Raw genomic sequence first — 57277 nt, 5'->3', positions numbered from 1 at the left:
CCCCCTTCGTCGCCGACGGCGGTGTTGTATCCCTTGGCCTTGAGGACCGCCTTCAGGGCGTGGAAGATCTCGGCTCCCATCCGGAGCGCCTCGGAGAAGCTGCGGGCGCCGGCCGGCATGATCATGAACTCCTGGATGTCGACGTTGTTGTCGGCGTGGGCGCCGCCGTTCAGGATGTTCATCATCGGCAGCGGCAGTTCCTTGGCGTTGGAGCCGCCGATGTACTGGTAGAGGGGGAGTCCCACTTCTTCGGCAGCGGCCTTGGCCACGGCCAGCGAGACGCCGAGGATGGCGTTGGCCCCCAGGGTGCTCTTGTATTCGGTGCCGTCCAGCTCCAGCATCTTCTGGTCGATGCCGACCTGGTCGGTGGCTTCCATACCGATGATCTGCTCGGCGATGATATTGTTCACGTTGTCGACCGCCTTGAGAACCCCTTTGCCGAGGTAGCGGCCCTTGTCGCCGTCGCGGAGCTCCAGGGCCTCGCGCTCGCCGGTGGATGCCCCGGACGGAACCGCGGCCCGTCCCATCACGCCGGACTCCAGGAAGACCTCCACCTCCAGGGTCGGGTTGCCGCGGGAGTCGAGAATCTCACGTGCGTAAACATCGGTAATTTCACTCATTTATTGCCCCCTTGCATAAAATGTGGACAGGTTGTGCTACCCTGCGCAAAACAGATGAATGTATATCAAAGGGCGCAGAAAATGGAAACAGATTTAATCAACATTCACGGGAGTTGACAGGCTCACGGGGACAACGCTATAGTTCTTTTTTGGGCCGGTTTTCCGGCGCGAATCCACGCACATTTCATCGACCGAGCAACACCAGACCATACCATGCCCCCACAAAGCGGCACCACCGAGCAGGATATACAGGGTTCGCTGACGCGTCCCCTGGCGCGCATCCTGGACAACCTCCTCGAACGGTTCTCCTCGTCACGCCATCAGCAGAGGAACCGGCGCATCCTTCTCCTTCTCACCGCCCTCGTCCTCACGTTCCTCATCATACCCCGCCAGGAGTTCATGTCCGCGCGGTACCAGGCGGGCGACATCGCCACGGCCGACATCCGTGCCACCCGCGACTATCTCCTCGAAGACCGGGAGTTGACCGAGAAAAAACGGAAGGAGGCCGAGGCGGCGATTCCGTACGTCTACGGCTTCAATCAGTCGGGCGATGCCGAGATGATCGGCCGCTTCGAGCAGGCGCTGCAGCTGCTGCGCGACGCCGCCGGCGGGGCGGGGGCCCCGTCCCTGGGGGAGGGGCTCCGGGGGATATTCGGCAGCGATGTCTCGCCGCCGGAGATGGCGGCGCTCATGCGTCTCGGCTCCGATCCCGCCGTTTTTGACCAGGTCCGGCAGATCGCGGCGAGAATCCATGCGCGCAAGATCGTGGCGGACCGGCGGACGTTCTCGGCCGACAATGCCCATGGGGTCGTCCTGGTGGATCAGGCGAGTGGCGAGCCGCTCGGCAAGATGGATTACACCGTCGTCCCCCTCAGTACGGGCGATGCGGTAAAGCTGCTGGAAGGGACGAAGCTCTCCGCGGAGGGGCTGTCCCCCCGTGAAGGTGCGGTCGTCATGGGGCTCGTCGCCAAGGCGCTTCGCCCCAATCTCGTCTACAATCGGGAGCTCACCGAAACCGCCCGGAAGAGGGCGCGGGAGGCGGTGAGCCCCGCCCTGATCCAGGTCAAGCGCGGCGAGATGATCGTCCGCGTGGGGGAGCGGATCACGCCGGAACAGGCCCAGAAGCTCGAGATGCTCTCGTCAGCCCGACAGGACATCAACCGCTTCTTCGTCGGGTTCGGCCTCTTTGGGCTCGTGCTGGTGGTCTTCTACTTTCCGTACCGGTTCGCCCGCAAAAACATCCGCAAGTTCAATCCGACCACCAAGGATCTCACCCTCATCGCCCTGATCACCGTCGGCATCTTCTTTGTCCACAAGATCGCCTTCACCATTTCGGCAGCCATGGGGACGCCGTTTCCCGCCATCGATACCGCCGATTACTTCTATCTCTTCCCCTTCGCCGTGGGGCCGATGCTGATCCGGATTCTCCTGAACTCGGAAGTGGCGATGGTCTTTGCGGCCATCACGGCTCCGCTCCTCGGCGTGATGTTCAACAACAGCCTCTTCGTCGTGCTGTACGCCCTCCTGGGGGGGATCGTCGGCGCCCACGGCGTTCGTCACTGCAAGGACCGGACACGCATCTACACGGCGGGGTTGAAGGTGAGCGTGGTGAACTTCGCCATGGCGCTCGCCTTCCAGACGATGAACGACAATTTCCTCTCGATCCAGACCCTCTGGAGCGCCGGCTTCGCCCTGGCCGGCGGCCTCGTCTGCTCGGCCATCGTGACCGGGACGATCCCGCTCATCGAGACGCTCTTCCACTACACCACCGACATCAAGCTCCTGGAACTTTCGAACCTCAATTCGCCGATCCTGCGGGAACTCATGGTCCGGGCTCCCGGCACCTATCACCACAGCGTCCTGGTGGGGAACCTCGTGGAGGCGGCGGCCGAGGCGATCAACGCCAACCCGCTCCTGGCGCGGGTGTCGGCGTACTACCACGACATCGGCAAGGTGAGCAAGCCACAGTACTTCATCGAGAATACGGGGGGAGGGGAGAACCGGCACGACCGCCTCGCCGCAAGCATGAGCGCCCTCATCCTCATATCCCACGTCAAGGAAGGGGTCGAGCTGGCCAAGGAGCACCGGCTGGGGCGTCCAATCATCGACATTATCCGCCAGTCCCACGGCACGGCCCTCATGAGCTTTTTTCACCAGAAGGCGAAGGCCCAGGCAGGCGATGGGCAGACGGTGGACGAGCGCGACTTCCGCTATCCCGGCCCCAAGCCCCAGTCGCGGGAGGCCGGCCTCGTGATGCTGGCCGACTGCGTGGAGGCCGCGTCCCGCACCCTCACGAACCCGACTCCGGACCGGATCCAGGGGCTGGTGCAGAAGATCATCAACAACATCTTCATCGACGGTCAGCTTGACGAGTGTGAACTGACCCTCAAGAACCTCCATGAAATCGCCAAGAGCTTCAACCGGATCCTGGCCGGCATCTATCACCACCGCATCGATTACCCGGAGCCGGCCTACAAGGAGAAGGACAAAACCACCGGAGGAAAGAAACCGAGTGAAGGTAGCGATAACGAACCGCCAAAGACGCCATCGGATCGAGACGAAACGCCTAAGAAAGGTGGCGGAGAAGATATTAGACGCCTTGGGATATCCCGATAGCGAGCTGTCGGTGGTCATCACCGGCGACCTCGGCATCAGGCGCGTGAACCGCGAGTATCTCGGCAAGGACCGTCCGACCAACGTCATCTCGTTCGCCATGGGCGAGGGGGAGTTCGGCGGCATCAATCCCGACGTCCTCGGCGATGTGATCATCTCTGCCGACACGACGGCCCGGGAGGCGGAGGAGGGGGGGGGCGCCTTCTGGTCCCGGCTCTCATTCCTGCTGCTCCACGGCATCCTCCACATCACCGGCTACGACCACGAGCGGAGCGGCGAGGCGGAAGCCCGGCGGATGGAGGCGAAGGAGCGGGAGATCTTCGTGCTCCTCGAGAGGGAAGGGCTTGTCTAGCGCGGAGCCTCCGAGACGCGGCGTTGCGGTGCTCCCCCCGGAACCGCTGGATCCGAACGGCGACCCGGTGAAGCCGACCCGCTTCATCGACTCCGTCAACTGCGCCATCGAGGGGATCTTCTGGGCCACCCGCACCCAGAAGCATATGCGCCGGCATTTCATTGCAGCGCTCGTGCTCCTCTTCGCGGTCCTCTTCCTTCGGGTCTCACCCCTCGAGTTCACGCTGCTGGCGGTTTCGGTTTCGTTCGTCCTCTTTGCCGAGCTTCTGAACACGGCGGTGGAGGCGGTGGTCGATCTGGTCTCGCCCGACTATCATCCCGTCGCCAAGACCGCCAAGGATGTGGCCGCCGGCGGAGTCCTCGTGGCAGCCATCGGCGCCGCGGTCATGGGGTACCTGATCCTCTCGAAGTACATTTTTCCCATTTACAAGGAGATGCTCGGCATGATAGGTACCCCGACGGAGATGGGGACGGTGGTCGCCCTCCTTTCGGTCATCATCGTGGTGGTGATTCTCAAATCGGTCTCCGGCCGGGGGACACCGCTGGAGGGGGGGCTGCCGAGCGGCCATGCCGCCCTCGCCTTTTCCATTGCCACGGTGGTTTCGCTAACGACCCAGGATCCCATCGCCTCGATCCTGACCATCTGTCTGGCGGTCATGGTGAGCCACTCGCGACTGCTGCTCCGCATCCACTCCCTGCGCGAAGTGATCCTCGGCGCCGTCACCGGCACGGCGATTACCGCGGCAGTGGTTATGCTGTTCCGTTTCCTGAAGTAAACACGTCAATTCGAGAAGGGGGAGACAAGGCCTTGGATGAAGGCTCTGGCAGGAAAAGTTCCGGACTGATCGACATGCTCGGCAGATTCCTCACGGGGAAGAAGCGGATCACCGAAGAGGAGATCCAGGAGCTGATGGATGCCAGCGAGGAAGAGGGGATCATCAACCAGGAAGAAAACGAGATGATCCGTTCCATCTTCGAGCTGCGCGACACGGTGGTCCGCGAGATCATGGTGCCGCGCACCGACATGGCCAGCGTCCCGGTTGACGCTTCGGTGGGGGAGGTGCTGAACACCATCATCAGCTGCGGTCACTCCCGCATCCCGGTCTATGACGGCACCGTCGACAACATCACCGGCCTGATCTACGCGAAGGATCTGCTGAAATACTGGGGGACGGGGGACGCCGCCATCAGCATGAAGCGGATCATGCGCACCCCGTACTTCATCCCCGAGACCAAGAACCTGGAAGAGCTCCTTCAGGAGTTCAAGCGCAAGCGGGTCCACATCGCCATCGTCATCGACGAATACGGCGGCACCTCGGGGCTCGTCACCATCGAGGACCTTCTGGAGCAGATCGTGGGCGACATCCAGGACGAGTATGACCTGGAGGAGGAGTGGCTTGTGGAGGAGCCCGGCGGATCGGTCCTCGTCGACGCACGGCTCCCGATCGAAGAGCTGGAGGAGCATTTCGGGGTCGAGATCGCCCGCGACAAGTTCGACACCGTGGCGGGGCTCATTTTTCACCTCACGGGCCGCATCCCCATGGTCGGGGAGGAGATCGAGAGCGACCATCTGCGGATGACCGTTCTCGAAGCGGGAGAGCGGAACATTAAGAAGGTACGGATCGCCCGCCGGGGCGCCGAGGCCGGGGAGGCCGACGCGTAGTGGATTACCGCCGGTTCCGCATGCCCGCGTTCAACGCCGTTCCGCGGCGCGATTACCTGATGGCGCTCCTGTCGGGAATATTGCTCGCCCTCTCGTTCCCGAGCCCCGGGTTCTCGGCCCTTGCCTGGATCGCCTTCGTGCCGCTGCTCCTCGCCTGCGGCCGGAAAGACCCCCGCAAGGCATTCCGTCTCGGCCTCGTCACCGGCCTCTCCGCCTACGCCGGAATCCTCTACTGGATCAACATCGTCGTCACCACCTACGGCAAGCTGCCGTGGTCGGTGAGCATCTGCCTCTTCTCGCTGCTGGTGGCCTATCTTGCACTCTATCCCGCCATCGTCACCCTCCTGGTGCGGCGTGGCGAAGAGCGGGGGATCTCGCTCCTCATCTCCTTCCCGGTTCTCTGGGTAGGCCTTGAGTACGTCCGCGCCTTCATCCTTACCGGCTTCCCCTGGGCGAGCCTCGGCTACTCCCAGTACAAGATCCTTCCCCTCATTCAGGTGGCGGACGTGACCGGGGTCTACGGGCTGAGTTTCCTCATTGCCTTTGCCAACGCGGTATTCTATCGGCTCATCCGCGGCTTTGTCGGGAAGGAGCGCGCCCCCTATCCGCTGAAGAGCGTGGCGCTGCTCTTCGGGCTGATGGCCGCCACCGTCGGATACGGCTTCAACCGCCTCCACCTCCCCGAAACCGGCACCCCCTTTACGGTTGCCCTGATCCAGGGGAACATCGATCAGAACATCAAGTGGGATCCCGCCTTCCAGGAGGCGACGGTCTCCATTTACGAACGGCTCTCCCGCAAGGCGTGCGCCACCGGCCCGGTGGATCTCGTCGTCTGGCCGGAGAGTGCCGCTCCGTTCTATTTCCAGGACGAAGAGAGATACGCCGCGCGGATCAAAACCCTGGCGAAGGAGCTGAGCAGCTGCGCCGTGGTCGGCAGTCCCGCCTACGTGAAGGACGGCGGGGAGGTCAAGTACCTGAACAGCGCGTTCCTGCTCTCCCCGTGGGGGGAGGTGGTGGGACGCAGCGACAAGATCCACCTGGTCCCCTTCGGCGAATACGTGCCGATGGCGAAGCTCCTCCCCTTCGTGAACAAGCTGGTGGCCGGCATCGGCGATTTTTCGCCGGGAGCGCGGATCGCATCGCTCAAGACCGGCAAAGGGGAGATCGGCATCCTTGTCTGTTTCGAGGGGATCTTTCCCGAGCTGTCCCGGGCCTATGTCAGGGCCGGGAGCCGTCTCCTCGTGAACATCACCAACGATGCCTGGTTCGGCCGTTCGTCCGCTCCCTACCAGCACCTCTCCATGACCGTTTTCCGCGCGGTGGAGAACCGGGTGCCGCTGGTACGGGCCGCCAACACCGGCATTACCTCCATCATCGACGGCAAGGGGCATGTCCGGGGGATGACGCCGCTCTTCACCGAGGCGGTCCTCAACGGCGAGGTGAGACTCGGCGGAGAGGAAAGCGTCTACACTCGCTATGGCGACATCTTCGCTTGGGGATGCCTGGTGGCCGGAGCCGTTCTCATGGTCCTGTCGTTCAGGAGAAAGAAGGCGTAGGGGCGAATCTTGTATTCGCCCTGAAGGAATGGGCGATCACGAGGATCGCTCCTACTTGCGAATTAACCATTATAAAGGAGCAGCTCCATGTTCAGAGAAGAAGTTGCACGGGTCGAAAACCTCGCTGAGAGGATTGCCAAGCTCCGGGGGTCTCTTTGACATAGATGCCAAGCGTGAGGATATCCAGGAGATGGAGGCCGAGATTGCGGCCCCCGGCTTCTGGGACGACAACGACAAGGCACAGCAGGTGCTGAAGGAGCGGACCCGCCTGGAGAAGGCCATTGACCTCTGGGACCGGGTCCACCGCCAGGCCGAGGATATCCGGGTTCTGATCGAACTGGGAGAGGAGGCGGGGGACGAGGCGACCCTCGACGAAGTGCGCGTCCTCAACGAGCAACTGGAGAGAGAGGTGGAGGGGGCCGAGTTCCAGCGGATGCTCTCCGGACCCCACGACAAGAACGCCTGCTTCTTTTCCATCAATGCCGGCGCCGGTGGCACCGAGGCCCAGGACTGGGTCGAGATGCTGCTCCGGATGTATCTCCGCTACTGCGAGCGCAAGGGGTGGAAGACCGAGATCACCGACTACCAGCCGGGGGATGAGGCGGGGGTCAAATCGGCCACCTTTACGGTTGACGGTGAGTACGCATACGGCTATCTTAAGGCCGAAGCCGGCATCCACCGCCTCGTGCGGATATCCCCCTTCGATTCCAACGCCCGTCGGCACACCTCGTTCGCCTCGGTCTTCGTCTTTCCCGAGATCGAGGACGACATCGACATCAAGATCGTCGAATCGGATCTGCGGATCGATACCTATCGCTCCAGCGGCGCCGGCGGCCAGCACGTGAACACCACCGATTCGGCCGTCCGGATCACCCACCTTCCCACCGGCCTCGTGGCGGCCAGCCAGTGCGAGCGCAGCCAGCACATGAACAAGGCGACCGCCATGCGGATGCTCCGCGCCAAGCTCTACGAGAAGGAGCTCCAGGAGCGGGAGGCCCAGGCCGCCGAGCTGGGGGGAGAGAAGAAGGAAATCGGCTGGGGGAGCCAGATCCGCTCCTATGTCCTCCACCCGTACAAGATGGTGAAGGATCTGCGTACCGGCGTGGAGACCGGCAACCCCGACGCGGTCCTCGACGGGGACCTGGAGGAATTCATCGTCGCCTTCCTGATGGGAGTGCGGCGCGATGTGAAGGATACCGTCGACTGATGTCACGCACGCTGCTCAATTTCATCATTGCCGCCCTCATCTGCTTCTCGGCCGCCACCGGCTGCGCCACCCCCCATGCCGGCATCTCCCGGCTCGGGTACGCCATCCAGGTCGGCGCCTTCTCCGACGTAAAGAACGCCGAGCGCCTCACGGCCCGGCTCCAGGTCCGGGGGATCGAGGCGTTCTACTTCAAGCGCGAGAACGGTTTCTACGCCGTCCGGTTCGGTGACTTCCCGACAAAGGAGGCGGCCCGCACCAATGCCCGGAAGCTCGTTTCGGACGGGATGATCGGCGCCTATTTCATCGCCCCTCCCCAGGCATTCCCCTCGGAGAGGCACGAAACTGTCATCTCTAAGAAGGCGCCCGAGCCGTCACTCTCCCCCCTCCCCGACGAAACCCGCAAGAAGCGTGAACCGGCGAGAGGGGACCGCGATATGGGGGCCATTGCCGCCCGCACCGCCGAGCGGTTCGTCGGTATCCCCTACCGCTGGGGGGGAGATACGGTGGTGGACGGGATGGACTGCAGCGGCTTCGCCCGCGCGGTCTACAACCTGTGCGGCGTCAGTATTCCCCGCACCTCCCGCGAGCAGTTCCGGGTGGGGGATGTCGTCGGCCGCGACGACCTGAAGGACGGCGATCTCGTCTTTTTCGGCTCCTCCGAGCAGAGCATCAATCACGTCGGGATCTACATCGGCGACGGCAAGTTCGTCCATGCACCCCGCCGCGGTGACGACATCAAGATTTCATCCCTTGAAGAGAGCTACTTCACCAAGAAGTTCATGGGGGGTCGGCGGTATTTCTGAGCTTCCCCTACGGCCGGAGCACCGCCCGCCGCCACGCAACCAAAGATGTGGCGACAGGGTGGTTTCGGCACCGGAGGGGGCAACAATCCGTTTCGTTCGAGGTATTGCATGGCACTGATAAAACCATTCCGGGCGGTCCGCCCGCCGAAGCATCTTGCCGAGAAGGTGGCGGCTCTCCCCTATGACGTCATGAACGTCACGGAGGCACAGCGGATGGCCGCGGGGAATCCCTGCAGCTTTCTCCACATATCCCGGCCGGAGATCGATCTTCCGGCGGAGACCGATCCCTATGCCGATGCGGTCTACACGGCGGGACGGGAGAACCTGCAGCGCTTCATGGCGGAGGGTACCCTTGCCCAGGACCCGGAGGCATACTACTACGTCTATCGTCAACGGATGGGGGGGATCGCCCAGACGGGGCTCGTGGTCTGCGCCGGCGTGGACGACTACGAGAGCGGCGTCATCAAGAAGCATGAGCTGACCCGGGCCGACAAAGAGGAAGACCGGGTGAAGCACATCGATTATCTGGATGCCAACGACGAACCGGTCTTCTATACCTACCGCAACGAGCCGGCCATCACCGCGCTTGTCGCGCGGGTCGCCGAAGGTGAGCCCGAGTACGACTTCACCACTGACGACGGTGTGGGGCACACCCTCTGGGTGGTCCGCGAGCGTGCCGTTATCGATGAACTGACTGACCGCTTTGCCGCCATCCCCACGCTCTACGTGGCCGACGGCCACCATCGGAGCGCTGCGGCGGGGAGGGTGCGGGGGCTCCGCCGCGCCGCGAATCCGCACCATGGCGGTGCCGAGGAGTACAACTGGTTCCTCACCGTCATCTTCCCCGACAGCGAGATGAACATCATGCCGTACAACCGGGTCGTGAAGGACCTGAACGGCCTTTCCGCGGCCGAGTTCATGACGCGAGTCGGCGACCGTTTCGATGTCACGCCGGTGGAGACGCCGTTTTCCCCCGCCGACCGTCACGAGTTCGGCATGTACCTGGAGGGGCGCTGGTACCGGCTCACGGCGAAACCGGGAAGCTATGACGAGGCAGAGACGGTTTCCCATCTCGACGTTTCCATCCTCCAGAACAACCTCTTAAGCCCCGTGCTGGCGATCCGCGATCCCCGCACCGACCAGCGGATCGCCTTTGTCGGCGGCATTCGCGGCATCAACGAACTTGAGCGCCTCGTGGCCGAAGGGAGTTTCCGGGTGGCGTTTGCACTCCACCCCACCTCCATGGAGGAGTTGATGCAACTGGCCGATGCCGGGGAGATCATGCCTCCGAAATCGACCTGGTTCGAGCCGAAGCTCCGAAGCGGGCTCTTCGTTCATCTTCTCTCGTAGGGAATAGTGGGAGGTAATCGTGAGATCAGTCGAAAAACTGCTTGTCCTGTTGCTTCTGGTGGCGGCCATTGCCATTGCGGCCTGTTCGGACAGGGAGGCGAAGCCCACGGGGAGCGCCAAACCGGGAATTTCCACCGCCGCCATGACCAAGACACCGTCGGGGCTCGCCTATCAGGATCTGGTGGTGGGGACGGGACCGGAGCCGACCCGGGGTAAGCCGGTGAAGGTCCACTACACCGGATGGCTTGAAAACGGCACCAAGTTCGACAGTTCCGTGGACCGGGGTGAGCCGTTCATTTTTACCATCGGCGCCGGCGAGGTCATCCCGGGGTGGGACGAAGGGGTCATGTCAATGAAGGTCGGCGGCAAGCGGAAGCTCGTCGTTCCGCCCCAGCTCGGCTACGGCGCCGCCGGGGCCGGCGGGGTGATCCCCCCCAACGCCACCCTCATTTTCGAGGTGGAGCTCATCGACGTCGTAAAGTGATCTGCCAGGCACCGTGCCGAAATGGTGCCGTATTGCCTGAGATGCCAATCTGTTGGGCCAGGGAGGGCCTATGAAGTTTCTGCTCGCGTTGTTGATCGTGCTGTCGGCGGCCCCGGCTCATGCCGCCGGCAGGAGTATCACCTATTACCTTGACGGTGCCCGGTTTGAAGAGGAATCTGCCGCCACCAGGGGGTATCTGGAGATCGCCCTGCCCGCCGCCGTGGTGCCGGATTCCTTGAGAATCAGACCCCTTGCCGGCAGCTCCATCGCCCGGGTCGAGATCCAGAAGGCCCGGCCGACTCCGAAGCGCGAGAAAGAGCTCGACGCCCTTCTGGAGCGGAAACGGCGGCTGGAAGACCGGCTTCGGGCGCTGGAGGTGCGCGAGGATATCTTCAAGGCAGCGGCCAAGTCCCAGAGCAGCAAGGCGCCCCGCAAGACGAAGACGAACCCGGAACCGATGGAGACCATCCGGAAGGGGACCGAGTTCGCCGTGGCGCAGCTCGAGGTGGTCTATCGGGCGCGGCGCAGCGCCGAAGACGGCATCAAGGCGGTGGAGGCACGGCTGTCGGCCCTGAGGAAGGAGGGGGGAGTCGGCGGGAGTGTCGCCCGGGTCTGGGTGGGCGGCAAGGGGCGCATCACCGCCAGCTACCTGGTGGCCGGGAGCGGCTGGACACCTGTCTATGATTTTCGGCTTGATGGCTCCGGGGCGATGGACGTCACCCTCCATGCGCTCTTCCCCCGGCCGGACAAGGGGACGACGGCGGCGGTCGTGGCCGCCCCCCTTGCGGCGACGGACAAGGAGGCTTCCCGCCGGGCCATCGCCGCTCCCTTCGGAGAAGTGCTGAAGTTTCACGTGCCGGCCGTACGAGAGATCGGCGGGCAATCGGGGCCGGAGGGGATGGCGGTTTCCTTCGTGAACGGCGCCGGCGCCCCCCTTCCGCCGGGAGAGGCCACCATCTTCCGCTCCGGAGAGTACCTCGGTAAGGCTGCCTTCAAAGGTGTTCAGCCGGGAGCCACGGGAGAGGTTGTCCTCTGCAAGGGGTTCACGGCTGCTCTGGATTGAAAAAGACCCCGGTCAATCGGTATCTGAATTCACTGTGACGGAGAGAGATATGCACAAAACGTTCGGTCGTACCATGTTCATCATTGCCGGCTTCGGCTTCGGCCTCCTCCAGGGGTGCGGCGGCGGTGGCGGCTCATCGACGACGACCTTCCCTGCCACCACCTCCACCTATTACACCCATAGCGTGGCGTTCAAGGGGTATTCGGCCGCCTTTGGCCGCTATAGCAGTTCCAACCTCTTTTCGTGGGGAAACAACGCCTTCGGTCAGTTGGGGATCGGTTCGACCACGAACACCTCGACCCCTGCGGCAGTTGCTGCTCCGTCCCGCTTCGCCGGGTTCTCGGTCGGCTCCAACCATACCCTTGCGTTCATTCCGTTCCGGAACACGAGCTCCGTCTGGGCCTGGGGGCACAACGGCTCCGGACAGCTGGGCAACGGCTCCTCGGGTAACGCAAACAGTTCCACCGTTCCCCGCGGGATCTCCGGTCTCCCCAACGTCGCGGCGGTTGCCGCCGGTGGCTTCCACAGCATGGCCCTTGCCAACTATAGCAGCCTCTATGCCTGGGGAAGCAACAGCAACGGGCAGCTCGGTCGAAATGCGGGGGGTGATAGTGCGCTGCCGGTTTTTGCCTACGATCCTCTTGCTGGCGCCCCATTCCGCCATGTGAAGCGCATCGCCGCCGGAGGTCTCCACAGTGTCGCTTTGAGGACGGATGGTTCCGTCTGGACGTGGGGAAGCAACAACTATGGGCAGCTCGGACTCGGTGATACCGTTGACCGGTATGCGCCGGTCCAGGTTTCTCTGCCGGGTCCGGTGAAGCTGATCGCCGCCGGCGGGGCCTTCAGCGTGGTGGTGACCACCGACGACAGGATCTATGTCTGGGGATACAACGGGTTCGGCCAACTGGGCCAGAATCCGGCGTCCCTTCCTTCCAGCAGCACTCCCCAGCAGGTACCGATTACCGGTATCGGCACGATCAAGGCCGTCGCCGCGGGGCTCGACCATATCCTCGTCATGAACAATCAGGGGACGATCTGGGCCTGGGGGTACAACGGCTACGGCCAGCTCGGCAACGGGACGACGGCCGACATCAATTCTACCCCGGTGTCGATCGGGACCTTCGACAGCACCCTTCAGATCGACGGCGTGAGCCCCATTCTCGCCATCGGGCACCACTCTCTCGCCTTCCAGCAAAGGCATCTGACGGGATGGGGGTATAACGTGTCGGGACAGCTCGGCAACGGGACGACCGGCAACAGCAGTTCGCCCGTTCGGGTATCCGGTTTCTAGCGGATCAGGAGCCGCACCCGCTGTGGCCGGAAGGGATGCAAGCCCGCGTCAGTCGTGGTCTTGCGGCTGCCGAACGGCGCGCGCCGGACCCCCTTTTTGCTTGACGGGGGCGAAGCTGTTCGGCTATACAGGCAAGTTGTGATTACGGCCATTCCGGCCCTGAAAGGAACGAAGCAGGCGATGGAAGAACTGAGTGAATTGTTGCTCCAGAGAAGACGCAAGGTCGATGCCCTCTGGGAAGCGGGGATTAATCCCTATCCGAACGATTACAAGCCCGAGCATACCTCTGCCGATGTGGTGGCTGCCTACGGAGATGTGGAAACCATCGAGGAGGAGCCCCGGACTTTCTCCGTTGCCGGCCGGATCATTGCCCGCCGTTCCTTCGGCAAGGCCGCCTTCATCCAGCTCCAGGACCGCAAGGGGCGGATGCAGCTTTACGTCCGCAAGGACACCGTCGGTGACGAGGCCTTCGAGAACTTCGAGTCGTTCGATATCGGCGACATCGTCGGTGCATGCGGCACGCCGTTTCGTACCAAGACGGGTGAGCTGACCCTCAATGCCACTTCCATCCGGCTTCTCACCAAGTCGCTGCTGCCGCTCCCCGAGAAGTTCCATGGCCTCACCGACGTGGAGACCCGCTATCGCCAGCGGTACGTTGATCTCATCGTCAACCCCGAGGCGCGTGACGTCTTCTTCAAGCGTTCCCGGATCGTCAATCTGATCCGCGAGTTCATGGTGAAACATGACTTCCTCGAAGTCGAAACGCCGATGATGCAGCCGATCCCCGGGGGGGCCACGGCGAAACCGTTCGTGACCCACCACAATGCGCTCGATATGGAGCTCTACCTTCGGATTGCGCCGGAACTCTACCTGAAGCGCCTTGTGGTGGGCGGGTTCGAGCGGGTTTTCGAGATCAACCGCAACTTCCGCAACGAGGGGATCTCGGTCCGTCACAACCCCGAGTTCACCATGATGGAGTTCTACCAGGCCTATGCCACCTTCGAGGACCTGATGGACTTCACCGAAGAGCTCCTCTGCCATGTGGCCCAGGAGGTCCTCGGTACCCTCGACTTCACCTACCAGGGGGTGGAGATCAGCTTCCAGCGTCCGTGGAAGCGGCTCACCGTCAAGGAGGCGATCCTCGAGTACGGCGCCATCGACGCCAAGTCGCTGGAAGACCGCGATCTCGCCTTCGCCTATGCCCAGCGGATCGGCCTCGATCTCCCGGCGGACACCGGATATGGGAAGCTCATCACCGAGATTTTCGAAGAGGTGGCCGAGCCGAAGCTGATCCAGCCTACCTTCATCACCGCCTACCCGACGGAGGTGTCGCCGCTTTCCCGCAAGAATGACCACGATCCCGAGATCGTCGACCGCTTCGAGTTCTTCTGTGCCGGCCGGGAGATGGCCAACGCCTTCTCCGAGCTCAACGATCCGGTGGACCAGAAGGAGCGGTTCCTCGCCCAGGTGGCCCAGAAGGCCAAAGGGGACGAGGAGGCCCACTACATGGATGAGGATTACATCCGTGCCCTGGAGATCGGCCTGCCGCCCACGGCGGGGGAGGGGATCGGCATCGATCGCCTGGTAATGCTCCTGACCGATTCTCCATCCATTCGCGACGTCATCCTCTTCCCCCAGCTGCGGAAGGAAAAATAGCGGACTGGGGCTGGCAAATCCTCCGATTCAGCGTGCCAGCCCCCAGTTTTGAGTATCCAGGCCCACCCATGCCCTACGAACTGTTCATCGGCCTCCGTTATCTGAAGGCAAAACGGAAGTCGACCTTCATTTCCATCATAACCTTCATCTCCACTGCCGGCGTGACCCTCGGCGTGATGGCCCTCATCATCGTTCTGGCGGTCATGACCGGCTTCGAGGAGAGTCTCAAAGAGAAAATTCTCGGGACCAATGCCCACATCGTGGTGCTGAAGAGCGGCGGCGTGATGGAGCAGTACGACCGGGTGCTGGCGCAACTCGGCAAGGTCAAGGGGGTTGTGGCCGAGACGCCGTTCATCTACAGCCAGGTGATGCTCTCGTCGGGCAACAACGTTTCCGGGGTGGTGCTCCGCGGCATCGACACCAAGACCGACCCCCTCGTCACCAATCTCCACCGCTCCCTTGTGGACGGGAAGCTCTCCGATCTCGACCTTGCCCCGCCGCCGCTGGCCGGCCAGGCTTCCGAGAAGCCCGGCATCATCATCGGCAAGGAGCTTGCGCGCAACCTCAACCTCTACACCGGCGACACCATCAACGTCATCTCCCCCATGGGGAACATCACGCCGCTGGGGATGGTGCCGAAGATGCGCCAGTTCAGGGTGGTCGGCATCTTCAATACCGGCATGTTCGAGTATGACTCGACCCTTGCGTACGTAAGTCTTGGCGAGGCTCAGGATTTTCTCTCCCTGGGGAATGCGGCGACCGGCGTTCAGCTCAGGGTTGCCGATGTCTACCACACCGGATCGCTGGTCCGCGAGATCAACCGCCAGCTCGGCTTTCCCTACTACGCCCGGGACTGGATGCAGATGAACAAGAACATTCTTTTTGCGTTGAAGACCGAAAAGATGGTAATGTTCATCATTCTGACCCTGATCGTGCTGGTGGCGGCCTTTGGCATCGCCTCAACGCTCTTCATGGTGGTCCTCGAGAAGACCAAGGATATTGCCATCCTCAAGTCGATGGGGGCAACGGGGCGAAGCATCATGAAGATATTTGTCCTCGAAGGGCTCATCATCGGCATCTCCGGGACAGGTCTCGGGGTGATCGGCGGGTTGGGGGTGGCGTGCAATCTGGAGCCGATCGTCGACTTCATCCAGCGGATGACGGGGTTCGAGCTCTTCAGCAAGGACGTTTACTACCTCGACCATTTTCCCTCCCAGGTGGTGCCGTCGGATGTGCTGCTCGTCTCCGTGACGGCAATCCTCATTTCCCTGGTGGCGACTCTCTATCCATCGTGGCAGGCGTCGCGGCTTCCCCCGGCGGAGGCGCTCCGGTATGAGTAAGCTGCTGGAAGTTGTCGGCCTCCACAAGAGCTACGGAACCGGCGATGCCCGCGTCGAAGTGCTCAAGGGGGTGGATCTGTCGGTGGAGGAGGGGGAGACCATCGCCCTGATCGGGGCGTCGGGGGCGGGGAAGAGTACACTCCTCCACATCATGGGAACTCTCGATCGGCCCACCTCGGGAACGGTCCTGTTCGGGGGCGAGGAGATATTCCGCAAAGGGGATGCGCCCCTGGCGGAGTTTCGCAACCGCTCCATCGGCTTCGTCTTTCAGTTTCACCATCTCCTTCCGGAGTTCACCGCTCTCGAGAATGTGATGATGCCGGCGCTGATCGGCGGGGCCCGTCGTAGCGATGCGGCGGAACCGGCCCGGGAGCTCCTGGCCGAGGTGGGGCTTGCCCACCGCCTGACCCACAAGCCGGGGGAACTTTCGGGAGGAGAGCAGCAGCGGGTGGCCATTGCCCGCGCCCTTCTCCTTTCACCGCGTTTGCTCCTTGCCGATGAACCGACCGGCAATCTTGACATAAAGACGAGTGACGAGGTCCACGAGACCCTGTCCCGGATTCACCGCAAGCGGGGAATCACCCTGGTCATCGTTACCCATAACGAGATTCTGGCCTCCCGCATGGGGAGGACGGTCCGCCTTGTTGACGGCCGGATCGAGGCCGACGAGCCGCGGATCTCTCCGACGCATCCCACATCAAACGTTCTCCCGGGGGAGAAGTGAGACGGTTACACGCGATAACTTACGGAATCATGGCGGCATTGGTCGTCACTGCGCCGAGTGCTTTTGCCGAGGGTGAGAAGATCGTCGACCTCAAGGTCAAGGGGAACCGGCGGGTCGAATCGGCCGCCATCCTGAACGCGGTCAAGCTCAAGACAGGCGACGTCCTGTACGACGAGAAGGTCGATGCCGATCTGCGCGCCATCTACAAGCTTGGTCAGTTTCAGGATGTCAAGGCCGAGACCGAGAAGTCGGACGGTGGAGTGACACTGGTCTACGCGGTGGTCGAGAAGCCGATCATCCGCGAGATCAAGATCGAGGGGAACAAGGAACTTTCCGTCGACAAGGTTCGCGATGCCCTGGGACTCAAGGCCAACTCGATCTTCTCCCAGAAGGAGCTTTCCCAGGCTGCGAAGAAGGCGAAGAAGCTGTACAACGACGAGGGATACTACCTTGCGGAGGTGAATGCCCGCAGCGAGGCCCGCGGCAACGACATCCGGGTTGTCGTTTCGATTACCGAGGGGGAAAAGGTCCTCATCAAGGCCATCCGGTTCGAGGGGAACAGGGTGTTCACTCCCCGCAAGCTGCGCGGCGTCATGGAGACCCAGGAGAAGTGGTTCCTCTCCTGGCTGACCGGCGCCGGGACCTACAAGGACGAGGTTCTCAAGAACGATGCGGCGCTGATCGCCGACCTCTATTTCAACAACGGCTACATCAACGTCAAGGTGGGGGAGCCCGAGGTCAAGCTCCTCCCCGATAAGAGCGGCCTGGAGGTAACCATCGGGATCACCGAGGGGGAGCAGTTCCGTACCGGCTCCATCTCGTTCAAGGGGGATCTGCTGGAAAAGGAGAACGTCCTTGCCGCGGCCCTCAAGCTGAAGTCCGGCGAGGTATTCAGCAGGGGGAGCCTGCGTGCCGACGTCCAGACGCTGACCGATCTTTACGCTGACAAGGGGTTCGCCTTCACGAACGTCAATCCGCTTTCCAAGGTGAATCCCGACCAGAAGACGATCGATATTACCTTCGACTTCGAGAAGGGGGAGAAGGTCTATATCGACCACATCAACATCACCGGCAATGCCAAGACGCGCGACAAGGTTCTGCGCCGCGAGATAAAGGTGGCCGAAGGGGAGACCTACAGCAGCACCGGCCTCAAGAAGAGCAAGCAGAATCTCATGAACCTCGGTTTCTTCGAGGAGGCGAACATTGCCACCACCAAGGGGAGCGCCGACAATAAGCTCGACGTGAATGTGGAGGTGAAGGAGAAGCCGACCGGCACGTTCAGCATCGGCGCCGGCTACAGCTCCCTTGACGGCATTATCGGGCAGGGATCCGTGTCCCAGGGGAACTTCCTCGGCCTCGGCCTCAAGGGGAACCTCTCCGCATCTCTTGGCGGAAAGTCATCCACCTACAATGCGGGCCTTACGGACCCCTATTTCCTGGATTCCCGCTGGACTCTCGGCGCCGACGTGTACCGGACCGAGCGTGATTACCTCGATTACACGCGGCGCGCCACCGGTGGCGATATCAAGGCGGGCTATCCCCTCACGGAGAACCTCAGCACCCTCTGGGTCTACAAGTACGAAGACAAGAAGATCTTCAACATTTCCCAGGCCTTGAAGGTGGTACCCGAGACCACCTCGACCATCAGCTCCATAACGGGGGGGCTGACGCGCAATACTACCGATTACCGCTTTGATCCGACCACCGGCATGGTGAACAATCTGTCGGTGGAGTTCGCCGGTCTCGGCGGTTCGAACCGGTTTGTCCGGTACATCGGCGACACGGCGGTGTTTTTCCCGCTGAAGTGGAGCACGGTTTTTTCGCTCCGGGGGATGCTCGGGTACATTCAGGGGATCGGCAGGGATATCCCGATCGACGAAAAATTCTATGCCGGCGGCATCAATACGCTCCGCGGCTATCAGGGGCGCAGCGTGAGCCCTGTTCTCAATACCACGACGGCGACCGACAATGTCCAGGGGACCGGCACCACGACCCGGGCATACGTCGGCGGCGACAAGGAAGCGATCTTCAACGCCGAGTACACCCTGCCACTCATCAAGGATGCGGGGCTCAAAGGGGTTCTCTTCTTCGATGCCGGCAACGTCTACGGCGACAACCAGAGCATGCTCTCCAGCTTCCGGATGAGCTACGGTGCCGGCATCAGGTGGACCTCCCCCCTGGGGCCGCTCCGCCTTGAGTACGGCATTCCGCTCAATCCCCGGGAGGGGATCGACAAGAAGAGCGGGCGGTTTGAGTTCTCCATCGGGAGCTTCTTTTAGCCGGCTTGTTAATCAATCCAATTGATTGATTCATCTATCGGATCACCAGAACGCATCACGCAAAAGGAGAAACAATGAAAAGGATCGTTGCAGCAGCTGTTGTCTCGTTGTCACTCATGGCCGCCCCCGTTGCCTTCGGCGCCGACGGCGTCAAGCTCGGCTATATCGACATGCAGAAGGCTCTCAACCTTTCCGAGGCGGGGAAGGAAGCCAAGGAGCAGCTCGCCGCCAAGGTGAAGAAGTACCAGGACGAGATCAACGGCAAGCAGGAGGAGCTCAAGAAGCTCAAGGATGATCTTGAGAAACAGAGCGTTCTCCTCTCCGAGGCGGCCCGCAGCGCCAAGGAGAAAGATTACCAGCAGAAGCTCAAGGAGTTCCAGCGCTTCACCAAGGATGCCCAGGACGAGCTCCAGGCCCGGGACGAGGAGTTCACCAAGAAGATCATCGAGGAGCTGGAGCGGCTGGTCCAGGAGTTTGGCCGCAAGAATGGCTATACCTTCATTTTCGTTCGCAATGAGGGGATGATCTTCGTGGACGACAAGGCCGACGTGACCGACGAAGTCCTCAAGAGTTTCAACTCCACCCGGAAGAAGTAGCGATGGCCGCGGGGAGAACGCTCAAGGAGCTGGCGGACTACCTGGGGGGAACCGTGGCCGGTGACGAGGGAAAGACCGTCATCGGCGTGGCGAGTCTCGACGACGCCACCGTCGACCAGGTTACCTTTCTGGCCAACCCCAAGTATGCTTCCAAGGTCGCGACCACAGGGGCAGGGGCCGTTGTCCTCCCCCCGGGGGCCGATCGCCATGGCCGCAATGCCATCGTCGTGGCGAATCCCTATCTCGCCTTCGCCAAGATGCTGACCCTCTTTCACGTGGCTCCCCGTCCGTCCCGGGGGATTATGGAGGGAGCGCGGATCGGTGACGGGGTGACGGTCGGAGCGGATGCGACGATCTATCCGGGAGCCACCATCGGGGCCGGCGTGACGCTGGGCGACCGGGTGACCATTCATCCGGGTGCGGTCGTGTACGAGGAGGTCTCCGTCGGCGACGATGTGACGATCCATGCCAATGTCGTCGTGTACCAGGGGTGCCGGATCGGCAACCGGGTGACGATTCACGCCGGGACAGTCATCGGGTCCGACGGATTCGGCTATGCCCCCGATGGCGAGGGGTACTACAAGATTCCGCAACTGGGAATCGTCTCCATTGAGGACGATGTGGAGATCGGCGCCAACACCACCATCGACCGTGCCGCACTCACCGCCACGGTCATCGGCCGGGGGACGAAAATCGACAACCTGGTCCAGATCGCCCACAACTGCGTCATCGGCCAGAACTGCACCATCGTCTCGCAGGTTGGCATTTCCGGCAGCACCAGGCTCGGCAACCGCGTCACACTCGCCGGACAGGTGGGGGTGGCGGGCCATCTCTCCATCGGCGACAATGTGATGGTGGGGGCCAAGTCCGGTATCCCGGGGAACATCCCTTCCGGTTCCCTCGTGAGCGGCATCCCGGCCTTCAGCCACCGCGAATGGCTCCGTTCCATGGCGGTGGTCCCCAAACTCCCCGATCTGAAGAAAACGGTTGCCGCCCTGGAGAAAAAGGTCGCGGAGCTGGAAGCGCGTCTCGCCTCTGAATAACGTCATCCCCCCCGAAGGAGCATCAGATGCTTGATATCAATGAAATCATGAAAATTCTCCCCCACCGTTATCCGTTCCTGCTTGTCGACCGGATCGTGGAGATCGAGGAAGGGAAACGGTGCGTCGGGATCAAGAACGTCACGATCAACGAGCCGTTCTTCCAGGGGCATTTCCCCGGCCATCCGGTCATGCCGGGGGTTCTGATCATCGAGGCGATGGCCCAGGTGGCCGGGATCATGGCCTATCTCGCCTCCGATGACGAGACCCGCAATAAGGTGAGCTATTTCATGGCGATCGACAGCGCGAAGTTCCGTCGGCCGGTGTTCCCGGGGGACCAGCTCCGGATCGAGGTGGAGACGACCCTCAACCGGCGCGGGATCTGGGGGGTGAGCGCCAAGGCCTACGTAGACGGCAAGCTGGTCACCGAGGCAGAGCTCAAGGCGACCTTTGCGGACAAGGAGAAGTAGCGCACCGGCGCTCGGCACCATGATTCATCCGACAGCACTCATTCATCCAAAGGCCGAACTGGCCGAAGGGGTCGAGATCGGCCCCTATGCGATCATCGGCGAACACGTCAGGATCGGGAGGGGGACGAAGGTCGGGCCCCACTCCGTCATTGACGGCTGGACCGAAATCGGCGAGGAGAACCAGATCTTCTCCATGGCTTCCGTGGGGGGGATTCCCCAGGACCTGAAATACCAGGGTGAAGAAACCTGGCTCCGGATCGGCAACCATAACATCATCCGCGAGTTCACGACGCTCCAGCCCGGAACGGTGACCGGCATCGGTGAAACGGTCATCGGCGACCAGAACATGTTCATGGCATACTGCCACGTGGCCCACGACTGTATCGTCGGCAACCGCGTCATCATGGCCAACGGCTCCACTCTGGCAGGGCATGTGGAGGTGGAGGATTCCGCCATTCTTGGCGGCCTGTCGGCGGTTCACCAGTTTACCCGCATCGGCGAAAGCGCCATGCTCTCGGGGGGGGCCATGGTGGGGCAGGATGTGCTCCCCTTCACGTTGGCAAGCGGCAACCGGGCCACCTCCCTGGGCCTCAATACCGTCGGCCTCAAGCGTCGCGGGTTTTCAGAGGAAGTCATTGCCAGTATCAAGAAAGCGTACCGGCTCGTCATCCGTTCCGGCCTCCGGCTGGAAGAGGCGCTGCGTCGGGTGCGGGCCGAGGTGCCCGATTCACCGCAGATCGCCCATTTCGTGGCGTTTGCCGAGAAATCCGAGAGAGGGCTCTGTCGATGAGTGGCACGATCAGGACCGCGGTTATCGGTGTCGGGTATCTGGGGCAGTTCCATGCCGAGAAGTATGCGTCGTTGCCGGAGTCGGAACTGGTGGGGGTGGTTGATTCTGATCGCGCCCGCGCCGACGAGGTGGCCGCCAAGGTAGGTACGGTCAGCTATACCGACTATCGGGAACTGCTCGACAAGGTCGATGCGGTCAGCATCGTCGTGCCGACCCAGTATCACCATGAGGTGGCCAAGGCGTTTCTGGCACGCGGCGTTCACGTCCTGCTGGAAAAACCGATCACCACCACCGTCGAGGAGGCTGACGAACTGATCCGCCTTGCCGATGAAAACCGCGCGATCTTTCAGGTGGGGCACCTGGAGCGGTTCAATCCGGTGGTGCTCGGTCTCCAGGGGCTGCTGACCGGACCGCGCTTCGTCGAGTCGGTCCGGATCGCCCCCTTCAAGCCGCGTGGCACCGATGTGAACGTCGTCCTCGATCTGATGATCCACGACATCGACATCATCCAGACCATCGTCGGTTCTCCGGTGAGTCAGGTCAACTCCATCGGAGCGCCGGTCTTCACCGACGAGGAAGATATCGCCAACGCCCGGATCCAGTTCGAGAACGGCTGCGTGGCCAACGTCACCGCCAGCCGGATCAGCCTCAAGAGCGAGCGGAAGATGCGCATCTTCCAGCCCGACTCCTATATCTCCGTCGACTTCCAGAACAAGAAGCTGGCGGTCTTCAGGAAAGGGAGCGGCGAGATGTTTCCCGGCGTCCCCAACGTGAACATAGAAGAAAAAAGTTTCGAGCAGGGGGACGCCCTCAGGAGCGAGATCGCCTCGTTCCTCGACTGCGTGGCTACGGGAAAGACCCCAGTGGTTTCCGGCCGCGACGGCAAGCGGGCGCTGGAGACGGCGCTGAAAATCAATACGAAACTGTGAGGATGAGACGATGATCCCGATGGTAGACCTGAAGGTTCAGTACCTGCAGATAAAAGAGGAGATCGACCGGGGAATTCTGGAAGCCCTCGAAAAGACCCAGTTCATCCTGGGGCCCAACGTGGCTGCCTTCGAGGAAGAGGCTGCCGCCTGTCTCGGCGTCAAGCACGCCGTAGGAGTTGCGTCGGGGACCGATGCGCTCCATCTCGCCCTTGCCGCTGCCGGGATAAAGGAGGGTGACGAGGTCATCACGTCTCCCTTCACCTTCATCGCCACCGCCGAGGCGATCCGGTACGTCGGGGCAACGCCGGTCTTCGTTGACATCGACCCGAAGACCTACAACATCGATCCGGCCCGGATCGAGGCGGCCATTACTCCTCGGACCCGGGCGGTGCTCCCGGTGCACCTCTTCGGCCAACCGGCCGACCTCTCCGCCATCGAAGCCCTCTGCACCAGGCACGGCCTGCTCCTGATCGAGGACTGCGCCCAATCCTTCGGCGCCGATTTCGGCGGCAGGATGACCGGTACCATCGGTGCGCTGGGGGCATTCAGCTTCTTCCCGAGCAAGAACCTTGGCTGCTACGGCGATGGCGGTCTCGTCACTACCCCCTGCCCGGAAATGGCCGAGCGGGTGAAGGTGCTGCGCAACCATGGCAGCAAGGTCCGCTACCACCACTCAGTGATCGGCTACAACAGCCGCCTCGACGAGATTCAGGCGGTGATCCTGCGGGTGAAGCTCAAGCATATCAAGGAGTACAGCGAGGGGCGCCGGCGCGTTGCCCACCTCTACAGTGAGTTGCTGGCGGGTACGGGGGCCATCACCCCCCACGAAGATGGGAAGGGGACCCACGTCTACCATCAGTACACGATCCTCACCGAGCGGCGCGACGCGGTCATGAAGGCCCTCTCCGAGGCCGGCATCGCCTCGGCGGTCTACTATCCGATCCCGCTTCACAAGCAGGAGGTCTTTGCCGCGGAATGTGCGGGGGTGTCGCTACCGGTTGCCGAGGAAGTGGCGTCCCGCTGCATGTCGCTGCCGATCTTCCCCGAAATGACCGATGCCCAGGTGCGGGAAGTGGCGGCGGTCGTCGCCTCGGTTCTCAAGGGCTGAGCGGGGACCTCAATTTCTGGCTGTTCTGGTGGAGACGCCCCCCGTGGGCGTCTCTACGAGTTTCAAATGGGTGATTTGTTGAAAAAACGCGTCATGATCGTGGCCGGTGAGGCCTCGGGCGATCTCCACGGCTCGAACCTGGTGAAGGAGGCGTTGCGCCTCGCCCCGTCGCTCTCCTTCTTTGGCATCGGCGGCTCCCGCATGCGGGAGGCGGGGGTGCAGACCCTTGTTGATGCGTCCGAGATGGCGGTGGTCGGCCTTGTGGAGGTCCTCGCCCACTTCGACGTCATCTCCCGCGCCTTCATGGCCATGCGGCGGATCCTCCGGAACGACCCCCCGGACCTGCTGATCCTCATCGATTACCCCGATTTCAACCTGATGTTGGCCAAGGTCGCCCGCCGGGCCGGGGTAAAGGTGCTTTACTACATCAGTCCCCAGGTCTGGGCCTGGCGGGTGGGGCGCGTCAGGAAGATCGCCCGGCTCGTCGATCACATGGCGGTGGTCTTTCCGTTCGAGGTGCCGTTCTACGAGAAGGAGGGGGTGCCGGTCACCTTCGTGGGGCATCCTCTGGCCGATATCGTGCGGCCGACCATGACCCGCGGTGAGGCCGTCGCTGCCTTAGGTCTCGACCCCGCACGACGCACCGTCGGCCTCTTTCCCGGCAGCCGCAGGGGGGAGATCGCCCGGCTCTTTCCGATCATCCTTGAGAGCGCGGCCGTGCTCAGGCAGCACTATCCGGATCTTCAGTTCGTCCTTCCCCTGGCACCCAGCCTGACTGCGGCGGATATCGAGCCGCACCTGGGGGCATCGGGGCTCGACGTGACCGTGGTGCGGGAGACGGTCTACGATGTGATGCAGGTCTGCGATGCCATCGTCTCCGTATCCGGCACCGTGACCCTGGAGATTGCCCTCATGGGGGTGCCGATGGTGATCATCTACACGGTCTCCCCCCTGACCTACCACGTGGGAAAGCGGCTGATCAAGGTGGACCACATCGGCATCTGCAATATCGTGGCAGGAGAGCGGGTGGTGCCGGAGCTGATCCAGCACGAGGCCTCGGCGGGGCGGATCGCGGCGGAGATCGGCCGCTATCTGGACGACGGGGAGTACTCCCGGGAGGTGCGGAAGAAACTCGGGATGGTGAAGGAGAAACTCGGCTCCGGCGGCTGTTCGGAGAAGGTTGCCGCAATTGTTCTGAATATGCTCGGAAAGCAGGTCAATGGAAACGTTCAAGCGAATACTCCAGTACAGTAAACCCTATTGGGGCCGGATCGTCATCTCCATGGTGGCATCGCTCTGCGTCGGCGGGACCGACGCCGCCATCGCCTGGATGGTGGAGCCGCTGCTCAAGAAGATCTTTGCCGATAAGGATATGACGATATTCATCTTCCTGCCGGTGGCGGTGATGGTCGTCTTCATCTTTCGCGGTGTGGCCCGTTTCATTCAGGGGTACTACATCTCCACCGCCGGTCAGTTGGCTATCCAGGACATCCGCAACGAAGTCTACCGCAAGCACATGGAGCTCTCGCTGCGCTATTTCACCGTCAATCCGGCCGGCGTTCTCATGTCGCGGGTCATGAGCGACGTGGGGCAGATGCAGTCGGGGGTGGCGAATGTGGTCACGGGGCTCCTGCGGGACGGGGTGACGGCCATTGGACTCCTCGGCGTCATCTTCTATCGCAACTGGCAACTGGCCCTCATAACGTTTATCGTCCTTCCCCTCACGGCTCTGCCGGCACAGAAGATCGGCAAACGGATGAAGAACCTGGCCAAGCAGTCCCTCGGTCAGATGGGGGAGATCACGAGCATCCTCCAGGAGACCTTCACCGGGGTCAAGGTGGTCAAGGCCTTCCGCCTCGAACAGAGCTCCGTTGAGAAGTTCAGCCGGACGAACCTCGGCCTCTATCACTTTCTCCGGAAGAGTATCAAGTACGAGTCGCTCCACACGCCGATCATGGAGATCATCACGTCCCTCGGGGTAGCGGGGGTGATCTGGTTCGGCGGCAGCCAGGTCATGAGCGGCCGGATGTCCGCATCCGAATTCTTCTCCTTTCTGACCGCCATGGTGATGCTCTATGGGCCGGTGAAGAAGTTGCTCAGCTCCTACAACACCGTCCAGCAGGCCGTGGGGGCAGCGGAGCGGGTCTTCGAGGTGATCGACCGCAAGGCGGAGATCGAGGACCCGGCCGATCCTCTGGAGATGGGGACGGCGCGGGGCGACGTGGAACTGCGGAACGTTTCGTTCCGCTACGACGACGAAGAGGTTCTCCGCAACGTATCGCTCTCGGCCACGAGGGGGGAGGTGGTGGCACTGGTGGGCCCCTCCGGGGCGGGAAAGACGACCGTCATGTCACTCATCCCGCGCTTCTACGATGTGACCGGCGGCGCGGTCCTCATCGACGGGAGCGACGTGCGGCGGCTGCGTCTGGATGACCTCCTGCGCCAGATCGCCCTGGTGGATCAGGAGACGATCCTCTTCAACGATACCATCGCCAATAACATCCGCCTCGGGCGCTCCGATGCCCCCATGGAGGATGTGATACAGGCTGCCCGCGCCGCCTTTGCCCACGACTTCATCATGGAGATGCCGGACGGGTACGAGACCTCCATCGGCGACCGGGGGGTGCGGCTCTCCGGCGGCCAGCGTCAGCGTCTCTGCATCGCCCGGGCTATTCTCAAAAATGCGCCGATCCTCCTCCTGGACGAGGCCACCAGCGCCCTGGATACCGAGAGCGAGCACATGGTGCAGCAGGCCCTCGCCAATCTCATGAAGAACCGGACCACCCTCGTCATTGCCCACCGGCTCTCCACCGTGCTCCATGCGGACCGGATCGTGGTCATCGACAAGGGGGAGATGGTGGAGGTGGGGACCAACGACGAGCTCCTGGTCCGCGGCGGCCTCTACCGCAAACTCTACGACATGCAGTTCTCGGCGTAGCATACCCCCTCTCCGGTGCCACTCATGGTAGCGCTCGTGTACGACATACTGTTTGCCCTGCTCATGCCGCTCATCGTGCCGTTCCATCTCTACCGGGCGCTGAAGCGGGGGCGGAGCCTCGCGGACTTCGGCGAGCGGTTCGGTTTCATCCGTCAGGAGAAACGGAAGCTTCTCGCCGGGAAAAAGAGCATCTGGGTTCATGCTGTTTCTGTCGGTGAGACGATAGCGGCAAAGCCGCTTCTGCGGGAGCTTCGGAAACGCTTCCCCCACCACGCCATCGTCCTTTCCAACGGCACGGAAACGGGACGGCGCATTGCGGCGGGACTTTCCGATGTAGACCTCGCCATCTATTTCCCCTTCGACTGCCGTCTCGCGGTGGGCCGGTCACTGTGTGCCATTGCTCCCTCCCTCGTCGTCATCGTCGAAACCGAGATCTGGCCGGCGTTCCTGAGGGCCGCCCGTCGCCGCGGCATTCCGGTGATTCTGGCAAACGGCCGGATTTCCGATCGCTCCTTCGGGCGGTATCGGAAGCTCTCCTGGTTCTTCCGGCCACTCCTCTCGGGGATGGCCGCCCTCTGCATGCAGAGCGTGGAGGATGCCCGCCGGATCGTCGCCATCGGGGCGCCCTCCGATACGGTTCACGCCACCGGGAACCTGAAGTACGATCTGCCGGCTGCAGCCGTTGCACCGGCCGACAAATACGCGTTGAGGTCCCGTTTCGGCATTCCTGCCGATTCCCTCGTCTTTGTGGCGGGGAGCACCCATCCCGGCGAGGAGGAACTGCTCCTCAACGCCTTTGTTTCCTCCCTCCAGTGCCACCCGACTTCCGTCATGGTGCTTGTCCCCCGCCACCCCGAGCGGGCAGGGGAGGTGGCGGAACTGGTCCGGGCCCGGGGCTTCAAGCCGGTGCTCCGTTCCCGACTGGCCGAGGCGCCGGCGACACTCCCTTCCGATGCGCTCCTCGTGGTCGATACGGTCGGCGAACTGATGACGTTTTACCGTCTGGCGGATGTGGTGTTTGTCGGCGGAAGTCTCGTTCCCAACGGTGGCCACAACCTGCTGGAACCAGCATCGTGCGGCGTTCCGCTGCTCTTCGGTCCCCATACTGAAAATTTCCGCGAGATCACCTCCCTCGTACTCCAGTACGGTGCCGGCGAACGTGCGGCCAATGGTGAGGAGTTGAGGGGGCGGCTCCAGCTCCTGTTCGACGACGCCGGGCGCCGCCGGCAGCTCGGAGAGGGGGGGCTCGCTCTCATGGCGGCGTGTGGCGGGGGGACGGAGCGGCACCTCGACGTTATTTCCCGCATCCTGGGACACGAGGGGTGAGCCATGGGGGGTAACGGGTATCTTCGGGAACTGCTCGGGGGGAGGCGGACCGGTCTTGCCGACCGGGCCCTTCTTGCATGCCTTGCCCCTCTCTCCGTCGTGTACTCCTCGGGGGTGCAGCTGCGCGCCGCGGCGTACGCACGGGGAGTGCTGCCGACCAGGCGTCTCGACCGGCCGGTCATCTCCGTCGGCAATCTGACGGCGGGCGGCACCGGGAAGACGCCGATGGCGGCCTGCGTGGCGCGGATGCTCCTTTCCCGGGGGAAGCGGGTGGTGCTCCTTTCCCGGGGGTACGGCGGCACGCTGGAAGGGAGAGAGGCGGTCGTGTCCGATGGCGAGCGACTCTTTCTCGCGGCCGAGGAGGCAGGGGACGAGCCGGTGCTTCTGGCCCGGAGCGTGCCGGGCCTTGCCGTGGTGATCGGCGCGGACCGCCACCGGGCAGGCCTTCTTGCCCGGGAGCGCCTTGATCCCGACGTTTTCCTGCTGGACGACGGTTTTCAGCACCTCCGTCTCCATCGCGATCTGAACATCCTTCTCCTTGACTGCACCAATCCCTTCGGCACCGGGCTGACCCTCCCGGCGGGGCTCCTGCGGGAGCCTCGTTCGGCGCTCTCCCGGGCCGACCTCGTCATCTTCACTCGCTGCCGGCCGGGGGTCGCTCCGGCCGTCCGATCTGGGCTCCCCTCCTGCCGGGCAGAGCATGCCCTCGTGGGGGTCCGGCCGCTCTCGGGGGAAGGGGTTCTCCCGTTCGGGTATCTGGGGGGGAGAAAGGGTTTCGCCTTTGCGGGGATCGCGGAACCGGCCGATTTCTTCGAGGAGGTGCGCCGTGCGGGGCTCGCGCTGGTTGGAACACGACCCCTTCCCGATCACAGCCGCTACGATGACCAGACGGTCACTGCCCTTGCGGCAGCCGCCCGCGCCGTGGGTGCCGACTACTTCATCACCACCGAAAAGGATGCCGTGAAGATCGATCGCTATCTTCCCCGGTTGGGCGAGACCTATGCCGCGTGCCTGGAACTTCGCCTTGAGGACGCCGGGCCCCTGGAAATGGCGCTGAACAAAATTCTTTAAATGGAGCAGTGAACTATGGCACTATCGGAAGGATTGCTTGAAATTCTTGCCTGTCCACGCTGCAAAGGGAAGGTAGTCCTCCGGGGCGACGAATCGGGGCTTGTCTGCGAATCCTGCCGCCTCGTCTACCCGGTGCGGGACGGGATTCCGGTCATGCTGGTGGATGAGGCGGAAAAGATCGGTGGCAGTGGCCGGTAACGTGAAGCATCTGGAAAAAAACTCCGTGCACCGGATCCTGGTCCGGTCCACCAACTGGATCGGCGACGCGGTGATGACCACGCCTGCCCTGCGGGCCATTCGGGAGAGCTTCCCCGGTGCCCGGGTGACGCTTCTGGCCAACTCCCTCGTGGCGCCGCTCTTCACCGTGCACGAAGCCGTGGATGACGTCATCGTCTATGACCGAAGGGGGGCGCACGCCGGCCTGGGAGGAAAGCTCCGGCTCGCCCGGGAACTCAGAACGCGCCGGTTCGATCTGGCGATCCTCCTTCAGAACGCCGTCGATGCGGCGCTCATCGCCTGGCTTGCCCGGATACCCCGCCGCATGGGGTACCGGACCGACGGGCGCGGGCCGCTGCTTACCCACGGTGTGCCAGTGGATGAACACGTGCGCCAGCTCCACCACGTGGAGTACTATCTGGCCATGCTCGGCCGCTTTGGTGTCGCCACCCGCGACCGGAGCCTTGCTCTCTTTACGACCCCTGACGAGGACGCCGCCGTGGAGGAACTTCTGCAGAGCCACGGGATGAAAAAGGGCGATTTTCTCCTCGGCATCAACCCCGGCGCCACCTATGGTGCGGCCAAACGCTGGTACCCGGAGCGCTTCGCCGCAGTGGCCGACGAACTGTCCCGCCGCTGGGGGGCGCGGGTCGTGGTGACCGGCGGACCGGGAGAGGCTGCCATCGCCGCCGACATCGCCGCCGCCATGACCGTACCTCCCCTCGTCATGGCGGGGAAGACCTCGGTGCGGGAGTTGATGGCGCTCATCAAACGCTGCGACTTCTTCATCACCAACGACTCGGGCCCCATGCACATCGCCGCCGCCTTCGGCGTTCCGCTCGTGGCGGTGTTCGGTTCCACGGATCACACGACCACCTCGCCCTGGAGCGACCGTGCCGTCATTGTGCGCCGCGACACCGACTGCGCTCCGTGCCTTCTGCGTGAGTGCCCCACGGACCATCGGTGCATGACAGCGGTGACGGTGGACGACGTGGTGGAGGCCGCGGACCGGCTTCGGACGCGCGTTGCTGTACCGGAGCACTCCGCATGAAAATAACGGCCACCATCATCGCCAAGAACGAAGAGAAGAATATCTCCGACTGTCTGGCGAGCCTCGATTGGGCTGATGAGATTGTCGTAGTCGATTCGGGAAGCACCGACCGGACTCCCGAAATCTGTCGCAATCACCCTGAGGTGCGATATTTCGAGCACGAATGGGAAGGCTTCGGCAAACAGAAGAATTTCGCCGCCGATCAGGCTGTAAATGATTGGGTGTTCAATATCGATGCGGACGAGCGCGTTTCTCCGGCACTGCGGGACTCGATCCTTTCCGCCGATTTCGCCAGTTACGACGGTTTCCGCGTGACGCGGGAGAATTATTTCGGCAGACGCTGGATCAGGCGGTGTGGCTGGTACCCCGACCATAATCTGAGGCTGTACAACCGGACCCGGTGCCGCTTCGCCGAGCGCCTCGTCCACGAATCCGTTGAGTGCCCCGGTCCGGTCGGTACCCTGCAAGGGAATCTGATCCACTTCACCTACGAGGGGATCGGTGATTACGTCGCCAGGATGGACCGATACTCGACGCTGGCGGCGGAAGAAATCGTCAAGTCAGGGAGGAGACCGGGAGTTCTCTCCGTCGTTTTCCGGCCCTGTTTCACCTTTTTCAAGATGTACGTGCTGAGGATGGGAGTTCTGGAAGGCCGCACCGGCCTCCTCCTTTCACTGCTGTACGCCGTCTACACGTTTCTCAAGTACGCAAAGTCCGTTGAATTGATCGAGGAGCGCCGACGGTAGTCACGGTGTGCGACCCCCTGAACTCCCGAGAAAATATCCCTTATGCCAAAACTGTACATAGATGAATTCGTCGGTATCTCCAATCGACTGGAAACGCTCCCGCTCGCTTTTGCCATACGGCACCTCTACGGACACGATATTATTCTGGACTGGCACGAGCTCGATTCCTTCAGCGTTGATGGAACCCGGAGGGGTAAGGTCCGGGCTTTTACCAAACTGGGCGCAATCCGTGTCAGAAACTGTGACGAGGAGATGCTCGGGAGACTTGCGGGGAGGAAGATAATCCTCCGGTCGCTCGATGGCCCCTCCACGCTGCTCGATCCGATCTACCTCGAGGTGGCCAGGAAGGTGCGCCTCAATCCGTCACTGGCAACGCAGATTCGCTCGTTTTTTGACCGGACGGGCGGTCGGCCGGTAGTGGGCGTCCATATCCGGCACGGCGATTTCCAGGTGGTGGATCCCGATCGTTACGAAAATACGGGGACCGAATGGCCGGCAGTACCGCTCTGGTGGTACGAACGGGCCATGGCGGCGATCCAGGCTCGGCAAAAGGATACCGTTTTCTTCCTGTCCGGTACCGGCGATCCGGACACCTACACGGAGCTCCACAGAAACTTCGACGTAGCAACCCTCGATGTCGTTTCTCCCTATGCCTACAAGGGGCCGGACCATGATTCGCGGGTCAATCCGGTCGCAGACCTCTTTGCCCTAGCCTGCTGTCCGCTCATGCTGGCCACCCCCATCTCAGGCTATTCCCATTGGGCCGCCAATGCCCTTGGCGGACCGACCGACTGCATCGTGCCGCTCCCGGGTGCAACCCACGACGAGCCCCTTATGGGAGTCCTGCGGCTTTACGGCTCCCGGCTCCCCCGCTGGAGGGCCGCGGGGCGGACCGGCAGCGACGTTATTCCCATTGATCGGGGACTCGAAGGGATTGATCTTGGTCGTGGAGTGGATACCGGATGGCTCTGAGCAAGAGGAACTATTGTTCCCTAACGATTCTCTTTCTAGAATCGTCCAGAAATTTCGGAGGGCAAGAGGCCGTATCATTCATGAGGCACGACTCCTCAAGGATATCGGACACCGCCTCCCTCATTGCATGCCCACCCGATGCCGCTCTCTCTAACCGAGCTGCCGACGCGGGACTTATACACCTTCGAGGGGGCGTTCTACTGTTATGCCAAGCAGGTGGAGGCGGCGCGCGGCTGGGTCATGACCCAGCCGGAAGAGCTGTGGTGGCGCCATGAAGATCGTGCTCAACTCCCGCTTCGGCATGCCGCGCCTGAAGGAAGGGCTAGAGGTCACTGGGCACGAGGTCTTGGAGGACGTCTGGGACGCAAAGGACTTCGCTTCCCTCGGCGTGGAGGCGGCCCTTTTCGAATTCCGCACGATCTTCAACCACAAGTGGCGCTTCATCCCGCTGGTTCTACGGCTCCGGAAGATGGGGATACCGGTGGCGACCTGGAATGTCGATTCCCCGTGGCACATGAACCGGGGGCCTCTCAAAGTGAAACTCCTCCTGAAGAGCGGGCTGATCGACCTCTACGCCACCCATTCCCTTCAGGACACGGAGCGGGTGAGTGGCCCACGGGTCCTCTACCTGCCGAATGCGGCCTGGACGAGCTACTACGGCATGAACGGCGTCTCGTTCGCCGAGCTGTGGGACCGGGGTGACTACGACTGGGACGTCTCTTTCCTTGGGAACATGAACGGCGCTGCCTATCCCGAGCACCGGCGCCGGGCCGCGTTCCTAGCCGGGCTGGAGGAGTTCCTGAACCGCCGGGGACTGCGCGTCCTCTTCGCAGACGTTTCCCGGCGTCCTTACTCCTGTGCTGAGCAGCTGGGGATCATCCAGAGGAGCAGGATCAACCTGAGCTGCATCGCCGCGGCCGACTCCACCGGCGTCATGAGCTGGGGGCTCACCGAGCGGGCCTACGGGGTGCCGGCATGCGGCGGGTTCCTGCTCATGGAGGATAGGGTTCACGTTATGGACGACTTCGCCCGCGACGAAGTCGCCACCTACCGCGATCCGGACGACTGCCGGGAGAAGATCAGCTATTATCTCGACCGTCCCGACGAGAGGAGACGGATCGCGGAGAAGGCCCACGAGCGGGTCATGGGGGACCATACCTACCAACAACGTGCAATTACGCTTATGACTGAGCTCGAAAGTTAAGGGTTGAATATGTCTGACAAAATGTACGTAATAAAGCATGCGGAAGGGTGAGCCGGTGTCTGTCGTCAGTATCGTGATCCCGGTTTACAACCAGGTCCATTACACAAAACTCTGCCTGGAGAGTCTCCTGTCAACCCTGGACGAACACGTCGAGGTGCTGGTGCTCGACAACGCCTCCAGCGACGGAACCGCCGGATACCTGGCCGCAGTGTCCTGTATTCGTGCGATCGTCAACAGTGACAATCTCGGCTGTGCAGGTGCCTGGAACCAAGGAGTGCGGGAAACGGACTCGGAGTGGGTGGTTATCCTCAATAACGACGTAATTGTATCGCCGGGATGGCTTGACGGCCTCCTCGCCGTTGCCGAGCGGGCAGGGTTTGACGTGGTCAGCCCCGCGATCCGGGAAGGTGAATTCAACTACGACATCGTTGCCTACGGGGCGGAGTACTGCGAGCGAATGAAGGATGTCCTGAGGCGGGGCGTTGCCGATGGCATCTGTTTCATGGTGCGACGGCACGTTTTTGAAACGGTCGGGCTTTTTGATGAAAAATTCCGTATCGGTCAGTTTGAGGATGCGGATTTCTTCCGTCGGGTCAGAAACGCCGGCTTCAGGATAGGGACCACGGGGAATTCTTTTATTCATCATTTTGGATCGGTTACCCAAAAGGCCATGAAGAAGAATATGCAGGAACGCCCGTATGTTGCCGAAAACAGGGCGTATTTCAGGGCGAAGTGGAAGTTGACGTGGTGGAGGCGTCTTCTGGAGCGGCGCTGGAGGAAGCTGAGGGAACTGGCGTGGCGTTCGCAAGAGCGTCTTTTGCACGGTCATACGCTGAAGGAAAAATGGATTGATGGATCGCTCCGTTATTATTGACGAAAAGGACAGCAGAGGAGCCGGCTTGAAGTTTCTGATTGTATCTCTGCGTTATATCGGCGACGTACTTCTGTCCACCCCGCTTGCCCTTTCCATCAAAGCGCGATATCCGGACGCAGTTGTTGATTATGCCGTGTTTCGTGGGACGGAAGGAATTTTGTTTAAGAATCCCTCCGTTGGACGGATTATTTCAATGGAGCCGGGGAAAAAGAACTTAAGCACAATCTCTCGGCTTTTCCGTCAATATGATGTAGCTATTGGAGCGAATCCGTCAGACAGGACCAGTATCGTCACTGCCCTGGCTGGTCGTCGCTCAGTTGGTTTTTCATATAGGCGGGCTAACGAATGGTGGAAAGAATTAATTTTTGATCAAGGTCTCTTGTATGATGACAACCTTCACATTGTTCCTCTTACGTTGCAACTGCTCGGTCCATTAGGGATACCTCCCCGTACAGACGTTATCATGGGATTTGATGAAGAGGATGAAATGCTTGCCGGTTCGACAACTGGGACTGCCGGCTATGTTGTGCTCCATCCGTTTGCCCGTAAACATTACAAATGCTGGACTGCGACTGAGTGGGGACGACTGGCGGGAATCATTCGAGACAGGACAGGGCTTCGGCCGATATTCACTCGGTCACCATCTTCCGGAGATGACGTAATCCTCAGAGACATTTTGGCGCATTCACCCCCTGACACGGTTTTTTTAAAGGAGCCTTTAACTCTCAATCAACTTGCTGCGGTATTGTCAAAAGCCAAAGGGTTTGTGGGGGTCGACACGGTTGTTACCCACATGGCGGCGGCCCTCGATGTTCCTCTTGTTGCATTGTATGGACCGACAATGGTGAGACACTGGGGCCCTTGGCCTAATGGTATCTGTAACCAGGCTCCTTACCGATTGGCTGGTTCTGTCCAGCGAATGGGACGAATAACGGTGGTCCAGAAGGAATGGGATTGCGTGCCCTGCAACAGAGAGACGTGTTCTCAAGGGGATAATGTTATGAGGTGCCTTTGCGAGATTACAGCCGATGAAGTGTTTGATGAATTATCGATTCTCCTTGACCCGAACGGCATCCGACCTTCAACTGAGTTCGCTGAAGTGAACATCGTTGAATGCGCAAATGAAGACGGGGAATTAGGGAGTGATTGATAACAGAATTAATAATATGGATCGGTTTTGCACTCTCGCCACTCACAGTTCGGCTGCGTTGGGGCAGCCACTGGTCAGCGTTGTTATTCCGGTTTTCAACCAGAGAGGGAGGATTGAAAAGGCTATCAAGAGCGTCCTGGACCAAGGATGTGACTGTTTTGAATTGATTGTGATCGACGGAGGATCAAGCGATGGCACTCGTGAAATCATTGCTGGCTTCAGTGATTGTTTGTCTTACTGGGTCAGCGAACCAGATGATGGTGTCTATCACGCCATGAACAAGGGCGTAATTCATGCTTCTGGCCGCTGGGTCTATTTCTTGGGGAGCGACGACTTGATGCTCGACGTTCTGGGTGAAGTGGCGAATCATTTGCGTCAAGATAATGTCTTATACTACGGCGATATTCTCATGGCTTCAGACGGGAGCCGAAAAGGGGGCAGTTTCAATGCTCGTCTGCTAAGTCGCAGAAATATTCCGCACCAAGCGATATTTTATCCACGACAGGTATTTGACAAGTACCAGTTTGATCAGCGATACCGGGTTGCTGCCGACTACCATTTGAACTTGAGGTGCTTTGCGGATGCGGAGTTTGTCTTTGAACATCTTCCCCTACCAATCGCTGTTTTTGAAGACGAGACCGGCCTCAGTTCCGTAACAGAAGACCCCCTTTTCGCCATGGAAAAACCGCGAATGATAAAGGAATACCTCGGTATTGAGATTTATATCGAATTTAAGATTCGTGAAGCGTTGCGAAAATTCGAGCGTCATTTTCTGAGAAGAGTTTTGGGAATTTTCTCGCGTTGCGGTTAGCCTGAGTACGAATTGCCGAGAGGGGATAATGAAAATTGGTATAAGTACAAGAGGATTCTGGCCTGGCAAAATTGGCGGGGCGGAGATGTATCTGCGCAACCTTGTTAGCCACCTTCAGTCCTGTGATCATGTAAACGAATATACCCTTTTATGCGACGAAGCCGTTGCCGGGGAATTCCCCCTTAAAAATGAAGCATTCGAGATTAAAATTACCGGCTATCGCAAGTCGTCGCCCAAAAAACTTCTGAGATCAGTCTTCAGAGCAGTGAGCACCATCGATATACTCAGAGCGGAGCCGCGTTATTTCGATTTTGACATAGTCCATCATCCACTTTCGCTGTTCAAGCCTACATGGGGGAAGTTCCCGTCAGTACTGACCATCTATGATATTCAGCATGAGTATTTCCCAGAATTTTTTGCCGCCGAAGAACTTGTCCGACGTCGCAAGGCATATTTGGATTCTGCCCGAAGAGCTACGCGGATCATAGCTATTTCAAAATTCACTCGTGATTCCCTAGTAGCTGAGTATGGTATTGAGCCTGACCGAATAGATGTTGTCTTCCTAGGCCATGGTCCTGAGTACCATCCCCGGGATGAGGTACAGCAACTGCAAGCGTTACGGGATCGTTATGAATTGTCGCGGCCATTCATGATTTATCCGGCCGCAACATGGCCTCACAAAAATCATGAGACTCTGTTAAAAGCTCTGCGAGTTTTGGTCAACGATTATCGTTTCGACGGTGACCTTGTTCTCACGGGTATTGCTGTGAACTCTTTCGATAAATTGCGGGCTTCTGCTCAAGCTTTCGGGGTTGGCAATCATCTCAAAATATTAAATTTTATTCCTTCGGATCATATGCCATTACTCTACAATTTGGCATCCCTTATGGTGTTTCCCTCTCTGTTCGAGGGATTTGGGCTTCCCGTGGTAGAGGCAATGGCTTCCGGATGCCCGGTTGCATGCTCCAATGTGACATCAATTCCAGAAGTGGCAGGAGAAGCCGCGGTTATGTTCGATCCCAAGGAGGCCGAGGGAATAGCTGCAGCTGTAGCACGGGTATGGTCAGATTCGGGCTTTGCGAGCACTTTGCGTTGTCGTGGTATCGAGCGAGCATCACATTTTAGTTGGCAAAATACTGCAAACAAGACGATTGATGTCTATAGACGCGCGGTTTGAGACTTAGGCGGGGATTTTATATCGGTATGGCAAACCTTTATTCACTCGAAAATGCTCGTAAGTTCAATTGGTCATCAGTTTCAGGTTCACTGAACGCCGAACGTATAAAGATGTTAGAAGACCATGTGCAAGGCAAAAAGATTCTAGACGCCGGCTGTGGAGGAGGTGGGTATGTGCGCTTCCTCAAGGAGAAAGGTTTTGATGCCTGTGGTATGGATTACCATCGCGACTTCATTCGTTTGGCAAAGGATGCTGACCCAGCAGGAAGTTACGTTGTAGGCGATCTGACATCGCTTCCTTTTGATAACAAATATTTTGATTGTAGTATTTGTCTGGATGTCATAGAGCATATCCATAACGACATACAAGCATTGTCTGAATTGATCAGAGTAACTGATAAGAGAATTATTTTGGCTCTCCCTAGGGATAACACTGATGTAGATATGTATAATTTAACTTTTTTGCATTATTCAGACAAAACACATGTTAAGAATTATACAGATGATACTATCTGCGATTTAATTGGTAATTTTAAAGTTAAAAAATTTATTATTAAGAGAGAGTTGCCGGTACCGTTAAAGAATTTATTCCTCGATATGATCGATTCTGATTGCTTAATAGGTAGATATGGTAGCTTGAAAAAACACATTTTAGGGTATTTGTTTAAATATGTTATCGAAAAAATAAATTTTAAAAAGATATATACAGGTTATGTTGTGGTGATTGATTTGATTTAAGGAAGCGAGTTGACCGTATGAAGATTTTGTATGATATCTCTGTACTTGGAAAATCTCTTGTTGATAACCGCGCTCGAACAGGGGTGTTCAGGGTTGTCGAAAATGTTGCATTAGGACTAACGCAGTCCGTAGACGTTCAACTTTTATTTAGTGCCATGGAGACCCTAACCCCATCGTTAGATTACGTACGAGAACATGAACTTTTCTCAGGGATTCCCTTCGCATATCCAAAACTTGCTTTAGTTATCGAAAAACATAAAGATGCTATCTGTCATAGGGCTAGAGCAATGTCTCCTGTGACTCAGATTCCATTAAAGATTTTAGCAGAAACTCTCAGGGTTGCATTACGCATTGTTAAAAACGACTCGCCCTTTGGGCACCTTGCGACTAATGTAGTGGATGTTTTTCACTCTCCTTTTCTTCCGATACCCCCCGACATCGTCAAGATAAAGAATGTAAAGCGATTCATTACGGTGTACGATCTTATTCCCCTGCTTCATCCGGAATACTTTGAATTTAAGGAAGATCATCTGTTGCGGAGGGTAGTGGACTGTATTGATCCTGAAACACATGTTATTGCTATTTCCCAGTCAACAAAAGATGATTTGTGTTCATATCGTAAACAAATTGATCCAAGTCGTATTGTAGTTACGCACCTTGCAGCGTCTCCGTTTTTTTATAAAATTTATGATAACAAAAAGATAGCGGAGAAACTTGCCAAGTACTCTATTCCAAACCGGCCGTATATTCTAAGCCTTAGTACTTTAGAGCCAAGAAAAAATATTGACCACATCATCAGATGTTTTGCAAAAATAATTAACCAGGAAAAAATTGATGATTTATGTCTTGTGTTAGTTGGTAGCAAAGGATGGGATTACAGTAAAATATTTGAAGAGTTGTCTAAATATGAGTCAATGAGTGATCGTATCATAGTTACTGGATATGTCTCGGATGAGGATCTTGCCGCGCTCTACAGTGGAGCGCTTGCGTTTGTCTATCCATCTCTCTATGAGGGATTTGGTCTTCCCCCCCTCGAAGCAATGCAATGCGGTGTTCCAGTCATAACATCAAACACCTCTTCCCTTCCTGAAGTTGTGGGAGATGCAGGCATTCTTGTGGATCCAAGGGATGGAGACTCTCTGTGCGAAGCGATTCTCTCGCTTTATAACGATACCTCTCGGCGAGCAGTTTTGTCGGAGCTATCGTTACAGCGATCTAGTCAATTCAGTTGGACAAAGTGTGTTGATGAAACTATTGCAGCCTACCGTTCTGCGATCGAAAGATAAGGCAAATTATATTTTCAATTGTTTAAAGGAGTTATTATGAAACGTGCACTCATCACCGGCATTTCCGGCCAAGACGGCTCTTATTTGGCTGATCTACTTCTTGCCAAGGGATACGAGGTTCATGGCGTCATCCGCCGCTCTTCATCGTTTAATACGGGACGGATTGATCACCTTTACCGCGATCCCCATGAGCCAAATGTACGGATTTTCCTCCACTATGGCGACTTGAATGATGCCAGTTCCATCAACCGGGTCTTGCGCGAAGTCCGCCCTGATGAGATCTATAACCTTGGTGCCCAGAGTCACGTGCGGGTCTCATTTGATGTTCCCGAATACACTGGTGAGATTGATGCTCTAGGAACTGTGCGGATTCTGGAAGGAATCAGGGAGACAGGGTTGAACACAAAATTTTACCAAGCTTCCTCATCGGAGCTTTACGGTAAAGTGGTAGAAACTCCTCAAAGAGAGACTACCCCCTTCTATCCCCGTTCCCCTTACGCCTGCGCCAAGGCCTATGCCTACTATCTTACCGTAAACTACCGTGAGAGCTACGGCATGTACGCCTGCAACGGCATTCTTTTTAACCACGAGTCTCCCCGTCGGGGCGAGACCTTTGTGACACGCAAGATCACTCGCGCCGCAGGACGGATAAAGGCAGGTCTTCAGGAGCGACTTTATCTCGGCAACTTGGATGCCAAACGCGACTGGGGCTTTGCCGGTGATTATGTAGAGGCCATGTGGCTCATGCTCCAGCAGCAGGAGGCCGACGACTTCGTGGTGGCCACGGGCGAGACTTACTCGGTGCGGGAGTTTGCCGAAAAGGTCTTTGCGCGGCTCGATATGCCACTGGAGTGGCAGGGGGTAGGAGTTCAGGAAAAGGGAGTCGACACGAAGTCTGGCCGGATTGTCATCGAAATAGATCCCCGCTACTTCCGACCGGCAGAGGTGGACCTCCTTCTTGGCGACTCAACCAAGGCCCGGCGGCAGCTAGGCTGGCAACCGAAGGTGGATTTCTCTGGTCTAGTGGACATGATGACCGATGCCGACTTGGCACTTGCCGAGCGGGAGAAGCGGGCCAATGGATAAGCGAAAGGCCCTCATAATTGGTATATCCGGACAAGATGGCGCCTATCTCGCGCGTCTACTGCTTGCTAAGGGCTATGAGGTTTATGGAACGGCCAGGGACGCTCAGATGGCGATGTTCACGAATTTAAAGCTCTTAGGGATTTATGATAAATTATGTCTCGAATCGATGGCTCCTAATGATTTTAGAAGTGTCTTCCAAACAATAAGCAAGATAATGCCTTGCGAAATCTATAATCTAGCAGGGCAAAGTTCTGTGGGTCTTTCGTTTCTTCAGCCAGTTGAGACACTTGAAAGTATTAGCGTCAGCACGTTGAATATTCTGGAAGCCATTAGATTTATCGGTGGTCCGATTCGATTCTACAATGCGAGTTCAAGTGAATGCTTCGGAGATACCGAGGGGATGGCTGCCGATGAATTAACGCCTTTTCGTCCACGTAGTCCTTATGCTGTTGCAAAGTCAGCTGCTTTTTGGGAAGTTGCCAATTATCGCGAAGCTTACAATCTTTTTGCATGTTCAGGTATACTTTTTAATCATGAATCACCATTGCGACCAGAACGTTTTGTGACAAAAAAAATAATTGCAACAGTTTGCAGAATTAGCAATGGGTGTAATGAGAAATTACAGCTTGGGAATATATCAATAGAGAGGGATTGGGGGTGGGCTCCTGAGTATGTTGAAGCAATGTGGCTGATGTTACAACGAGATTATCCAAATGACTATGTAATAGCAACAGGCGAAAGTAATTCTCTGGAAAATTTTGTTGAAGAAGCATTTAAGGCTGTTGGACTTGATTGGAAAAAATATGTGACAATTGACAAATCCCTTTTTAGACCAACTGAAATAGCCTCTGGTCGCGGAAATCCAGCAAAGGCAAAAGAACAACTTGGCTGGGAGGCTCAAGTCAAGATGCGACAAGTGGTTAGAAATATGGTTGAGGCAGAGTTGCAAAAAATTTAGATTTCTTTGTTGAGAGTTACAATAGGGTAAGCGTTAATGGGATTAACTCCTGTCTTAGGCAAGATATTCGTCGACAAACTGTCGTGGCTTAAGTACCTGAACCCTTTGGTAACAGGAGACTTGCAGCAGATGCTTATCTAACAGGCCGTTGAAAATCGACATTCTTTTAGTTCGCTGAACTTTGCAGTTCGTTTTTTGAATCCGTTTCGTTGCTCAGAACCTTTGCTTTACGTTCTTTTTGCTCTTTATCAACCTCATATACTGCTGATGTAGCCTGATCCGAGGGAGTTTTCCCCTCTCAGGTGACACCGAGCCCCAGGTTTTTCATCCGAACCAGGTTGTAGGCCGCAGCGTGCAGGTCAAGTTGCATGGCGATCTTCTCGATTCCCCGGTACATCGTCTTGCGTAATCTGCCCACGGTCTTCATCCAGCCAAAGCCTTCTTCGATTCGTTTTCTGATCTTCTGGCTGATGGTGTAGTTCGGATGATTGGTTGTTCTGCCGTCGATGGCTGATCTCCTGTTGGTGGTGTTCTGAGCCACGTGCGGCGTAATCTTGAGCCGGCGCAGCTCTCGGACAAAGGGCTCAGTGTCGTAGCCTTTGTCCCCGCCAAGAGTGATGCGCCGAGTCGTCCTTGGCAATTGCTGCACCATGGTCTTAGCTGCGTCGCGTTCCCCGGAACCGGTTGCCGTTGTCACCTTGGTCCTGATGATGAGGCCACTGCGATTCTCCATCAGGGTATGTCCCTGGTAGCAGAGCTTGGCTTCCTTGTTCTTCCCCTTGCGGTAGAGCCTGGCATCAGGGTCAGTGGTGGAACCATGGGTTTCGTTGGTAAGTTTCTGCCCTTTGAAATCCACGGTATCGTTCCTGCCGCCACCACCTGCTGAAGGAGGTCCATCCTTGGGCTTGAAGCTCTTGATGGAGGCCCAGGCTTCGATGAGAGTACCGTCAACGGTGAAGTGCTCACGAGACAAGAGACGCTTACGTTCTGCCTGGGCCAGAACGCGGGAAAGAAACTCGGCGGCGACCTCGGAGCCAATCAATCGTTCGCTGTTCTTGGTAAAGCTGGAATGGTCCCAGACTTTCTCGTCCAGGCCCATGCCGAGAAACCAGCGGAACAGGAAGTTGTAATGGATCTGCTCCACCAGCTGCCGGTTGCTGCGGATGGAGTAGAGGATCATCAGCAGTTGGGCCTTGAGCAGCTTCTCCGGCGGGATTGAGGAGCGGCCGGTTGTGGCGTACATGCTATCAAAGAGCTTGTCCATCCCTGCCAGCGCTTCGTCGGCCATCTTACGGATGGCCCGCAACGGGTGGTCCTTCGGGACAAAGGATTCAGGTGTTACGTAGGTAAAGAGTGCTTCTGTATTGCTGTCAAAACCGCGCATAACTTTCCTCAATAATTGTAGAGCGTTATGCGCGATAAAGTACCACAGATAGGCCGTTTTCTCTATTTCAATTTCAACAGCCTGCTAAAAGTCCTTATCGTCAAAGTATCCGCCCTCGGCGATGTGATCCACGCCCTGCCGGTACGGCGAGGCTAGTGGGAACGAGCTTCGACCGGATTGTTGATGAAGCCTCGCTGCTTCTCACTGATGCTGATGCCTATGAAGCCATGAGCCGTGCCCACAACCCCTACGGCGACGGTCTGGCTGCCGGCCGGATCATGGCTGCGCTGGCGGAGTGGAGTGAAAACTTGTAGCAGACCTCCCTCTGTTTTGGTGTAAATCTTCTTTGAGTAAAGGAAGAAATCAGGTATATTGTCTTTATTGTGAAGAAAGAGCTTCTTAAGAGAATCATTCGGGATTTTCATCTCTCCTCCTTACCTTCGCTGCATCGGCGCAGCAAGGATGTCCCTCTTGATAGCGGAAAGATCGTTACTCTGGTCGGGGTGCGCCGCTGCGGCAAAACGTCGTATCTGTTCTGCAAAATCGCGGAGTTGCTTGCCCGTGACGTACCGCGCACGAAGATACTCTACACGAACTTCGAAGATGAACGGCTGGATCTTCAGGCCGATGAACTGGATCTGCTTCTGCAGGCGTACCGTGAGCTTTATCCGGATATACGTCTCGAGGAGTGCTATTTCTTTTTTGACGAGATTCAGAATGTGGAGGGATGGGATGTCTTTGTTCGGCGTGTCTACGACACCGTAACGAAGAATATTTTTATCACCGGTTCCAATTCTCGTTTTCTCAGCAGTGAAATCGCTACCAGCCTGCGCGGAAGAACGGTGAGGTATGAGGTCTTCCCACTCTCATTTCGCGAGTTCCTCTCTTTCAAGGGGATTACGCCGGACCTTTATAGTTCACGGTCCATAGCCCTGGTGAACCATCACCTGACGGATTATCTTCAGCACGGCGGGTTTCCAGAGGTTGTCGATTATGACGATGGGCTGCGAAATCGGGTGCTGCAGGAATATTTCAATGTCATGATCTATCGTGATTTGCTTGAGCGTTATCAGATCAGAAATCTGCCGGCGCTCAGATTTTTCCTGAAGCGATTGATTGCGTCGGCAACCAGCCAGGTCTCGGTAAACAATATCTATAATGAGCTCAAGTCCGCCGGTTTCAAGGCCGGGAAGAATCAGCTCTACGATTTTCTTGAGGCATGCCAGCAAATTCATCTGACCCTTGTGCTTCGCAAACACACCACTTCGCTGGTAGAGCGGGAACTGGGGGAGAAAAAGGTGTATGCCATTGACAATGGTCTGTTGAAGGCCTTGTCGTACCGTTTTTCTGAAGACATGGGCAAGTTTCTGGAACAGACAGTGTTCCTTGAGCTCAGACGGCGAGAGAAAGACGTCTGGTTTTTCAAGGACAAGGCAGAGTGCGATTTTGTCGTCAAGGACGGATTTAATGTGACAGAGGCGATTCAGGTGACGGTCGGTCTTGAAGATGAAAAGACCCGCAAGCGAGAACTCCGCGGGCTGGTTGCCTGCTGTCATGCCTGTGGTCTGAAGGAAGGGCTCATCGTCACGCGGGATACGGCCGCCTTCCTTGAAGCTGACGGGGTGAAAGTGACAGTTGTGCCGTTGTATCAGTGGCTGCTGGCGGAAGAAGGCGGTCTGACTCCCCGTGCCGTCCGGACTTGAAAGAGATTCTTCTTGTGCCAGATCGGGAATGCCGGAGGGGAAATTTTATTTTCGATAAGCTTTGTCATGCTGGACATGCAGGCTGACAAGGACAATGGTAGGGCCTTTGATCAGGCAGGTGATAGCGCGGGCGCTGCCGGTGACACGGAGGGAGTAAAGCTGCTCACCGGTGGTCGGTTCGATCATGCCGTGGAGTTTCTCGAAATTGAGGCCGGCGTGACTCCAAAGCTGTTGAAGGGTAAGTGTCTGTAACTGCGTGAGCATCTTCGCCGCCGCCTTGCGTACAGGGAGTTCGGACGTCGTGACCGCTTCGTCGAAAGCGGGGCGAATCTCAATCTTCACCAGCCCACCTCTTGGCAATAGCAGCAGCCTCTTTCGTGGATTTGACCGAAATGGATGGGCGTGGGTCCGTCAGAGAAGATGTAATGACTTCTTTGGTTTCGCTTGTCCAGGCCCAGAGTTGATGACGCGGTATCGGTTCTACGGGGACCAATATGATCCTGCCGTCTTCAAGGACTTCCAGCTCAAGGGCATCACCGGGATTGACGCCAACGGAAGGTGGAAGGGTGACACGTCTCCTGGAATCTGTTTGTACGAGCATGGTGGAATACCTCCTAGTAAAAAACTATACAGAAAATGCAACAAATGGGCAATGCCCATTTATGACAATGAGTGTGCGCCGTGAACAATCGCGGTTTCTGCTTTTTAAAAGCGGATTGGAAATTCGGTTGCTGGGCTGGTGAAGGCTGGATATATTTTGTTGCCGGTTATGGCGTATGTCGGAAATAAAATTTGCCGGTCAGTGAATCTGTTATGGTGCGGATCTTCGACGCTTCCCTGGCACGGGCCTGCATGGCGTTTTCTCCTGAGCCTGCCGGAACCCGCGGAGAGGGTGTCCTGGCCACACGGGGGGAGCGCCACGTATGGGTGGTTCATCGCTGAAAGTTCTCATCGTCAAAGTATCTGCCCTCGGCGACGTCGTCCATGCCTTGCCGGTACTCGACTATCTCCGCCAGGCAGTGCCGGGGGTCGAGATCGACTGGGTGGTGGAGGAGGGGAACCGGGAGATTCTTGACGGTCATCCGCTGCTGCATGCGGTCCATGTCGTGAGGACCAAGGCATGGCGTCGGCACCCCTTCTCCGCCGAGACCCGGCGGGAGGTGAGGGGGCTTCGCGAGGCATTCCGCGCGGCGTCCTACGACATCGCCTTCGACCTCCAGGGCAATTTCAAGAGCGGGCTCATCACCTGGCTTTCGGGGGCCCGGCGTCGCTACGGGTTTGACCGGGAGGGGGTGCGGGAGTCGCTGAATCTCCTCTTCACCACCAACCAGGTTCCGCTCCGCCGCCAGGACCATCATGTGAGCTGCCGCTCCCTGCGGGTGGTGAGCGTTCCCTTTGGCAAGGATTATACGGGGATGGCCGTCTCCTCCGATATCTTTACCTCCCCCGCGGATGACGCAGCCGCCGAGGCGCTGCTGGCGACCCTTTCCGACGGGTTCGCTCTGCTCTTTCATAACGGCACCACCTGGACGACCAAGCTCTGGCACGAGGAGGGGTGGATCGAGCTGGGGCGGCGCACTCTCGAACGGTTTCCCGATGCCACGATTCTCCTTTCCTGGGGAAATGAGGGTGAGAGGACGGCTGCGGAGAGCATCGCGCGCGGCATCGGCAGAAACGTCCGCATCCTCCCGCGGCTCTCCCTCAAGGGGTTCTGCGCCATTCTCAAAAAGGTGGACCTCGTTGTGGGGGGGGACACGGGTCCGATCCATCTGGCGGCGGCGGTTGGTACCCCGACGGTTTCGTTCTACCGTGCCACCGACGGGCGCCGTAACGGCCCCGGGGGAGAGCAGCACGTTCTGGTGCAGTCTCCCCTTAGTTGCCATTCGTGTCTTCGCAAGGAGTGCGACCGTGACGCCGAATGCCGTCGGAGCATCGCGGCCGGGCAGGTGCTGGCCGGGATCGAGCGGCTCCTGTCATCGTCCTTTCCATCATCAGAGTGATGTGATAGACTTCTCACTTTCTTTTGCCGTTCCACTTTTTGATAGGATGGGTCTGCCATGCGCACCGTACTTGTAACCGGAGCAGCCGGTTTCATCGGCTCTCATCTTGCCACCAGGCTCCTGAAGCAGGGAGATCGGGTGATCGGCCTCGATAACCTCAACGACTACTATGACGTGGGGCTCAAGCGTGATCGCCTCAAGCTCCTGGAGGGAACGGACGGGTTCCGGTTCGTGAAGGGAGACCTCTCCGACCGGGAGGCGGTAGAGCGGCTCTTTACCGCCGAGCGGTTCGACGTGGTCGTGAACCTCGCCGCCCAGGCGGGGGTTCGCTACTCACTCACCAACCCCCATGCCTATGTGGAGAGCAACCTCGTGGGGTTCGTCAATATCCTGGAGGGATGCCGCCACCACGGGGTGAAGCACCTCGTGTACGCTTCCTCCAGCTCGGTCTACGGCGCCAATACCACGATGCCGTTTTCGATCCACCACAACGTTGACCATCCGGTTTCGCTCTACGCAGCCACCAAGAAGGCCAACGAGCTCATGGCCCACACCTATTCGAGCCTCTACGGGCTGCCGACCACGGGGCTGCGCTTCTTCACCGTCTACGGCCCCTGGGGGCGCCCGGACATGGCGCTCTTCCTCTTCACCCGGGCGATTCTCGAAGGACGCCCCATTGATGTCTACAACCACGGCAGGATGCAGCGCGACTTCACCTACATCGACGATATCATCGAAGGGGTGACGCGGGTCATGGACTGCACCCCCGCACCGAATCCTTCGTGGAGCGGCGCCAGCCCCGATCCGGGAACGAGCTGTGCGCCGTACCGCATCTACAACATCGGCAACAACAGCCCGGTGGAACTGATGACCTTCATTGAGACCATCGAGCGCTGTCTCGGCACGACGGCACAGAAAAACCTCCTCCCTATCCAGCCGGGGGACGTGCCGGCCACCTATGCCGACGTGGATGACCTGATGCGGGATGTGGGGTTCAAGCCGGCCACCTCTATTGAGGAGGGGATCGGCAGGTTCGTTGCCTGGTACCGGGAGTACTACAAGCGGTGAGCCGGGAGGAAGAGATGAAAAAGGATCATCTTGAGATAATTCTTGAAGATATCCGGGGGAAGTTCGATCTTGTTCTCGAAGGACATGAGTCGCTTCGGCAGGAGATCAGGGATACCCGGGAGACGCTCGAAGCCAAGATCGAGCATCTCAATTTCGTTACCGACATCTTGGCGAATGGGCAGAAGGAACTCCGCGCCGAGGTTGCCGGCATCCGTGAAGAGATAGGCGAGATCCGAGGAGAATTGGCGGATGTCAGGAAGGAGCTTCGCGGGACCCGTGAAGAGCTGAATGGCAAGATTGACGCCGTTGCCGCCGATCTGGCTGCCCATCGGGCCGATACCGAGGCACACCATGGTGTGTACCGGGTGAAGGAGGGATAATGACGACGCACAGCGAGAACAGGGTGCTCGTAACCGGTGGTGCGGGATACATCGGCAGTCATGTGGTCCGGCAGCTTTCCGAGGCCGGATTCACGGTGGTGGTCTACGACAACCTCTCGACCGGCTTTGCCGATGCCCTCGTTCACGGCGAGAAGCTCGTGGTGGGGGATCTTTCGGACACCGCGCGGCTCGATGCGCTGTTCGTCGAGCACGGCTTCCGGACGGTGCTCCATTTTGCGGCATCCATCGTGGCGCCGGAATCGGTGACGCTCCCCCTCAAGTACTACTCGAACAATACGCGCAATACGCTGAATCTCCTCGGTGCCTGCGTCAAGCACGGCGTGGAGCGGTTCGTCTTTTCGAGCACCGCGGCAGTCTATGGCATGCCCGAAAACGGCACCGCCGCCGAGGAGAGCCCCGCGGCCCCCATCAACCCCTACGGGACCTCCAAGTTGATGAGCGAATGGATGCTGCGCGACACTGCCGCAGCCCATGGCTTGAAGTATGTGGCACTCCGCTATTTCAACGTGGCGGGGGCCGATCCCCAGGCGCGGATGGGACAGCGCACGCCGGAGGCGACCCACCTGATCAAGGTCTGCTGCCAGGCGGCCCTCGGGCTGCGGGAGAAGGTTTCGATCTACGGAACCGATTATCCGACCCAGGACGGCACCGGCATCCGCGACTACATCCACGTGGAAGATCTCGCGTCCGCCCACCTCGCCGCCCTGCGGTACCTTGAGGGGGGAGGGGAGTCGACCGTCGTCAACGTCGGCTACGGTCGGGGGGCCTCCGTGCGGGAGGTGGTTGATATCGTGCGTCGGGTATCCGGCGTCGCTTTTGTCACCGAGGAGGCGCCGCGCCGGCCCGGTGACCCCGCCATGCTCGTGGCGAAGGCCGAGCGGGTGCGGGCGCTTTTGGGGTGGGTGCCCCGTTTCAATGACCTGGAAACCATCGTTGCCGATGCGTGGCGGTGGGAGCAGAAACTGACACAGAAGCGGTGACTCGCGGAGCGGTGATGGTGCCTCTCGGCCCAGCACCAATCGCCGGTCGCCGACACGGAGTTCGTATGATAAAAAGCATGACTGGTTACGGAAAGGGCGTAGTCGAGACGGAGCGCGGCCGGACAACCGTCGAGATCCGCTCGGTGAACCACCGCTACGGCGAGATAACGGTCAAGGTGCCGCGCACGCTCCTTGCCTTCGAAAACGAGGTCCGCAAGACGGTGGGGGACCGGCTCAAGCGGGGGAAGATCGATGTCTTCGTGCAACGGGAGGAGACGGTGGGGGGAGCGAACCTCCCGATGGTGAATCTCCCCCTCGCCAAGGCCTATCGTGACGTATTCGAGCAGATGCGCGAGGAACTCGGCCTCTTTTCCGAGCCGGTGACGCTGCCGCTCATCCTCTCCCAGCGGGACATCATGGTTGCCAGCAACGAAGAGGTCGACGAGGAGTCGTTGCGCGAGGAGCTTGGCCGCGCCGTGAGCGGGGCGGTCGACGCGCTTGAGGCGATGAGGCGGCGCGAGGGGGAGACGCTCCTGGTCGATCTGCTGGCGCGGCGCCAGAGCCTTTCCGGCCTTATTGAGCGGGTGGCGGAGCGCGCTCCGGCGGTGGTGACGGAGTATGCCGTGCGCCTTCGCGAGCGTCTCAGTCAACTGCTGTCCGGGAATTCCCTCGACGAGGCCCGTCTCGCTCAGGAAGTGGCGGTCATGGCCGATCGAGGCGACATCACCGAGGAACTCGTGCGCTTCCGCAGTCATCTGGCGCAGTTCGACGAAACGGTTGCCCTGGCCGAACCGGTCGGGCGCAAGCTCGACTTTCTCATGCAGGAGCTGAACCGCGAGGTTAATACCATCGGTTCCAAGGCAAACGACGCCGGGATTGCCGCCGTAGTGGTTGAGCTCAAGGCCGAACTCGAGAAGATTCGCGAGCAGGTCCAGAATATCGAATGAGTGTTGGCTCCGTTCCCGCCCCCACCGTTTTCAAGGAAAACGCATGAATCGCGAAGGCGTAATCTTCATAATTTCGGCACCATCGGGTGCCGGCAAAACCACGCTCTGCAAGGAAATAATTGACATATTCCCTACCTTGCGTCATTCTGTCAGCTACACGACGCGGACGCCGCGACCCGGCGAAATTCACGGAAAAGATTATTTTTTCGTCTCTCTCGAGGAATTCCGCCGGATGGTTGCCGCCGATGAGTTCGCCGAATGGGCCGAGGTCCATGGCAACTGTTACGGCACTGCCATCCGGACACTGGAAGAATCCCGGGCGTCGGGTATCGATATCATTCTCGATATCGACATCCAGGGGGCGCGCCAGCTCAAGGAGCGATACCAGGGCGGCGTTTACATCTTCATTCTCCCCCCCAGCTACGAGGAGTTGCGCCGCAGGCTCAACGGGCGCTCTTCGGACAGCGACGAGGTCATCAGCCGGCGTATCGGTGCCGCTGCCGGTGAGATTCGGGAATCCCGCTGGTATGATTACATCATAGTCAACGATCAGTTCCCGCGAGCGGTCGAGGAACTCAAATCGATAGTCACTGCCGAACGGTGCCGGGCTTCCCGCGTTCTGGAGGCAGTGACCGAAATGTTTGCAATAGAGTGAAAGGAGTAGTTTATGGCACGTGTCACGGTTGAGGATTGCCTCGAGAAAGTGGATAACCGGTTCCTGCTGGTGATGTTGGCGTCGAAGCGGGTCAAGCAGCTTTACAAGGGGTCTTCCTCCCTGATTGATAACCGGGGGGCCAACAAGAATGTCGTTCTGGCGCTCCGCGAAATTGCCGCCGGCAAGGTTCAGTTCGAGATCACGTCGCGCAAGTCCCGCTAAACCTTACTGCAGAAGGGCTGAAGTGTAATGCTTCCGCCCTTTTTTTGTCTTTTCTCCCATGATCAGGCTCAACGACATTCTCGACAAGGTGGCAGCGTACAACCCGGCGGCCGATCTGGATCTGGTGCGCAAGGCGTACGTCTATTGCGCGAAGGTGCACCAGGGGCAGACCCGCCTCTCGGGAGAGCCGTACCTTGTCCACCCGATGGAGGTGGCGGGAGTCCTGGCTGACCTGCGGCTTGACGCCCCGACGGTCGTGACCGGCTTTCTGCACGATACCATCGAGGATACCCTCACCACCCGGGAGGAGCTGGAGCAGCTGTTCGGGGTTGAGGTGGCGAACCTGGTCGACGGCGTTACGAAGATCAGCAAGATCCACTTCAAGACCAAGGAGGAGAGCCAGGCGGAAAACTTCCGCAAGATGTTGCTCGCCATGGCGAACGACATCCGGGTGATCCTCGTCAAGCTTGCCGACCGGCTCCACAACATGCGGACGCTGCAGTACCAGCCCGAACCGAAGCAGCGCTCGATCTCGCGGGAAACCCTCGACATTTACGCCCCCCTTGCCAACCGTCTCGGCATCTCCTGGATCAAGAGCGAGCTGGAGGATCTTTCTTTCCGCTACCTGGAGCCCCAGGTCTATTACGATCTTGCCTCCAAGGTCACCAAGAAGAAGAAGGAGCGGGAGAGTTTCGTCGAGGAGGTCCGTACCATCATCGCCGCCAAGCTCGCCGAGCACGAGCTGAAGGGGGAGGTCTACGGTCGGAGCAAGCATCTCTTCTCCATCTGGAAGAAGATGCAGAACCGCAACGTCGACATCGACCAGATCTACGATCTGATTGCCATCCGCGTCACGGTCAACGATATCCGTGAGTGCTACGAGGTCCTCGGTATCATCCATTCCACCTGGAAGCCGATCCCGGGGCGCTTCAAGGACTACATCGCCATGCCGAAGGGAAACATGTACCAGTCGCTGCACACGACGGTCATCGGACTCCACGGCGAGCGGATGGAGGTGCAGATCCGCACCTCCGAGATGCACCGGGTGGCAGAGGCGGGGATCGCGGCCCACTGGAAGTACAAGGAGGGGAAAGGGTACGACGAGAAGGAGGTCAAACGCTTCGCCTGGCTCCGTCAGCTTCTGGAGTGGCAGCAGGAGTTGCAGGACTCCCACGAGTTCATGAACACCGTCAAGGTCGAGCTCTTCCCCGAGGAGGTCTACGTCTTTACCCCCCGGGGGGACGTGAAGAGCTTTCCCAAGGGATCGACCCCCATCGACTTTGCCTACACCATTCACACCGATATCGGTCACCGCTGCGTTGGCGCCAAGGTGAACGGCAAGCTCGTGCCGCTCAAGTACGAGCTGAAAAACGGCGATATCGTGGAGGTAATCACCTCTCCTCACCACACGCCGAGCAAAGACTGGCTCAAGATCGTTCGGAGTTCGCGGGCGCGGAACAAGATTCGCGCCTGGATCAAGACCGAGGAGCGGATCCGGAGCATCACCCTTGGCCGCGAGATACTGGAGAAGGAATTCCGGCGCTATTCCCTCAATCTGGCAAAATTGCAGAAGACGGGAGAGTTGAAACGGGTGGCCGGAGAGTTCGGTCTGATCACCGATGACGACATTCTGGCCGCCGTCGGATACGGAAAACTCTCCTACGGCCAGGTGCTCAGCAAGCTGATCCCGGAGGAACGGCTCGCGGAGCGGCAGGAGCAGAAGGAGACGCGGCTCGGCAAGGTCCTCGGCAAGCTGACCGGGAAATCGACGAGCGCCATCCAGATTGGCGGTGTCGAGGATGTGCTGGTCCGGTTCGGAAAATGCTGTAATCCCGTGCCGGGGGATGATGTCGTCGGATTCATAACCCGGGGGCGTGGAGTCACCATACACACCGCCGATTGCCCCGTCGCCCTGGAGAGCGATCCCGAGCGACGGATCGCGGTGACGTGGAACCGGGAGCGCAAGGCGGCCCTGCCGGTGAAGATCCGGGTGGCCTGCCACGACCAGAAAGGAATCCTGGCGAACATTACGCTGGCAATCACCAACTGCGAGGCCAACATCTCCAGTGCCTCCATACAGAGCACCGTCGACAAGCGAGGAGTCAACATCTTCGAGGTCGATGTGACGGACAAAGACCACCTCAACCGAGTGATGAACAATATCATGAAGGTGAAGGGGGTCATCAATGTCGAGCGGATGAAGAGTTAGCGCCCCGCGATGGCGGTGAGGCGAAAGGAGTGAGGTGATGAAGAAGATCATTGCGACCGACAAGGCCCCGAAGGCCATCGGTCCCTATTCCCAGGCGGTGAGGGCCGGTGGATTCCTGTATCTGTCCGGACAGATTCCGCTGGTACCTGAAACCGGCGAGCTGGTGACGGGGGATATCCGGGTTCAGACCGGTCAAGTAATGGCAAACATCGGAGCGGTTCTTGACGAGGCGGGTCTTGGCTTCGATGCCATTGTGAAAACCACGATCTTCCTGACCGATCTTGCCAATTTTGGAGTCGTTAACGAGGTCTACGGCAGCCGCTTTGCCGCCGATCCTCCGGCACGCTCGACGGTGGAGGTGAAAGGGCTTCCCCGCGGGGCCGAGGTGGAAATAGAGGTCGTTGCGGTCGTCTGAGAAGGGGAGGGCGGAAAGAAAAAAGCCGCGGGCACCGGGTGTCGCGGCTTTGCTTTCCGGTCGGAGAGATTCGGAGGGACGAACTCCCGAACCTCAGGGGAGGCTTAGAGAGCTTTGGTTACGTGGCCGGAACGGATGCAGCGGGTACACACCTTGATGGTCTGGACGCTGCCGTTGCGAATGGCCTTGACCTTCTGAAGGTTCGGATACCACACGGTCCGGGTCTTGTTGTTGGCGTGGCTGACGTTGTTACCGAAACTGGGACCTTTGCCGCAGATTTCACATTTTCTAGACATGGTTCTACTCCCTCCTATGGTGTCTGAAGCACTTACGTATATCAGACCGCAGGGGTTGTTGCAAGCGAAATATTTCGACAGGGTGATGCGATGGCGGTATTTTTTCGGGGCGTACTCTCGCTCCTGATGATTGTTTCCGTGGTGCTGGCGGTTCTTTTCGTGGACTTCGTGTACAAGAGTTTCTCGCTCCGTCCCCGGGATCTCCATGCCGATGCGGTGGTGGTGCTTGCCGGGGGGCGGGGGAGGGTCGAGGAAGGGGTAAAGCTCTTCCGCGAGAAAAAAGGAGAATATCTCTTTCTTGTGGGGGTCGATCCCCTGGTAAAGAAGGAGGACCTCTTCCGTGACCGGGAGGGGGAGAATCTTGCCGATCGGGTCTACCTCGAAAAAACGTCGCGAAACACCCTGGAAAACGCCATCTACGGTCGCGAGCTCATCGTGCGCAAGGATATCCGCTCCCTCCACCTCATAACGTCCCGTTATCACATGAAGCGGGCGACCCTGCTCTTTCGGCACCTCCTGCCGAAGGATATCGCCATCTACCCCTATCCGGTGGACAGCAGGAATCTGCGGGAGGAGTGGTGGAGCCACGGCGGGAGCTTCCGGCTCCTGTTCGGGGAGTTCTACAAGTATTGCCTCTTTCGCTTCTTCTTCCTCTTCGATTCGGGGGAGATGCGGGCCGGCGCCCCTTCCCTGTAGGAGGAGAGGCGCGCGCTTCACAATGCGAAAGGGCAACCGCTGCCGGTTGCCCTTTCTTCGTTCCCTATTCGTCTTTTTCCTCTATCCGGGGGAAGAGCGCCTCCGCCTTGGCGATCTGCGTCCCTGCCACAAGCCCTCCCCAGCCCAGATCCTCGCTCCGCGGCGGAGCGGTCCAGCCGAGATAGCCGAGAGCCTTTGCCGCCGTGCGGGGCATGAAGGCGGAGAGGAGGAGATGGACGATCCGCTGAACCTCCAGAAGCGTGTACATGATGGTGCCGAGCCGTTTTTTCTGGGCGGGGTCCTTGGCGAGGGTCCAGGGGGCGGTCTCGTCGATATATTTGTTGCCGGCCGAAATGACCTCCCAGATGGCCTGGAGCCCCTTGCTGAAGGCCTGTTCGTCCAGGTAGACGTCGAGTTGGGCGACCATCGCTTCGGTCTTCTGTCTGAAGGCGGCGTCGAGATCGGAGAGGGGGCCGGGCTGCGGAAGGATGCCGTCGAAATACTTGTTAACCATGGCCGTGGAGCGGTTGAGGAGGTTTCCGAGGTCGTTGGCCAGATCGGAGTTGATCCGGTGGACGAGGGCCGCGTGGGAGAAGTCGCCATCGAGTCCGAAGGGGACCTCGCGCAGGAGAAAATAGCGGACCGCGTCGATGCCGTACCGGTCGACGAGCATGTTCGGCTCGACGACATTCTGGAGGCTCTTGCTCATCTTCTGCCCCTCCACGGTCCACCAGCCGTGGGCAAAGACCTTCTTCGGCAGCGGCAGCCCCGCCGCCATGAGGAAGGTGGGCCAGTAAACGGCATGGAAGCGGAGGATGTCCTTGCCGATGAGGTGCACATCCACGGGCCAGAATTTTGCGAAATTCCCCTCCCGGTCGGGGTAGCCGAGGGCGTTGATGTAGTTGGTGAGGGCGTCGAACCAGACGTAGATCACGTGCCGCTCGTTGTCCGGCACCGGGATGCCCCAGTTGAAGGAGGTGCGGGAAATGGAGAGGTCGCGCAGCCCCTCCCTCACAAAGGCGATGATCTCGTTGCGCCGGCTCTTCGGCTGGATGAAGTCGGGGTTGGCCTCGATGTGGGCCAGGAGCTGCTCCTGGTATTTGCTCATCCGGAAGAAGTACGATTCCTCCTTGAGCTTTTCGACCGGGCGGTTGCAGTCGGGGCACTTGCCGTCGATGAGCTGGGTCTCGGTCCAGAAGGTCTCGCAGGGGGTGCAGTACCAGTCTTCATACTCCCCCAGGTAGATGTCCCCCTGCTCCAGGATCTGGTGGAAGATCTGAGTGACCCCCTTTTTGTGCCGCTCCTGGGTGGTACGGATGAAGTCGGTGGGAGCGATGTCGAGTTTCTCCCAGAGGGCCTGGAAGCGCTTTACCACCCGGTCGGCCAGCTCCAGGGGGGTCTCGCCGGCGGCGTTGGCCGCCTTCTCCACCTTCTGGCCGTGCTCGTCGGTGCCGGTCAGGAAGAAGACGTCATACCCCTTGAGCCGCTTGTAGCGGGCGAGCACGTCCGCGGCGAGGGTGGTATAGGCATGGCCGATGTGGGGGACGTCATTTACGTAGTAGATCGGTGTCGTGACATAGAAGGTCCGGCTCATTTCTTCTCCTTTTTATCCCGGTCCCTGCCCCGGTTGTTGCGGCGGTCGCGCCCCTGTCCGTCGGGACGCTGCTGATCCCGCTGCCCCTTCTCCTTCGGCTCACCGTCGGCTCCCGATTTCTGCTCGCGCTCCCTCGGTCCCTCCTTGCGGGGCTGCCGGGGGCGGTCGGAGATGTTCTCCGGCTTGATTTCGTCCCCCCGGAGCTCAACCTCGCGGTCTTCGTCGGTGCGAACCGTCACGGTCCCTTCGAGGACGTTCATCTTGACCACTTCGCCTTCGACGCCGCCGCATTTCACCAGTTTACCGCATTTGGGGAGACACTTCTTGAGGGAGCAGTAGGTCTCGTACTCGTAGCCGAGGCAGCAGAGGAGCCTGCCGCACTGGCCGGAAATTTTGGTGGGATTGAGGGCCAGGTTCTGTTCCTTGGCCATCTTGACCGATACCGGCTCGAAGTCCCGCAGAAATGACGAGCAGCAGAGCTCCCGGCCGCAGATGCCGATCCCGCCGATCATCTTCGACTCGTCGCGCACCCCGATCTGGCGCATCTCGATGCGGGTGTGGAACTGATGGGCCAGATCCTTCACGAGCTCCCGGAAGTCGACCCTGCCGTCGGCGGTGAAGTAGAATACCGCCTTGCTGCCGTCAAAGAGGTACTCCACCTTGACGAGTTTCATGTCCATCCCCCGCTCCTTGATCTTGCGGAGGCAGAAGTCGTAGGCATCCTTCTCCCGGGCGGCGTTGCGGGCAGCCGATTCGACATCGGAGTCCTCGGCCAGCCGGATGATGTTCTTGAGCCCCTCGGGGAGCTGGTTTTCCTCGTATTCCCGCGGCGGCGTAACGACGGTGGCGATGCTCCGCCCCCGCTCGGTCTCCACGATGACCCGGTCTCCCGGTTTGAGTTCGAACGAACCGACACCGAAGTCATACAGCTTGCCCGCGGTGTGGAACTGCACTTTGACGATTGTTGCCACGTGTATCCTCCCGGGGAATCCCCGTTATTGATCTCGCTCCTGGGCGAGGCGCATCAGGAGCACGTCCATGGTGAGCCGCGGATTGGCGTTGCGGGTCAGGGCCTGGCGTGCCTCCAGGATATGGGCGAGCCGCTGCCGGCTCGTTTCGAGCGTGGATCGGCCCGCCTCCTGCTCGAGGAGCGGCTGCAGGTCGCGGTTGA

At 59.3% G+C, this 57277-nt stretch carries 58 protein-coding genes (2 of these 58 only partly in view); 50 read left to right on the top strand and 8 right to left on the bottom strand.

From position 1 onward, the window contains the following. Positions 1-620, bottom strand: the start of a protein-coding gene (gene eno, locus GPICK_RS10580) for a phosphopyruvate hydratase (protein ID WP_039742982.1). Its footprint begins 673 nt before the window's first position; 620 of the gene's 1293 nt are visible here — the first part of the coding sequence; it begins with the start codon at positions 618-620; the stop codon falls past the left edge of the window. 213 nt (positions 621-833) lie between these two features. On the opposite strand from eno, the gene GPICK_RS10575 reads away from it, so the two are divergent. The 38 genes from GPICK_RS10575 (at position 834) to GPICK_RS17060 (ending at position 41536) form a co-directional block, all read left to right on the top strand. Then, entirely contained in the window at positions 834-3236 is a 2403-nt protein-coding gene (locus GPICK_RS10575) for an HD family phosphohydrolase (RefSeq protein WP_039742979.1), read from the top strand. Beyond that, complete coding sequence (gene ybeY, locus GPICK_RS10570) at positions 3133-3585, top strand: rRNA maturation RNase YbeY (RefSeq protein ID WP_039742977.1); 453 nt, start codon at positions 3133-3135, stop codon at positions 3583-3585. Before GPICK_RS10575 ends, ybeY begins: the two co-directional genes overlap by 104 nt. 67 nt (positions 3586-3652) lie before the next feature. Next, a complete protein-coding gene (locus GPICK_RS10565) occupies positions 3653-4360 on the top strand; it encodes a diacylglycerol kinase (RefSeq protein ID WP_179944524.1) in 708 nt (235 codons plus the stop codon). A 32-nt stretch (positions 4361-4392) separates the two neighbouring features. Then, the gene (locus GPICK_RS10560; protein WP_039742973.1) at positions 4393-5247 is read left to right on the top strand and encodes a hemolysin family protein; all 855 of its coding nucleotides are present in this window, start codon (positions 4393-4395) and stop codon (positions 5245-5247) included. Then, the gene (lnt, locus tag GPICK_RS10555) at positions 5247-6803 is read left to right on the top strand and encodes an apolipoprotein N-acyltransferase (RefSeq protein WP_039742971.1); all 1557 of its coding nucleotides are present in this window, start codon (positions 5247-5249) and stop codon (positions 6801-6803) included. The genes GPICK_RS10560 and lnt overlap by 1 nt, the downstream gene beginning before the upstream one ends. Before the next feature lie 87 nt (positions 6804-6890). Further along, positions 6891-8010, top strand: a protein-coding gene (gene prfB, locus GPICK_RS10550; RefSeq protein WP_144400084.1) for a peptide chain release factor 2 whose coding sequence is annotated in 2 segments (ribosomal slippage) — positions 6891-6959 and positions 6961-8010 — 1119 coding nt in all. Because the reading frame shifts where the segments join, the coding sequence is not laid out codon by codon here. Beyond that, on the top strand, positions 8010-8813 hold the full coding sequence (locus tag GPICK_RS10545) for an NlpC/P60 family protein (RefSeq protein ID WP_039742969.1): 804 nt from the start codon (positions 8010-8012) through the stop codon (positions 8811-8813). Before prfB ends, GPICK_RS10545 begins: the two co-directional genes overlap by 1 nt. Before the next feature lie 108 nt (positions 8814-8921). Continuing rightward, positions 8922-10163 (top strand): DUF1015 domain-containing protein, encoded by a 1242-nt coding sequence (locus tag GPICK_RS10540; RefSeq protein WP_039742966.1) that lies wholly within the window; start codon positions 8922-8924, stop codon positions 10161-10163. 19 nt (positions 10164-10182) lie between these two features. Continuing rightward, positions 10183-10647: an FKBP-type peptidyl-prolyl cis-trans isomerase gene (locus GPICK_RS10535; RefSeq protein ID WP_039742965.1), complete on the top strand. Its 465-nt coding sequence runs from the start codon at positions 10183-10185 to the stop codon at positions 10645-10647. A gap of 70 nt (positions 10648-10717) precedes the next feature. Then, entirely contained in the window at positions 10718-11710 is a 993-nt protein-coding gene (locus GPICK_RS10530) for a DUF4140 domain-containing protein (protein WP_039742963.1), read from the top strand. A 49-nt stretch (positions 11711-11759) separates the two neighbouring features. Then, positions 11760-13001 carry an RCC1 domain-containing protein gene (locus GPICK_RS10525; RefSeq protein WP_052263403.1) on the top strand — a complete coding sequence of 414 codons (1242 nt, stop codon included), beginning with the start codon at positions 11760-11762 and terminating at the stop codon, positions 12999-13001. Between the two features lie 180 nt (positions 13002-13181). Continuing rightward, complete coding sequence (gene lysS / locus GPICK_RS10520; RefSeq protein WP_039742961.1) at positions 13182-14657, top strand: lysine--tRNA ligase; 1476 nt, start codon at positions 13182-13184, stop codon at positions 14655-14657. Positions 14658-14725: 68 nt separating this feature from the next. Next, positions 14726-15997 (top strand): lipoprotein-releasing ABC transporter permease subunit, encoded by a 1272-nt coding sequence (locus tag GPICK_RS10515; RefSeq protein WP_039742959.1) that lies wholly within the window; start codon positions 14726-14728, stop codon positions 15995-15997. Further along, positions 15990-16721 carry an ABC transporter ATP-binding protein gene (locus GPICK_RS10510; RefSeq protein ID WP_052263402.1) on the top strand — a complete coding sequence of 244 codons (732 nt, stop codon included), beginning with the start codon at positions 15990-15992 and terminating at the stop codon, positions 16719-16721. Before GPICK_RS10515 ends, GPICK_RS10510 begins: the two co-directional genes overlap by 8 nt. Positions 16722-16750: 29 nt before the next feature. Beyond that, a complete protein-coding gene (gene bamA / locus GPICK_RS10505) occupies positions 16751-19000 on the top strand; it encodes an outer membrane protein assembly factor BamA (RefSeq protein WP_236685536.1) in 2250 nt (749 codons plus the stop codon). Positions 19001-19074: 74 nt separating this feature from the next. Beyond that, positions 19075-19596 carry an OmpH family outer membrane protein gene (locus tag GPICK_RS10500; RefSeq protein WP_039742954.1) on the top strand — a complete coding sequence of 174 codons (522 nt, stop codon included), beginning with the start codon at positions 19075-19077 and terminating at the stop codon, positions 19594-19596. Positions 19597-19598: 2 nt separating this feature from the next. Continuing rightward, positions 19599-20639, top strand: coding sequence for a UDP-3-O-(3-hydroxymyristoyl)glucosamine N-acyltransferase (gene lpxD, locus GPICK_RS10495; protein ID WP_039742952.1), 1041 nt, complete (start codon positions 19599-19601; stop codon positions 20637-20639). Positions 20640-20665: 26 nt separating this feature from the next. After that, on the top strand, positions 20666-21106 hold the full coding sequence (gene fabZ / locus GPICK_RS10490; RefSeq protein WP_039742950.1) for a 3-hydroxyacyl-ACP dehydratase FabZ: 441 nt from the start codon (positions 20666-20668) through the stop codon (positions 21104-21106). A gap of 19 nt (positions 21107-21125) precedes the next feature. Further along, positions 21126-21896, top strand: coding sequence for an acyl-ACP--UDP-N-acetylglucosamine O-acyltransferase (lpxA, locus tag GPICK_RS10485; protein WP_039742947.1), 771 nt, complete (start codon positions 21126-21128; stop codon positions 21894-21896). Next, the gene (locus GPICK_RS10480; RefSeq protein ID WP_039742946.1) at positions 21893-22825 is read left to right on the top strand and encodes a Gfo/Idh/MocA family protein; all 933 of its coding nucleotides are present in this window, start codon (positions 21893-21895) and stop codon (positions 22823-22825) included. The genes lpxA and GPICK_RS10480 overlap by 4 nt, the downstream gene beginning before the upstream one ends. Positions 22826-22835: 10 nt before the next feature. Beyond that, the gene (locus tag GPICK_RS10475; protein ID WP_039742944.1) at positions 22836-23933 is read left to right on the top strand and encodes a DegT/DnrJ/EryC1/StrS family aminotransferase; all 1098 of its coding nucleotides are present in this window, start codon (positions 22836-22838) and stop codon (positions 23931-23933) included. A 66-nt stretch (positions 23934-23999) separates the two neighbouring features. After that, complete coding sequence (lpxB, locus tag GPICK_RS10470; RefSeq protein ID WP_039742942.1) at positions 24000-25187, top strand: lipid-A-disaccharide synthase; 1188 nt, start codon at positions 24000-24002, stop codon at positions 25185-25187. Next, entirely contained in the window at positions 25153-26871 is a 1719-nt protein-coding gene (msbA, locus tag GPICK_RS10465) for a lipid A export permease/ATP-binding protein MsbA (RefSeq protein ID WP_039742940.1), read from the top strand. The genes lpxB and msbA overlap by 35 nt, the downstream gene beginning before the upstream one ends. 24 nt (positions 26872-26895) lie before the next feature. Then, positions 26896-28197: a 3-deoxy-D-manno-octulosonic acid transferase gene (locus GPICK_RS10460; RefSeq protein ID WP_039742938.1), complete on the top strand. Its 1302-nt coding sequence runs from the start codon at positions 26896-26898 to the stop codon at positions 28195-28197. Positions 28198-28200: 3 nt separating this feature from the next. After that, on the top strand, positions 28201-29268 hold the full coding sequence (gene lpxK, locus GPICK_RS10455) for a tetraacyldisaccharide 4'-kinase (protein ID WP_039742937.1): 1068 nt from the start codon (positions 28201-28203) through the stop codon (positions 29266-29268). A gap of 15 nt (positions 29269-29283) precedes the next feature. Continuing rightward, on the top strand, positions 29284-29466 hold the full coding sequence (locus GPICK_RS10450) for a Trm112 family protein (protein ID WP_039742934.1): 183 nt from the start codon (positions 29284-29286) through the stop codon (positions 29464-29466). Position 29467: 1 nt separating this feature from the next. Then, on the top strand, positions 29468-30535 hold the full coding sequence (gene waaF, locus GPICK_RS10445) for a lipopolysaccharide heptosyltransferase II (RefSeq protein ID WP_330217045.1): 1068 nt from the start codon (positions 29468-29470) through the stop codon (positions 30533-30535). After that, on the top strand, positions 30532-31281 hold the full coding sequence (locus tag GPICK_RS10440) for a glycosyltransferase family 2 protein (protein ID WP_039742932.1): 750 nt from the start codon (positions 30532-30534) through the stop codon (positions 31279-31281). Before waaF ends, GPICK_RS10440 begins: the two co-directional genes overlap by 4 nt. Positions 31282-31533: 252 nt before the next feature. Continuing rightward, entirely contained in the window at positions 31534-32253 is a 720-nt protein-coding gene (locus GPICK_RS10435) for an O-fucosyltransferase family protein (protein ID WP_236685535.1), read from the top strand. A 271-nt stretch (positions 32254-32524) separates the two neighbouring features. Next, complete coding sequence (locus tag GPICK_RS10430) at positions 32525-33457, top strand: CgeB family protein (protein ID WP_039742929.1); 933 nt, start codon at positions 32525-32527, stop codon at positions 33455-33457. A gap of 37 nt (positions 33458-33494) precedes the next feature. Continuing rightward, positions 33495-34331, top strand: a complete 837-nt coding sequence (locus GPICK_RS10425; RefSeq protein ID WP_039742927.1) for a glycosyltransferase family 2 protein — start codon at positions 33495-33497, stop codon at positions 34329-34331. After that, positions 34309-35481 carry a glycosyltransferase family 9 protein gene (locus GPICK_RS17075; RefSeq protein ID WP_084201421.1) on the top strand — a complete coding sequence of 391 codons (1173 nt, stop codon included), beginning with the start codon at positions 34309-34311 and terminating at the stop codon, positions 35479-35481. The genes GPICK_RS10425 and GPICK_RS17075 overlap by 23 nt, the downstream gene beginning before the upstream one ends. Then, the gene (locus GPICK_RS10420; RefSeq protein ID WP_144400083.1) at positions 35474-36292 is read left to right on the top strand and encodes a glycosyltransferase family 2 protein; all 819 of its coding nucleotides are present in this window, start codon (positions 35474-35476) and stop codon (positions 36290-36292) included. The genes GPICK_RS17075 and GPICK_RS10420 overlap by 8 nt, the downstream gene beginning before the upstream one ends. A 28-nt stretch (positions 36293-36320) precedes the next feature. After that, a complete protein-coding gene (locus tag GPICK_RS17070) occupies positions 36321-37469 on the top strand; it encodes a glycosyltransferase family 4 protein (RefSeq protein WP_084201420.1) in 1149 nt (382 codons plus the stop codon). 26 nt (positions 37470-37495) lie between these two features. Then, positions 37496-38206 carry a class I SAM-dependent methyltransferase gene (locus tag GPICK_RS16695; RefSeq protein ID WP_084201419.1) on the top strand — a complete coding sequence of 237 codons (711 nt, stop codon included), beginning with the start codon at positions 37496-37498 and terminating at the stop codon, positions 38204-38206. A gap of 17 nt (positions 38207-38223) precedes the next feature. Beyond that, positions 38224-39492, top strand: coding sequence for a glycosyltransferase family 4 protein (locus GPICK_RS17065; RefSeq protein WP_084201418.1), 1269 nt, complete (start codon positions 38224-38226; stop codon positions 39490-39492). Positions 39493-39528: 36 nt separating this feature from the next. Further along, entirely contained in the window at positions 39529-40578 is a 1050-nt protein-coding gene (gmd, locus tag GPICK_RS10405) for a GDP-mannose 4,6-dehydratase (protein ID WP_039742923.1), read from the top strand. Next, entirely contained in the window at positions 40571-41536 is a 966-nt protein-coding gene (locus GPICK_RS17060; protein ID WP_084201417.1) for a GDP-mannose 4,6-dehydratase, read from the top strand. Before gmd ends, GPICK_RS17060 begins: the two co-directional genes overlap by 8 nt. A 298-nt stretch (positions 41537-41834) precedes the next feature. Here the strand turns inward: GPICK_RS17060 and GPICK_RS10400 are convergent, their stop codons facing one another. Further along, positions 41835-42920 carry an IS5 family transposase gene (locus GPICK_RS10400; protein ID WP_039739717.1) on the bottom strand — a complete coding sequence of 362 codons (1086 nt, stop codon included), beginning with the start codon at positions 42918-42920 and terminating at the stop codon, positions 41835-41837. A gap of 107 nt (positions 42921-43027) precedes the next feature. Here GPICK_RS10400 and GPICK_RS17055 point away from each other — a divergent pair, with 107 nt between their 5' ends. Both GPICK_RS17055 and GPICK_RS10395 read left to right on the top strand, forming a co-directional pair. Continuing rightward, positions 43028-43234, top strand: coding sequence for a UDP-N-acetylglucosamine 2-epimerase (locus tag GPICK_RS17055; protein ID WP_269078684.1), 207 nt, complete (start codon positions 43028-43030; stop codon positions 43232-43234). A 69-nt stretch (positions 43235-43303) separates the two neighbouring features. Continuing rightward, positions 43304-44623 carry an ATP-binding protein gene (locus GPICK_RS10395; RefSeq protein ID WP_052263398.1) on the top strand — a complete coding sequence of 440 codons (1320 nt, stop codon included), beginning with the start codon at positions 43304-43306 and terminating at the stop codon, positions 44621-44623. Between the two features lie 45 nt (positions 44624-44668). Here the strand turns inward: GPICK_RS10395 and GPICK_RS10390 are convergent, their stop codons facing one another. Continuing rightward, positions 44669-44965, bottom strand: coding sequence for a hypothetical protein (locus GPICK_RS10390; protein ID WP_039742919.1), 297 nt, complete (start codon positions 44963-44965; stop codon positions 44669-44671). After that, positions 44955-45224, bottom strand: a complete 270-nt coding sequence (locus tag GPICK_RS17050) for an AbrB/MazE/SpoVT family DNA-binding domain-containing protein (protein WP_084201416.1) — start codon at positions 45222-45224, stop codon at positions 44955-44957. The genes GPICK_RS10390 and GPICK_RS17050 overlap by 11 nt, the downstream gene beginning before the upstream one ends. 322 nt (positions 45225-45546) lie before the next feature. Here GPICK_RS17050 and waaC point away from each other — a divergent pair, with 322 nt between their 5' ends. The 9 genes from waaC to GPICK_RS10345 all read left to right on the top strand — a co-directional run bounded on the left by waaC (position 45547) and on the right by GPICK_RS10345 (position 53520). Continuing rightward, entirely contained in the window at positions 45547-46623 is a 1077-nt protein-coding gene (gene waaC / locus GPICK_RS10385; RefSeq protein WP_039742916.1) for a lipopolysaccharide heptosyltransferase I, read from the top strand. Between the two features lie 57 nt (positions 46624-46680). Next, complete coding sequence (locus tag GPICK_RS10380) at positions 46681-47691, top strand: NAD-dependent epimerase (protein ID WP_039742914.1); 1011 nt, start codon at positions 46681-46683, stop codon at positions 47689-47691. Positions 47692-47705: 14 nt separating this feature from the next. Continuing rightward, a complete protein-coding gene (locus tag GPICK_RS17045) occupies positions 47706-48071 on the top strand; it encodes a hypothetical protein (RefSeq protein WP_084201490.1) in 366 nt (121 codons plus the stop codon). Beyond that, complete coding sequence (gene galE, locus GPICK_RS10370; RefSeq protein ID WP_039742911.1) at positions 48071-49072, top strand: UDP-glucose 4-epimerase GalE; 1002 nt, start codon at positions 48071-48073, stop codon at positions 49070-49072. The genes GPICK_RS17045 and galE overlap by 1 nt, the downstream gene beginning before the upstream one ends. Positions 49073-49137: 65 nt before the next feature. After that, positions 49138-50019 carry a YicC/YloC family endoribonuclease gene (locus GPICK_RS10365; RefSeq protein WP_039742909.1) on the top strand — a complete coding sequence of 294 codons (882 nt, stop codon included), beginning with the start codon at positions 49138-49140 and terminating at the stop codon, positions 50017-50019. A gap of 43 nt (positions 50020-50062) precedes the next feature. Then, positions 50063-50674: a guanylate kinase gene (gene gmk / locus GPICK_RS10360; RefSeq protein ID WP_039742908.1), complete on the top strand. Its 612-nt coding sequence runs from the start codon at positions 50063-50065 to the stop codon at positions 50672-50674. Between the two features lie 12 nt (positions 50675-50686). Then, positions 50687-50896 (top strand): DNA-directed RNA polymerase subunit omega, encoded by a 210-nt coding sequence (gene rpoZ / locus GPICK_RS10355; protein WP_039742905.1) that lies wholly within the window; start codon positions 50687-50689, stop codon positions 50894-50896. A gap of 58 nt (positions 50897-50954) precedes the next feature. Then, positions 50955-53105: a RelA/SpoT family protein gene (locus GPICK_RS10350; protein WP_039742903.1), complete on the top strand. Its 2151-nt coding sequence runs from the start codon at positions 50955-50957 to the stop codon at positions 53103-53105. A gap of 37 nt (positions 53106-53142) precedes the next feature. After that, a complete protein-coding gene (locus GPICK_RS10345) occupies positions 53143-53520 on the top strand; it encodes a RidA family protein (RefSeq protein ID WP_039742901.1) in 378 nt (125 codons plus the stop codon). 104 nt (positions 53521-53624) lie between these two features. Here GPICK_RS10345 and rpmB read toward each other — a convergent pair whose 3' ends face one another. Continuing rightward, on the bottom strand, positions 53625-53816 hold the full coding sequence (rpmB, locus tag GPICK_RS10340; protein WP_039742897.1) for a 50S ribosomal protein L28: 192 nt from the start codon (positions 53814-53816) through the stop codon (positions 53625-53627). 90 nt (positions 53817-53906) lie between these two features. Here rpmB and GPICK_RS10335 point away from each other — a divergent pair, with 90 nt between their 5' ends. After that, on the top strand, positions 53907-54512 hold the full coding sequence (locus GPICK_RS10335) for a YdcF family protein (RefSeq protein ID WP_039742894.1): 606 nt from the start codon (positions 53907-53909) through the stop codon (positions 54510-54512). Between the two features lie 64 nt (positions 54513-54576). On the opposite strand, the gene metG is transcribed toward GPICK_RS10335, so the two are convergent. The 3 genes in view from metG to holB are tightly spaced (at most 24 nt apart) and all read right to left on the bottom strand, a layout consistent with a single transcriptional unit that may run on beyond the window. Then, positions 54577-56106 (bottom strand): methionine--tRNA ligase, encoded by a 1530-nt coding sequence (gene metG, locus GPICK_RS10330; RefSeq protein WP_039742893.1) that lies wholly within the window; start codon positions 56104-56106, stop codon positions 54577-54579. Beyond that, positions 56103-57077: a PSP1 domain-containing protein gene (locus GPICK_RS10325; RefSeq protein ID WP_039742890.1), complete on the bottom strand. Its 975-nt coding sequence runs from the start codon at positions 57075-57077 to the stop codon at positions 56103-56105. Before GPICK_RS10325 ends, metG begins: the two co-directional genes overlap by 4 nt. Positions 57078-57101: 24 nt before the next feature. After that, positions 57102-57277: the final stretch of a DNA polymerase III subunit delta' gene (holB, locus tag GPICK_RS10320; protein ID WP_039742887.1), read on the bottom strand. It continues 796 nt past the right edge of the window; the window shows 176 of its 972 coding nt (coding positions 797-972); its start codon lies off the right edge, out of view; it ends in the stop codon at positions 57102-57104.

The sequence above is a fragment of the Geobacter pickeringii genome (genome assembly GCF_000817955.1).
Lineage (GTDB): Bacteria > Desulfobacterota > Desulfuromonadia > Geobacterales > Geobacteraceae > Geobacter > Geobacter pickeringii.
Note: the sequence above shows the minus strand (reverse complement) of the source record. Positions and strands in the feature narration are given on the sequence as shown.

What these genes read in the sequence shown, in the direction of transcription:
- GPICK_RS10575 (WP_039742979.1), top strand. Translation starts at nt 834, where the DNA reads ATGCCCCCACAAAGCGGCACCACCGAGCAGGATATACAGGGTTCGCTG.
- GPICK_RS10545 (WP_039742969.1), top strand. Translation starts at nt 8,010, where the DNA reads ATGTCACGCACGCTGCTCAATTTCATCATTGCCGCCCTCATCTGCTTC.
- GPICK_RS10540 (WP_039742966.1), top strand. Translation starts at nt 8,922, where the DNA reads ATGGCACTGATAAAACCATTCCGGGCGGTCCGCCCGCCGAAGCATCTT.
- GPICK_RS10530 (WP_039742963.1), top strand. Translation starts at nt 10,718, where the DNA reads ATGAAGTTTCTGCTCGCGTTGTTGATCGTGCTGTCGGCGGCCCCGGCT.
- GPICK_RS10525 (WP_052263403.1), top strand. Translation starts at nt 11,760, where the DNA reads ATGCACAAAACGTTCGGTCGTACCATGTTCATCATTGCCGGCTTCGGC.
- lysS (WP_039742961.1), top strand. Translation starts at nt 13,182, where the DNA reads ATGGAAGAACTGAGTGAATTGTTGCTCCAGAGAAGACGCAAGGTCGAT.
- GPICK_RS10515 (WP_039742959.1), top strand. Translation starts at nt 14,726, where the DNA reads ATGCCCTACGAACTGTTCATCGGCCTCCGTTATCTGAAGGCAAAACGG.
- GPICK_RS10510 (WP_052263402.1), top strand. Translation starts at nt 15,990, where the DNA reads ATGAGTAAGCTGCTGGAAGTTGTCGGCCTCCACAAGAGCTACGGAACC.
- bamA (WP_236685536.1), top strand. Translation starts at nt 16,751, where the DNA reads ATGGCGGCATTGGTCGTCACTGCGCCGAGTGCTTTTGCCGAGGGTGAG.
- GPICK_RS10500 (WP_039742954.1), top strand. Translation starts at nt 19,075, where the DNA reads ATGAAAAGGATCGTTGCAGCAGCTGTTGTCTCGTTGTCACTCATGGCC.
- lpxD (WP_039742952.1), top strand. Translation starts at nt 19,599, where the DNA reads ATGGCCGCGGGGAGAACGCTCAAGGAGCTGGCGGACTACCTGGGGGGA.
- fabZ (WP_039742950.1), top strand. Translation starts at nt 20,666, where the DNA reads ATGCTTGATATCAATGAAATCATGAAAATTCTCCCCCACCGTTATCCG.
- lpxA (WP_039742947.1), top strand. Translation starts at nt 21,126, where the DNA reads ATGATTCATCCGACAGCACTCATTCATCCAAAGGCCGAACTGGCCGAA.
- GPICK_RS10480 (WP_039742946.1), top strand. Translation starts at nt 21,893, where the DNA reads ATGAGTGGCACGATCAGGACCGCGGTTATCGGTGTCGGGTATCTGGGG.
- GPICK_RS10475 (WP_039742944.1), top strand. Translation starts at nt 22,836, where the DNA reads ATGATCCCGATGGTAGACCTGAAGGTTCAGTACCTGCAGATAAAAGAG.
- lpxB (WP_039742942.1), top strand. Translation starts at nt 24,000, where the DNA reads ATGGGTGATTTGTTGAAAAAACGCGTCATGATCGTGGCCGGTGAGGCC.
- msbA (WP_039742940.1), top strand. Translation starts at nt 25,153, where the DNA reads ATGGAAACGTTCAAGCGAATACTCCAGTACAGTAAACCCTATTGGGGC.
- GPICK_RS10460 (WP_039742938.1), top strand. Translation starts at nt 26,896, where the DNA reads ATGGTAGCGCTCGTGTACGACATACTGTTTGCCCTGCTCATGCCGCTC.
- lpxK (WP_039742937.1), top strand. Translation starts at nt 28,201, where the DNA reads ATGGGGGGTAACGGGTATCTTCGGGAACTGCTCGGGGGGAGGCGGACC.
- GPICK_RS10450 (WP_039742934.1), top strand. Translation starts at nt 29,284, where the DNA reads ATGGCACTATCGGAAGGATTGCTTGAAATTCTTGCCTGTCCACGCTGC.
- GPICK_RS10440 (WP_039742932.1), top strand. Translation starts at nt 30,532, where the DNA reads ATGAAAATAACGGCCACCATCATCGCCAAGAACGAAGAGAAGAATATC.
- GPICK_RS10435 (WP_236685535.1), top strand. Translation starts at nt 31,534, where the DNA reads ATGCTCGGGAGACTTGCGGGGAGGAAGATAATCCTCCGGTCGCTCGAT.
- GPICK_RS10430 (WP_039742929.1), top strand. Translation starts at nt 32,525, where the DNA reads ATGAAGATCGTGCTCAACTCCCGCTTCGGCATGCCGCGCCTGAAGGAA.
- GPICK_RS10425 (WP_039742927.1), top strand. Translation starts at nt 33,495, where the DNA reads ATGCGGAAGGGTGAGCCGGTGTCTGTCGTCAGTATCGTGATCCCGGTT.
- GPICK_RS17075 (WP_084201421.1), top strand. Translation starts at nt 34,309, where the DNA reads ATGGATCGCTCCGTTATTATTGACGAAAAGGACAGCAGAGGAGCCGGC.
- GPICK_RS17070 (WP_084201420.1), top strand. Translation starts at nt 36,321, where the DNA reads ATGAAAATTGGTATAAGTACAAGAGGATTCTGGCCTGGCAAAATTGGC.
- GPICK_RS16695 (WP_084201419.1), top strand. Translation starts at nt 37,496, where the DNA reads ATGGCAAACCTTTATTCACTCGAAAATGCTCGTAAGTTCAATTGGTCA.
- GPICK_RS17065 (WP_084201418.1), top strand. Translation starts at nt 38,224, where the DNA reads ATGAAGATTTTGTATGATATCTCTGTACTTGGAAAATCTCTTGTTGAT.
- gmd (WP_039742923.1), top strand. Translation starts at nt 39,529, where the DNA reads ATGAAACGTGCACTCATCACCGGCATTTCCGGCCAAGACGGCTCTTAT.
- GPICK_RS17060 (WP_084201417.1), top strand. Translation starts at nt 40,571, where the DNA reads ATGGATAAGCGAAAGGCCCTCATAATTGGTATATCCGGACAAGATGGC.
- GPICK_RS10400 (WP_039739717.1), bottom strand. Translation starts at nt 42,920, where the DNA reads ATGCGCGGTTTTGACAGCAATACAGAAGCACTCTTTACCTACGTAACA.
- GPICK_RS17050 (WP_084201416.1), bottom strand. Translation starts at nt 45,224, where the DNA reads ATGCTCGTACAAACAGATTCCAGGAGACGTGTCACCCTTCCACCTTCC.
- waaC (WP_039742916.1), top strand. Translation starts at nt 45,547, where the DNA reads ATGGGTGGTTCATCGCTGAAAGTTCTCATCGTCAAAGTATCTGCCCTC.
- GPICK_RS10380 (WP_039742914.1), top strand. Translation starts at nt 46,681, where the DNA reads ATGCGCACCGTACTTGTAACCGGAGCAGCCGGTTTCATCGGCTCTCAT.
- GPICK_RS17045 (WP_084201490.1), top strand. Translation starts at nt 47,706, where the DNA reads ATGAAAAAGGATCATCTTGAGATAATTCTTGAAGATATCCGGGGGAAG.
- galE (WP_039742911.1), top strand. Translation starts at nt 48,071, where the DNA reads ATGACGACGCACAGCGAGAACAGGGTGCTCGTAACCGGTGGTGCGGGA.
- GPICK_RS10365 (WP_039742909.1), top strand. Translation starts at nt 49,138, where the DNA reads ATGATAAAAAGCATGACTGGTTACGGAAAGGGCGTAGTCGAGACGGAG.
- gmk (WP_039742908.1), top strand. Translation starts at nt 50,063, where the DNA reads ATGAATCGCGAAGGCGTAATCTTCATAATTTCGGCACCATCGGGTGCC.
- rpoZ (WP_039742905.1), top strand. Translation starts at nt 50,687, where the DNA reads ATGGCACGTGTCACGGTTGAGGATTGCCTCGAGAAAGTGGATAACCGG.
- GPICK_RS10350 (WP_039742903.1), top strand. Translation starts at nt 50,955, where the DNA reads ATGATCAGGCTCAACGACATTCTCGACAAGGTGGCAGCGTACAACCCG.
- GPICK_RS10345 (WP_039742901.1), top strand. Translation starts at nt 53,143, where the DNA reads ATGAAGAAGATCATTGCGACCGACAAGGCCCCGAAGGCCATCGGTCCC.
- rpmB (WP_039742897.1), bottom strand. Translation starts at nt 53,816, where the DNA reads ATGTCTAGAAAATGTGAAATCTGCGGCAAAGGTCCCAGTTTCGGTAAC.
- GPICK_RS10335 (WP_039742894.1), top strand. Translation starts at nt 53,907, where the DNA reads ATGGCGGTATTTTTTCGGGGCGTACTCTCGCTCCTGATGATTGTTTCC.
- metG (WP_039742893.1), bottom strand. Translation starts at nt 56,106, where the DNA reads ATGAGCCGGACCTTCTATGTCACGACACCGATCTACTACGTAAATGAC.